This is a genomic window from Bradyrhizobium sp. UBA2491 (assembly GCF_002341725.1).
Lineage (GTDB): Bacteria > Pseudomonadota > Alphaproteobacteria > Rhizobiales > Xanthobacteraceae > Bradyrhizobium.
Genome location: NZ_DDOP01000059.1, coordinates 17,552 through 74,789, shown reverse-complemented (window position 1 = coordinate 74,789; position 57,238 = coordinate 17,552). Strand labels below are relative to the sequence as shown.

Genomic DNA, 57,238 nt, shown 5'->3' with positions numbered 1-57,238 from the left:
CGGCAGCCCGACATTCCACAGGATGTCGAACTTGCTGGCGCCGAGCGCCTTCAGGACATCCTCGAGCTCCGGCTCGGTGGTGGCGAGGCCGGTTGCGATGTTGACGACGATCGGAAAGAAGCAGATCGACAGCGAGGTCAGTACTGCCGGCACCGTGCCGGAGCCGAACCACAGCATGAAGATCGGCACCACAGCGACCTTCGGGATCGACGAGAACCCGACCAGCAGCGGATAACAGGTGTCGTAGGCGGTTTTCGACACCCCGATCACGGCACCGAGCGCGACGCCGAGGGCCACGCCGAGCACGAAGCCGATCATCGTGGTCACCAGCGTCTGCACGATATGCGGCCACAGGATCGGGAATTTCTCGAACAGCGTGACGAAGACCTGCGACGGCCGCGGCAGCACCAGGTCCGACATCCCCGTCATCACGCAGAACAGTTCCCAGGCGACGAAGAACAGCACGATCAACGCGGCGGACCAGGCCTTCTGCCGGATATCTGACACGGACATGGTCAGGCTCCCTCTCGCGCGGCGCTGCGCGCATCGACGATGAAGGCGCGGAGCTTCTGGTTGAGCGCGACGAAATCCGGCTCGAAGGTCATCGCCACGGTGCGCGGCCGGGCAAAGTCGACCCGGGAGTCATCGAGGATGCGGCCGGGCCGCGCGCTCATCACGCAGATGCGGCTGGCCAAAAAGCCGGCCTCGCGCAGATCGTGGGTCACCAGCAGCACGGTCGGCTTGTGGGTCATCCAGAGCGCTTGCAGGATTCCCCACAGCTCCTCGCGGGTGAACTGGTCGAGCGCGCCGAACGGCTCGTCGAGCAGCAGCATGCGCGGCTCGTGGATCAGCGCGCGGCACAGATTGGCACGCTGGAGCATGCCGCCGGAAAGCTGCCAGGGATAGCGGCCGCCAAAGCCCTTCAACCCGACCTGCTCGAGCAGCGCATTGGCCTTGTCACGGAATTCGGTCTTGCGCAGCCTGCGGAACTGCGAGCGGAACGGCTCGACGATCTTCAGCGGCAGCATGATGTTCTTTTCGATCGTCATCCACGGCAGCATGGTCGGGTTCTGGAACGCCATGCCGACCCGCATCGCGCGCGCCGCGACCTCGCGGCCACCGACGATGACGACACCGGTGGTCGGCCGCGCCAGGCCTGAGACCAGCCGCAGGATTGTGGACTTGCCGCAGCCGGACGGCCCGACCAGCACGACGAACTCGCCGTCGGCGATCCGCAGCGTAGTGGTCGACAGAGCCGGCACGGCGCGGGCGCCGCGGCCGAAGGTGACGGAGGCTTCCGACAGCTCGATGGCAGTCGGCGCGGAATCGGCGGCCATCGGCTCGGCGGCGAATTCGGAATTTGGTTGCATGCGCATCACGAGCAAAGTGCATGCAAGCTGGATGCCAGCAGTCGCCCCGTTGAAAATCAAGGGGATCGCGCGGGCGGCGCCCGCAACGCCGGATTCCTTTTAGGCAATCCACAGCCCAAACTGCATGCAATTGGGGCGCCCGATTGTTTTGCCGGTATGATAGAGACGACTTGAAGCAGCTTTCGAGAAGGATTCGCGGCAATGGCGGCGCGTGCCGACACCAGCAAGACGGCTGAATCGTCCGACAAGGTCAGCGTGATCTGCCGCGCGCTGCGGCGGGCGATCATCGAGCAGGCGCTGGAGCCCGGCGCAAAACTGCCCGAGGACTCGCTGGGCGAACGCTTCGGCGTCAGCCGCACCATCGCGCGGCATGCGCTCGGGCAACTTGCGGCCGAAGGCCTGGTCGAGCTGCGCCGCAACCGCATCGCCGTAGTGGCGACGCCGAGCTGGCAGGAGGCGCGCGATGCCTTCGACATCCGCATCGAGCTGGAGCGGCTGGTGGTGCGGCAACTCGCGGGCAAGCTGACCAAGGCACAGATCGCCGAACTGACCGCCCATGTCGACGCCGAGGATCGCGCCCGCGACGGCACCGACGCGGTATCGATCCGGCTCGCCACCGAATTCCACATCCTGCTCGCCCACATGACGAGCAGCCCGATCCTGGTACGCTATGTCAGCGAGGTCGCCTATCGCTGCTGCCTGACGCTGTCGCTGTACAGCCGGCCGCATTCATCGGAATGCGCGATCAACGAGCACCGTGCGATCATCGGAGCGCTGGTGAAGGGCGACGCCGACAAGGTGATGGGGTTGATGCACAGCCATCTGGACTCGGTCGCGACCCGCGCCCTCGTCGCGCCGACACCGCAGCGCGGCCGGGATCTGCTGGATATTCTGGCGCCCTATGCCGATGAGGCGAGCGGCGACCGGGTGGTGAAGCTGCCGAAGGCAGCGCGGGGAAGGTAACCCCATTTCGGCGTCATAGCCCGGCCGTGACCGGGCGATCCAGTATTCCAGAGGCATTCGTGATCCACCGAGAAGCCGCGGCGTACTGGATGCCCCCGCTTGAAGCGGCGCATGACAGCGGGGCTACCCCTCGATCCCCCGCTGCACCAGAATCCGCTCGGCGCTGTCGTTCCAGACGTCCATCTTGACGATCTGCCCGCCCGTCACCACGAAGCGGTCGACGTAGCGGTTGCCTTCGAACGGCGTGCCGTCGATCCATTCGCCGTAGAGCGTGCCGATGCTGTAGACCACGGTCTCGCCGGCGCCGGGACAGACGTCGAAACGGTCCATCTTCTTCTTCACCCAGCGATAGCGCCTGGCGTTGAAGCCAGTCGGCCCCCGCGGATGGTCGAATTCACGTCCGCCGGTGAAGGTGATCACGGTGCCCGGCTTCATATAGGCGGCCGCCGCGTCGGGATCGGGGATCATTGACGCCGTCAGATAGGCCTCGACGATCTCGGCATCGGTCAGCGGGCGGGCATTGGTTTTGGTGGTGACGGACATGACGGGGCTCCAGGGATCGTCAAGACTCTACAATCTGGCTGTCAAAGTGCATGCACATTTTTTAAACAGTTTGACTAGCAATCTGCACACAATCTGTTGCTGCCGGTTCCCCGCGCTTCCGCTAGGCTGAGACCATCCTGATGTTTCTTCCCCGATGATCGCGAAACCTGCCTTCGACCTGGTCTTCCGCAATGCCGTGACGCGCAGATCGGCGTCCGCGGTCGATATCGGCATCGCCGACGGCAGGATCGCCGCGATCGCGCCACGGCTTACCTGCGAGACTGTCGAGGTCGACCTCGGCGGCCGGCTGGCGCTGGGCGGCTTCGTCGACACCCATATCCATCTCGACAAGGCCTGCCTGCTCGGCCGCTGCGGCCACGATCACAACAGCGTCGCCGAGGCGATCCGTGCGGTGTCGGCGATGAAGCGCGATTTCACGGTCGAGGACGTCTACGCACGCGGCGCCGGCGTGATCGAGCGCGCGATCACCGCGGGCACCACGCGGATGCGGACCCATGTCGAGATCGACCCGCGGATCGGATTGCGCGGCTTCGAGGCGGTCAAGGCGCTGAAGCGCGATTACGCCTGGGCGCTCGATCTCTCGGTCTGCGTCTTTCCACAGGAGGGCCTGACCAACGACCCCGGCGCCGACGAGCTGCTGGTCGCGGCACTCCACGACGGCGCCGAGGCGATCGGCGGCTGCCCTTACGTCGACACCGATCCGAACGCGCATATTTCGCGCATCTTCGACCTGGCGCAGCAATTCGACATCGATGTCGACCTGCATCTCGACTTCGATCTCGATCCGTCGTGGTGGCACATGGAAGAGGTCTGCCGGCAGACCGAGCGGCGCAACTATCACGGCCGCGTCGCGATCGGACATGCGACCAAACTCTCCGCGCTGCCGCCTGACAAGTTGAAGGCGGCGAGCGCGCGTCTCGCCGCAGCCGGTGTCGCGGTCACCGTGCTGCCCGCCACCGACCTCTATCTGATGGGCCGCGATGCCACCCACAACGCCCCGCGCGGCCTGACCGCTGCGCACCGGCTCGTGACCAGTGGCGTGCTGTGCTCGGTCGCGACCAACAATGTGCAAAACCCGTTCACGCCGTTCGGGGACGCATCGCTGCTGCGGATGGCCAATCTCTACGCCAATGCCGCGCATGCCGGGATCGGTGAATTCGAAACCTGCCTCGATCTGGTCACCGAGCTGCCGGCGCGGCTGATGAACCTCAGCGATTACGGCATCGCCGTCGGTAACCCCGCTGACCTCGTCGTGCTCGATTGCGACAGCGGAACCAATGCGATCGCCGAGCTGCCCGATGTGCTGATGGGCTTCAAGCGCGGCCGCAAGACCTTCGAGCGGCAGCGGCCGAGATTGTTCCGGCCGACTGCTCGTCTCCCGTCATCCTGAGGAGCCGCAAAGCGGCGTCTCGAAGGATGCACGACCCGCCTGCATCCACGCGGAGAGAGCCGGGCCGTCGACCCTTCGAGACGCCGCTTTGCGGCTCCTCAGGGTGACGGATCGATTGGGCAGGTCGGCGCACGTCGCAGCACCAACCTGCGCGCATTGTCGCCTTGCCCTGCCGCGAATTGACGCGTCCGCCGATCCGTTGTTGAACTTGCCCAACATCAACAAACGCCGGGCAGGAACCCATGAGTAAATCCACCACGATCAAAAGCGTCGAGACGCTCGCCTGCGATGCCGGCTGGCGGAATTATCACTTCGTCAAGGTGACGACCACGGATGGGCTGGTCGGCTGGAGCGAATATGACGAGGGTTTTGGCGCGCCCGGCGTGACGGCGGCGATCGAGCGGCTGTCGGCGCGGGTGATCGGCAAGAACGCCTTCGAGCATGAGCGGATCTATGTCGAGCTGTTCGCCGCGACGCGGCCTGCCGCCGGCGGCGTGGTGGCGCTGGCGTTGGGGGCGATCGAGAACGCGCTGCTCGACGTCAAGGCCAAGGCGCTCGGCGTGCCCTGCTACGACCTGCTCGGCGGCAAGATCCGCGACCGTGTGCGGGTCTACTGGTCGCATTGCGCGACCTGGCGCATCAATCATCCCGATTGGTACAAGCCGGCCATCACTGATCTCGACGGCGTCAAGGCGATCGGCGCCGAGGTGCGCGAGAAGAAATTCACGGCGATGAAGACCAACATCTTCGTCTATACCGACGGCAAGCCGCAGGGCTGGCGCCCCGGTTTCGGCTCGCCATTCCAGCCCGAGATCAATGTCGACCGCACCGTGCTGCGCAATCTCTGCATGCATCTGGAGGCGATCCGCGACGGCGCCGGGCCGGATGTCGACCTTTTGCTCGACCTCAACTTCAACGCCAAGACCGAAGGCTATCTGAAGATCCTGCGCGCCATCGAGAAGATGGACATGTTCTGGGTCGAGATCGACACCTTCAACCCGCAGGCGCTCGGCTATATCCGCCGCCAGAGCCCGCACCCGATCTCGTCCTGCGAAACGCTATTGGGCCTGCGCGAATTCCTGCCCTATTTCACCGAGCAGGCGATGGACGTCGCGATCATCGACACGCCGTGGAACGGGGTGTGGCAATCGATGAAGATCGCAGCCGCAGCCGAGCATTTCGAGGTCAACGTCGCGCCGCATAATTTCTACGGCCATCTCTGCACCATGATGAACGCGCATTTCTGCGCCGCGGTGCCGAACTTGAGGATCATGGAGACCGACATCGACCGGTTGGCCTGGGACCACGAGCTGTTCACCCATGTGCCCGAATTCGTCGACGGCCATCTGGTGATCCCGGACCGCCCGGGCTGGGGCACCGAGCCGAACGAAGAAGGCCTGCGCGCGCATCCGCCGAAGAACAAGGGCGGGTTGCTGAACTACGGGCTGAAGAAGTAACTCTCTCCGTCGTCCCGGCGAAGGCCGGGACCCATTACCACCGCTGCATCGGGTGAAAGGGACTATTGCCCCAGCGGAGCAAAACAAGTCTCAGTTGGGGTAATGGGTCCCGGCCTTCGCCGGGACGACGGATAAACCCAGCGCACGCCCCTCTCAATTATCCTCCCGCACCGGCGTGAACGCGCTCTCGATCACGTCGCCGATCGGCTGCCAGGCATTGCCGTCGAACTGCACCAGCCGCATCTGCTTGATCGGGCGGAAATCCTTCGGCCCGGTGTTGATGACGATTCCGGGCAGTGCAATCGGGCTCTGAAAGTTCTTCAGCGACGCCGCCTGCCGCATGATGTTGTCGCGCGACAGGTCGTCGCCGCATTGGCGCAGCACCTGCATCAGCGTGTCGGCGGCGGCATAGCCGAACACGGCATAGATGTCGTCCTTGTCGCCGTCGGGGTAGTATTTGTCCATGAAGGCGTCCCACGCCTTGATCTGCGGGTCGTTCTTCCAGGCGGCGTCGCCGGCGTCTTTCAGGAACGAGGTCGAGATCACGCCGAGCGAGTTTTGCAGGCCCGCCGGCCGCAATGCGCTGGCGATCGATGCCGAGGCATTGTCGAGGATGAACACCGGATGCCAGTCGAGGTCGGCGGCGACGCGGATCGCACGCGCCGCGATCGCCGGCGCGCCATCGAACACCAATATGTCGGCGCCGGAGTTCTTCAGGATCCCGATCTGGTTCTGGATCGCGGTCTCCGATGCGTCGAAAGCGAGGTCGGCGACGATCATGCCGGCGGTGTCGCCGAGCCCTTCCTGCAATCCCTTGAACAGGTCGCGGCCGAATTGGTCGTTCTGCCAGAGCACCGCGATCTTGCGCGAAGGATAGGCGGCCTGGATGTAATTGGCATAGATCCGTCCCTCGGCGCGGAAGGTCGGCTGCCAGCCCATAGTCCAGGGAAAGCTCGCGGGATGCGCCCATTCCTCGTCGCCGGACGCGACGAACAGCTGCGGGATCTTCTTCTCGTTGAGATATTTCCGCACGGCGAGGTTACTCGGCGTGCCGAACGAGCCGAACATCACCAGCACATCGTGCTGCTCGACCAGATCGCGGGTCTGCTCCATCGCGGTCTTCGGATTGGAGCTGTCATCGACCGAGACGAACCTGACCTTGCGGCCGTTGATGCCGCCATGTTCGTTGACCATGTCGAAATAGGCCGCCTCGGCCCGCCCGATGGTCGCGAACGCGGCGAGCGGCCCGGTGTAAGGCATCACATTGCCGATGCGGATTTCGCTGCCGGCCGCCTCCGGCGCCTGCTGCGCGCGCAACGGCGCTGCCGCGAGAACAACTGCGAGGGCCAGGACCGTCGAAAGCACGGTTTGTCGTTTTGTTTGCATCAACATCGCCACAAACGCCGGCGACTAGCCGGCGCTCCCTCCCAGCGAACGGAGCTTATCGCCCAAGCGGATGCCGGAAAAATGAAATGTTGATGGCGGAGATGGACCTCAGCGCAATGTTATGTCGAGCCAGCCCAGCGGATTGACCGCGACGCGGTCGCCATCATCGACCAGAACCGTGGTGGTTTCGGCCTCGATCACAGCGGGACCAGCCAGCGATTGCCCCGGCTTGAGGTCGTCGAGCGCATAAACCGGCACTTCGCGCCAGGCACCGAACCAGGCCTGCCGTTTGCCGCGCGGTGCGCAGGGCGCAGCCGACGGCGTCCCGCCAGCCTCGCTGCCGCGTGGCGCCACCTTGCCGACCGCGGCGACACGCGCATTGACGAACACCACCTCCTGCCCACGCGAGGCATAGGTGTAGAGCTCCTCATGGCGGCGATGGAAACGCTCCTCGATCTGCGCCACCAGATCGGCGGCGCCGAGATCGAGGTCACCGAGCGGCACGTCGATCTCGAACACCTGCTCGCCGTAACGCATCTCGGCCGAGCGCTCGATCGCGATGTCGCCCTTGAACCAGTCACGCAGGCGGCCCGCCGCCTGCGCCTCCAGGGCAGCGAACAGTGCACGCACCTCGTCGGCGGAAATCCGGCCCGTGCCGTAATGCGTGCGGCTGACCTCGTAGCGCAGGTCGCTGGTCAGCATGCCCCAGGCCGACAGCACGGAGGCCACTGTCGGCACGATGATGCGCTTGATCTCGAGCTCGCGCGCGACCTCCGCGGCATGCATGCCGGCGGCGCCGCCGAAGCTGAGCAGCGCGAATTTTCTGGGATCGACGCCGCGGCGCAAGGTCATCAGGCGGATGCCGTCGGCCATCTTCAGGTTGATCATCTTGTAGATGCCGGCGGCAGCCTCGATCCGCGACAGTTCGAGCGCCGCAGCGATCCGGTCGACCGCGGCTTCCGATGCCGCGCGATCGAGCGGCCGCGCGCCGCCCATGAAGGCCGCGGCATCGAGATAGCCGAGCACGACATTGGCGTCTGTCACGGCGGCCGCGGTGCCGCCATTACCGTAACAAGCCGGGCCCGGCACCGAGCCCGCGCTCTCCGGCCCGACCCGCAAGGTGCGGCTGCCGTCGACGCTCGCGATCGAGCCGCCGCCGGCTGCGATGCTGGCGATGTCGAGGCTGCGCAGCGCGATACGCTGGCCCGCCAGCATTCCGTCGGCCGACAGCGAGGCCTGGCCATCCGCGATCAGCGAGATGTCGGTCGAGGTGCCGCCCATGTCGAACGGCACCAGATCGGGAATCCCGAGCATCTCGGCGCAGCGGCGGCTGCCGGAGATGCCGCCGGCCGGCCCCGACAGCACGGTGCCGGCGGCGAGCCGCGAGGCTTCCTCCACCGGCGCCATGCCGCCATGCGACAGCACGACAAACAGCGAGCCTTTGAAACCGGCCTCATGCAGGCCGCGCTCCAGATTGGTGAGATAGCGCCGCACCGTCGGCGCGACATAGGCGTTCACGATGGTGGTCGAGACGCGCTCATATTCCTTGATCTGCGGCAGCACGTCGCTGGAACGCGACACGCTGATCTCGGGCAATTCCTTCGCCAGCCGTTCGACCGCGGCAAGCTCATGCGCCGGATTGAGATAGGCGTGCAGGAAGCATACCGCGACCGAATTCGCGCCGGATCGTTTCACCTCGGCGATGACGTCGCCGAGCGCCGTGGCATCCAGTGCCACCGCCGCGCTGCCGTCGGCCTTCAGCCGCTCGCGCACACCGAAGCGGCGCTCGCGCGGCACCAGCGGCTCCGGCGGCGGCGTGCGCAGATCGTAACGATCCGGCTTCAGCCCCTCGCGCATCTCGACGACGTCGCGATGGCCCTCGGTGGTGAGCAGCGCGACCTTCGCGCCCTTGCGCTCCAGTAGCGCATTGGTCGCAACCGTCGTGCCGTGCACCAGGCGATCGGTGGCGGTGAGCATCGCCGCGCGCGTGACGTCGAGACGCCGCGCCAGTTCGTCCAATCCGGCCATCACGCCGATCGACTGATCGGCCGGCGTGGACGGCGATTTCGCGAACACGGTTCGCCCGGTTTGATCCGTCGCAACCAGGTCGGTGTAGGTGCCGCCGACGTCAACGCCAATCGTATACATCGCTGCCCTATACCGCCTTCGAAACCAGTCCTTGCGCGACGTCGCGCGCCCGCGCCTCCGCCGATCGCTGCTCGGGTGGTCCCCAACCACCACCACCGGAGGATCGGATCTCGAGGCAATCGCCGGGACGCAGCTCGATGCCGACCTCCTTGGTCTTCAGCACCCGCGGCTCGCGGCCTTCCGACAGGAGGCGATAGCGATGCGGCTCGCCATCCTGGCCGCCGAGCATGCCGCAGGGACCGTGGCGCGCGCCGTCGCCGGCGGTGTTGCCCTTGGCCGGCTTTTGCGTCTCCAGCACCATGTCGAGCGCCACACCGAGTCCGCCGCGATGCTGGCCGTCGCCGCCGGAATCCGGCCGGAACTCGTGCTGGCGGAAATGCAGCGGGAATCGCACTTCCGCGACCTCGATGCTGCCGAACTTGAGTCCGCCGACCGAATGCCACTCGCCGATCGAGGAATAGCCGTCGCCGCCGGGCGATGCGCCGCCGCCGGGCCGCGCCTGGAACATGTGCCAGATGAAATTGCGCCCGTTGCGCGGATCCTCGCCCTGGATCGCAATCCGGAACCGGCGGCCCCAGCCGCCCATCACGCGGTCCGGACAGGACGCCGACATCGCCTTGATGATTGCTTCGACGATCTCGTTGGAGGGATGGCTGGTGCACAAGGTCACGGGCCGGCCGGGATCGGCCCATACGATGGTGCCCTGCTTCGCCACCACCTTGAGCGGCCGCAGCGCGCCGGTATTCTTCGGGATGTCGGCGTCGATCAGATAGGCAAACGCCATCGCGACCGCGGCCTGCATGTTGGCATGCGAGGAATTGACGAAACTGGTCGACTGCGGATCGGAGCCGGTGAGATCGACCTCGATGTCGCTGCCCGTCTTGGTCACCTTGGCGGCGATCTTGATGTCGGTGCGGCCGTGGCCGTCGTCGTCGAGCAGCGCTTCGCCGGTGAACACGCCGTCCTTCCAGGTCGACACCACGGCGCGGGTCTGCTGCTCGGTGGCATCCAAGATCGCCTCGATCGCGGCTTCGACGGTCTCCGCGCCGAACTCGCTGAACAATTTTGAGACGCGGCGCTCGCCGAGATGCGCGGCGCCGAGCATCGCCGCGAGGTCGCCGCGGAATTCGCGGGGATTGCGGATGTTCAAAGCCAGGAGGTCGAGCAGATCCTCGCGCGGCTTGCCGGCCTCGTAGAGCTTGATCGGCGGAATCCGGATGCCTTCCTGATAGATCTCGGTCGCAGCCGGATTGTAGGCGCCATGGGTGGCGCCGCCGATGTCGCTCTGATGCGCGCGCACGATGGTCCACAGCAGCCTTTTTCCGCCGTCGAACACCGGCACGAAGGCGGTCAGATCGGGCAGATGACTGCCGCCCTGATAGGGATCGTTGAGCAGGATGACGTCGCCGGGCGCGATCTCCTTGAAGCGCTCCTCGACCGCCAGCGTCGCCCACGGCAGCGCCCCGACATGCACGGGGATGTGATCGGCCTGCGCGATCAGCCGCCCGCTGGTGTCGCAGATCGCCAGCGAGAAATCGCGGCTCGAATTGAGGATCTGCGAATAGGAGGTGCGAAGCATGGATTCGCCCATCTCCTTCACGATCGACGACAGGCGGTGCTGGACGACGGAGCGGGTGATCGGGTCGATCTTGGCGGGCGTGGGCACGTGACTTCCGGAAGCGGTGGAACCGGCCGCTATCTTACCGTCGCCGCCGTCGAGGTATAGACCCAAAACAGCGCAGTCCCGATCAGCAGCGCGGCCGCGATGAACAGCAGCACCGCGGGCAGCCCGAACAGCGCCGCGACGCCGGCGGTGCTCGATTGCAGCAGCGCGGCACCCAGGAAGAATGCGAGATTGACCGAGGACAGCGCCTTGCCGGTGTTCTGGGCATCGACCAGCTGCCGCGTCATGCCGTAGATCAAGGGCTGCGCCGAGGTCACCAGCCCGATCAGGATCAGCAGCACCAGGTCATACCGCGTCGGCATCACGGCAACGCCGAACAGGTTGGAGACCGGGAAATGCGGCGCGCCGCCTGCCATCACGACCAGCAGCAAAGCGGCGACCGCATGGGTTGCCGCCACCACGGTACGGCGATGCCCGAACTTGCGATCGAAGGCACCGATACAGGCTGGGCCCACAATCATCGCCAGCGTGAACAGGCCAAGCACATTGCCGGCCTCGATGCGGCTCAGACCCTTCACATCCATCAGCCACGGCCCGGCCCACAGGCCGCGCAGCACCAGCGAGGCGCCGAGCGACACCAGCGACAGCGCGATCAGGCCGCGCAGACCGCGCGACAGCCCGAGCCGCAGCACCTCGGCCATCTGCCGCAGCGGCGAGGATTCATCGGCATGCGCCGCCGGCTGGCGCGGCACCAGCGCGAACACCGCGATCAGCACGACGATGCCGAAGCCGGCCGAAAGCCAGAAGCCGGCGCGCCAGCCCAACTGATCGACCACGAAGGCCAGCGGGCTCGCCGACAACAGCATGCCGATATTGCCGATCGAGAGGATCAGGCCGGACCACAGGCCGAACTTCGCCGCCGACATCTGCTTGGCGGCGAGCGTCATCGGGCACATCAGCATGCCCGAGGTGGCGACGCCGAGCATCAACTGGCCGAGCACGAAGCTCGCGGGACCGGTGGCCAGCGCCGAGACCAGCGTTCCGACCACGGTGCCGGTGAGCAGGCCGAGCGACACCGGCCGCACGCCGAAGCGGTCCATGGCGGCGCCGACCGGGATCTGCGAGGCGGCAAAGGAGAAATGATAGATCGAGGTCAGGCTCGCCAGCGCCTGCGGCGAGGTGCCGAAATCCCGCGCCATCAAATCGAGGCTGATCGCCGGGATGGTTCGCAGCAATGTCGACAGCATATGGCCGGAGGCCAATGCCAGAAGCGCAAGAACCAGGGCGCGGAAACCGATCCCCGCCTCTTCCTTCGTCACCACGCCGTCCATGAATCGCTTATTCCCCGGGCATCCCAGGGACGGGCGTAACATTATTGGGCTGGCGGTGCCAACTTTGAAGGCAACGCTCTGTCGGAGGCCCCTGATGCGGTCATGGCCGGGCTTGTCCCGGCCATGACGAATTCGTCGAAGCGTAGTCCTGATGACTACTGCTTATGGAACACAAGCGTACGCAGCTCGATGCTCTCGCGCGGCGCGGCGTCGGCCGGCGTGGTCGGGTCGACGAACGCGGTGTGCGGCCCAAACCGGGTCCGGCCGTCGGTCGCCGAGTCGTAGCATTTCAGCAGGATCGCCTCGTCCGGCGTCATCTCGGGGATGTAGAACCAGCGGTGGTTCGGATTGTATTTCACCGAATAGGTCTCGCCGCTGCGGTTCGGATAGATCAGGTCGGAGGCGATCAGATCTTCCGGCGCGATCGTGGTGCCGTCGGCCATCGCGAGCGGTGAATCGCGCAACGGACCGCGGATCGGACGCCATAGATTGATCACCTGGACGCGGCCCTTGACCAGTTGCTCGGCCTCGTTAGGCAGGTGTTCGAACACGCGGTTGTGGCCGGAGATCGCGGTCTGGTCGACATGGACCCGGGTCGCGGGCTGGCGCGGTCCGCCGCCGCGGATGTCGGCAGCGCCCTCGACGCGCTTGCGCACGGTGTGATCGAAGATGAAGACGCGATCGGCCTTCAGCGTCGCCTTCAGGAACGCCTCGACCGCCGGGTAGTAGACGTTGCGGACTTCATTGTCGTCGTAATAGTCCTTCACGCTGGTCGGATGCTTGACCAGCGCAAAGCCTTCGCGGTCGAGCGAGAAGCTGTCGGCGATCAGGCGCCCGTCGAAGATCGGAACATTGTGGGCTTCGGGCAGCGCGGTGGATTTGGGTTCGCCGGGCGGCGGGTCGAAAGCGTAGGTCCGGGGCTTGCCCGGCGTCGGCGCGAGATAGTTCAGTTCAGCGGTCACAAACGGCAGCGACTCGATGCGAGTTTCTTGAAGGCCCATGGTGATCTCCCGGACTCGATTGTTCGTGCATTTGATTTTGGCGGCGCGGGAGGGCGCGGCAAGGGGACGACGAAAATAGCAACGTTGCGGTCTTGGCAGGTGCCGAAAGGGGAAAATCGTTGTCGCATGTCGCGCGACAACGATTGAATGTTTTGGTGATCACGGATTCGTTAGCATGATGAATATTGGCACGTCCCCTCCACGCCGGTCGTCCTGGCGAAAGCCAGGACCCATAACCACTGAATTTGATGATGACCGGGATAGTGGCTCCAGCGTCGTCCAAAAAGCAGACGATTGGGGCAATGGGTCCTGGCTTTCGCCAGGACGACGCCGATATCTGGTGCATTGGCAGCGCCTACCGCCTATGCCGTCGCTCTACAGCCCCGCGCCCTTCTCGACAGCGGCGGCAAACGATCGATCGACGATGTCGGCGGCGTTGATCTTCTGCCGGATCAGGCCCCAGCGATCGTAGAGGTCGATGGTCTTCTGCTCGTCGGCCACCACGCTGTCGTCGATCGGCGCGATGCGGATCCTGGCCCGGGTCAGCCAGTTCAACGGCACCGCGGGCGGGATGTTCATCAGCCTGCCCCAGGTCGCGGCATAGCCCTCGACATTGTTCTGCGACCATGCCCGCGCGGCCGCGAGCCGGCGCACGAAATCCTCGAGCTCGGCGCGCTTGCCCTTGATCGCGTCCGGCGTCGCGACCTGGAAGCCGAGGCCGGGCGTGATGCCGTCTGCGGTGATGACGCGGCGTGACTTGAACAGCACCTCTTCCTGGCTCACGTAAGGCTCCCAGGTCGACCAGGCATCGACCGAGCCTTGCATGTAGGCGACCTTGGCGTCCGACGGCGCGAGGAACACGATCTGCACGTCGACGGCCCCCCAACCCCTGGATTCCAGCGCCGCCAGGATCAGCTGATGGCCGATCGAGCCGCGGCCGGTCGCGATCTTCTTGCCACGCAGGTCGTCGAAGCTCTTGATCGCCGAGTTTTCCGGCACCAACACCGCAAGCCCGTCGCGCGACTGGCGCACGGCCGCGATCGCCTTGACCGGGATTTTGGCGGCCGCGGCGAAGGTGAACGGGGCGTCGCCGACCAGGCCGGTGTCGATCGCGCCCGCGCCGAGCGCTTCCAGCAGCGGCGCGGCGGCGGCGAACTCCTTCCATTCGATCTTGTAGGGCACATCCTTGAGCACCCCGGCCGCTTCCATCACGGCCTGCGAATTGCCCTTCTGGTCGCCGACGCGCAGCGTGGCCTGCGCGAAGGCCGCGTCGATGGCGGCGAGCGCGAGCGCCGCCGCGACGATGAGACGGATCATTCTGCGGCAATCCCCCGTTGCTCATCGCGCGCAGCGATCAGCTTGCGGGTCAGCGGGATCAGCTCGCGGCCATAGTCGATGGCATCGACCAGCGGATCGAAGCCGCGGATCAGGAAGTGGCTGACGCCGAGATCGTAGTAATCGGCAAATACCTCGGCGACCTGCTCGGGCGTGCCGACCAGCGCCGTGGTGTTGCTGTTGGCGCCGGTGAGCTTTGCGATCTCGGTCCACAGCCGTTTGTCGATGCGCTGGCCCTGATCGGCGAGCGCCAGCAGCCGCTTGGCGCCGTCGGTCGCGTGGTTGGGACGACGGTAGCCGGTCTGGTCCTGCAACGCGGTGGCGCGCTCCAGGATGTGCTCCGCCTTCGCCCACGCCTTCTCTTCGGTGTCGGCCAGGATCGGCCGCACCGACAGGCTGAAGCGCGGCGTCGGCCGGCCATTTTTGGCCGCGGCCGCGCGCACCCGCGCGGTGACGTCGCGCACTTGGGCGTAGGACTCCCCCCACAGCGCGAAAGTATCGGCGTGCTTGCCGGCGACCTCGACCGCGGCGTCCGAGCCGCCGCCGACGAAAGTGTAGATGCCGCCCTTCTGCAACGGCTTCACCTGCGAGAAGCCGTTCTCGACGTTGTAGTACTTGCCGCTGTAGTTGAACGGCTTCTCGCTGGTCCATTCCAGCCGCACCACGTCGAGGAATTCGCTGGTGCGGGCGTAGCGCTCGTCCTTGTCGTCGAGCGTGTTGCCATCCTGGCGCAGCTCGATGGCGTTGCCGCCGGTGATGACGTGCAGCGAGACGCGGCCGCCATAGAACTGGTCCAGCGTCGCGAGCTGGCGCGCCAGGAGCGTCGGCGCGGTAAAGCCCGGCCGTTGCGCGATCATCACCTTGAGCTGCTTGGTGATCGTGAGCACATGCTGCGCGACCTGCAAGGCGTCCGGCGTGGTCGAGTGGAACGCCAACAAGGCGCGGTCGAAACCGGCGAGCTCATGCGCCTTGGCGACCGTCTCGATATAGGGCGGATCAAGCACCGGACCTGTGCGGACGATGGTCTCGGACGCATTGTTGTTGGTGATGAAGCCGATGAACTCGACCGGCATGGCTGATAACTCCGTTGTTGTTGGCTGTTGTTTCAGACGCCCAGCGCGAAGCGTCCGGCGGAGACACGGGTGGAATCATCCTGTGGAGTATGAACGCGGCCGCACAACACGTCGCGATAATGCCGCTCCAGCGGATTGGTTCGCGACAGGCCGTGATTGCTGGTCAGCGACAAGGCATCCTCCACCACTGCCGCGGCGTTGTTGGTCACCGTCAGCTTGACGATGTTAGACTCGATCGCGGTGAGCTGGAAGCCGTTATCGAAATCGGCGGCGAAGCTGTCGATCAGCCGGGCGTTGACCGCGAGCCGGGCCTCGATTCCGCCGACTACCTCCTGCATCCGGGGCAATGTCGCCAGCGGCGCGCCGAGATTGGCGGGCACCCGCTCCTTCAGGAATGTGACCAGCCAGTCGCGGGCGGCGCGGGCGATGCCGTCATAGATCGCGGCAACAAAGATCGCATGCACGGTCGCCTGGGTGACGTCAGGAACCTTCCAGTCATCGGGCTTGCGGACGTCGATCTCGCAGTCCAGCGGAAACACCACGTCGTCGAAGACCACCGTGTGGCTGCCGCTGGCGCGCAGGCCGAGATGATCCCAGCTCTCCTCGATCCGCGTTCCCGGCAATCCGGCCGGAACCAGGAACTGCCCGACACGGGCGTCCGGCTCGTCGGTCTTCGCCCAGACCGCGTACCATTTCAGGATCGGCGCGCCGGTCGAATAGATCTTGCGGCCGGTCAGCCGCCAGCCAGTTTCGGTGCGGCGCGCGATTGTCGCCGGCAGGCCGCCGCGGGCGGGCGAGCCGAGTTCGGGTTCGACCCGCAGCGCGTTGATCAGCGCCACGCCCTCGACCGTCTCCTTGGCAAGCTTGCGCGACAGCCGAGTAGGCCAGCGCGTGCTGCGCGCCATCACCAGATGCTGGATGTAATGCATCGACAGCACCAGCGCCGTCGACGGATCGGCCTTGCCGACGATACCAAGCACGCGCGTGGCATCGCGGGCACCTGCCCCGCCGCCGCCAAGCGCCGCCGGCACGGTGAGCGCGAGCAGGCCTTCGCGCGAAAGGTCGGCGAAATTCTCGAACGGGAAGCTGGCGTCGCGATCGTGCGCCGGCGCTCGCGCGGCGAAGACGCCCGCAAGACGCAGCGCACGCGCAATGTGCTCCGGCTCGTTGGCCTCCGGCAGCTCCCTCGCCGCCGTCGTCACCATGTCGCCTCCAGTCCGAGCAAGCCGAGGATCTGCTTGCGCAGCTCCGCGAGATAGGGATCGCCGCGATGCCGCGGATACGGCCGCTGCACGGCGATATCAGCCTTGATCCGCGCCGGCCGGTCGGAGAGCACGATGACGCGGTTGGCGAGCACCAGTGCTTCCTCGACGTCGTGGGTGACCAATAGCGTAGTAAACCCCTTGCGCTGCCACAGCGCCACGAGCTCCGATTGCATCGCGATCCGGGTCAGGGAGTCGAGCTTGCCGAGCGGCTCGTCGAGCACCAGGATCTTCGGATCGTTGACCAGCGCGCGCGCCAGCGCCACCCGCTGCGCCATGCCTCCGGAGAGCTGGTGCGGATAGGCATTGCGGAACGAGGACAGGCCGACCAGCTCGATGACCGCATCGACTCGGTGCCGCTGGGTCTTGAGAATGCCCTGCGCTTCCAGCCCGAGCGCAACATTGTCCCACACCGTGCGCCAGGGAAACAGCGTCGGATCCTGGAACACGACGACGCGCGACGGATGCGGGCCGGTGATGCGCGCATCGTCCTCCCGCAGCGAGCCGGCGCGCGGCTTCTCCAGCCCGGCGACCAGCCGCAGCAAGGTCGACTTGCCGCAACCGGACGGACCGAGCAGCGCGACGAACTCGCCGGGCGCGATCGAGAGGGTGACGTTGTCGAGCACCGGAAGAGCCACGCCATCGATATCGAAGGCGTGGCTGACGCCCTCGATGTCGAGTTCGGCGCCAACGGCGGGATAGGTGATCGCCTCAGCAGCGGATTGCACTACCATTTGACGACGCCCTTCTGCCAGACCAGCAGGCGGTCGCGGGTGCGGAACAGCAGCGTGATCGCCCCGGAGCAGAGCAGCGACATCACGATCAGCGCCGCATACATGTTGGAATAGGCCGCCCAGCCCTGCGCCCATTGCAGGTACCAGCCGAGCCCCGCCTTGACGCCGATCATCTCGGCGACGACGAGCACCGCAAAGGACGAACCGAGCCCCATGAACAGGCCGACGAACACATGCGGCAGCGCGGCGGGGATCGCAACCTTCAGCACCAGGAACGACGGCCTTGCGCCGAGCGTGCGCGCGACGTCGTAATAGGCGCTGCTGACGCTCGCCACACCCGACCAGGTCAGCACCGTCACCGGGAAGCCGGTGGCGAGCGCGATCAGGAAGGTTGAGGCGCTCCAGCTCGACGGAAAGGTGAAGAACGCGATCGGCAGCCAGGCGGTGGCCGGCAGCGGACCGATGAAGCGCAGCACCGGATGCACCCAGTAGCCAATCTTTTGCGACCAGCCGATCGAGACGCCGGTGATGAAGCCGACGGTTGCGCCGATGATGTAGCCGCCGAGTTGCAGCTTGATCGAGGCGAACACGCTGTCGAGCAGCTTTGGCAGGTCGTCGGTATAGACCTCGAGGATCGCCTGCGGCGGCGGGAAGAACGGCAGCGGCAGCCAGGCGAATTTCGCGGTCGCGACTTCCCACAACGTGACGAAGGCGCCGAACGCGACCAGCCAGGGCGCGCGCTTGCGCAGCGCCTGTCCGGCGCCGCCGAGATAATCCGCGCTGAATGTGCCGAACAGGATGAAGGCCGCGATCACGATCGCCCCGATGCCGAGCGATCCGGTCCGCGACCAATCACCGACATCGGGCCAATACAGGCATGACAGGCCGAAAGCGAGCCAGGCGAGGCTTGCCGCGAGCCCGACGCCGTAGCTGCCGGAGAGGTCCGCGAATGTGACCGCAGCACGCGGCGCGGCCGCGGCGGTCGCGTCAGACACCGAATACGTCGACATAGATCCGCTCCGCGAATTTGGCCGTGTCGGTGCTCTGCTTGAACACCTGAACCGATTTCAGATCGTCGGCATAGCCCTTGAGCTCGCGCTTCAGCACCTCGCCGGTCGGGTGATGATGGTGGGTGTGGTAACGCGCCATCGCCTCGAGATCGGCGAGGCTCGCGGCCTTCGGCGCATAGGGCTGGAACGACTTCGCAGCCTTGTCAGGGTTCTGCGAGGTGAACATCGCGGCGTCGAGCAACGCCTGGGTGATGGCGCGCGCGACATGGGGCTCCTCGCGCACCAGGCTGCCGCGCAGACCGACGATGCAGCAGCTCTTGTCGCGGTACTCGCCGTCGAGGTTGGAGGCGACCTCCTTGTACTGCGCGTCCTTGAGCCAGAGATAAGCCAACGGATCGGACGACAGGAAGGCCTGCACCTCGCCCTTCTCGACCGCGACATTGAGCAGATTGCCGGGATAGGCGCGCCAGTCGACATCCCTGACCGGATCGATCCCGAGCTTGGAGAGCTGGATCGAGAAGAAGTTCTTGTCAGGGCCCGCGAGATCGCCGACCGCGACGATCTTGCCCTTGAGATCGGCAAGCTTGTCGACGCCGGAGTTGGTGCGGGTCAACACCCGCATGCAGCCGCCATGGGTACCAGCGGCGATCTTGACGTCAAAGCCCTGCTCGAGCGGCTTCAACCAGCGCAGCGCCATGCCGAGCCCGGCATCGCTCTTGCCGGTGGCGATCGCCTCCAGCAGTTGGTCGGTCGAGCCGGAATAATTGACGAGCTCGACGTCGAGGTTCTGCTTCTGGAAGAAGCCGTGGTCGATCGCGACCGGCAACGGCGCAAGGCAGACCGCGCCGGCGTTCCACGACAGCTTGAGCTTGCGCGGCGCGCCTGATAGCGGCGGTGCATCGGACGCGGTCTTGCACACCGGGAATTCGGAGAAGTCGATCGCCGGCGTGATTGCACGCGGCGCGAAGGCCTGCGCGCTATAGGCTCCGATCGGCGCGGCAAAGGCCGCTGCGGCGCCCGCACGCAGCAATGTGCGGCGATCCATCACCGTCTTCTTGTTGGTCGACATTTTCACTCCTGCGTTTCGGCAAGGCTCCGCGCCGCGCGCAGACCGTCATGGCCTGCGCGCCCCGTCGTTCGAAGCTCAAGTTTCAGAAAAAGCGGATTTCGTCCTGTGCTATTGCACTCAAAGCCACGCGCAAATGATGCGGCGCGACAAGTTCACCGTCAATGAAATGGAATTTCGAATGTGGTCGGCGCGGCAGCTGATCTCTCCACGAGAGCATCGCGCGACGATGAAAGGATTTTCGCTGTCGGCGCGGTGCGGAGGCGTGGCGCCGGCATCTCGACTGCATCAAATCTGATCGGATCGGGATCGCATGCGCAATGTGTTCTACGCGCGGTATGCACGACGAGATCATCCTTGCTGGTGTGCCTGCGAATACAGATTTCCGTTTCGTTGACGGCGAAGCGCTTGCTCATAGACTTGGTCGAACGCTGCCGCGCCTTCCGCCGCGCAGCGAATGAATCAGAAAGAAAACGGCATATGCGCAAACTGACCCGTTCGGGCCCTCCCCATACCTTTACCCGCCGCACCGCGGCCGCGTTGATCGCCGCCGTGATCACGCTGTCGACGTCGGCTGCGGCGTTCGCCGCCGACGCGATCGTGCTGCGCGTCGGCGACCAGAAGGGCGGCAACCGCTCGCTGCTTGAGATCTCCGGTCTCGCCAAGGACCTGCCCTACAAGATCGAGTGGTCGGAATTCCCGGCCGCCGCGCCGATCCTGGAGGCGATCAACGCCGGCGCGCTCGACGTCGGCTATACCGGCGACCTGTCGTTCCTGACGGTCTACGCATCGGGCGCGCCGATCAAGGCGATCGGCGGCACGCGGTCCGACGCGCGGACGCAGGCGATCCTGGTGCGCGGGGATTCGCCGATCAAGTCGGCGGCCGACCTGAAGGGCAAGCGGCTTGCCGGCACGCGCGGCGGCTGGGGCCAGTTCCTGATCAACGCGACGCTGGAGAAGGCCGGCAGCCGGATCGAGGATGCGACCTTCGCCCCGCTCGGCCCGGTCGACGCCAAGATCGCGCTGCTCGCCGGCTCGATCGACGCCTGGGCGGTGTGGGAGCCCTACATCTCCTATGCGACGCTGAAGGACAAGGCGCGCGTCGTCGCCGACGGCGAGGGCCTGACGCCGACCATCACCTTCATCGTCGCCTCCGACAACGCGATCACGACCAAGCGCGCCGCGGTGCAGGATCTGGTGCAGCGGCTCAACAAGGCGCGACTGTGGTCACTCGACCACCTCGCGGAATATGCCAAGAGCACGGCCGAGCTCACAAAACTGCCGGAAGACGTGCTGCTCGCCGCCTACACTGCGCAGAAGACGAGCCCGATCGCGATCGACGAGGCCGTGGTGAAGGAGGTGCAGGCAGCCTCCGACCGCGCCACGCGCTACGGCATCCTCGGCAAGACGCTGGACGTCAGCAAGGCGGTCGACCGCAGCTTTACGGCCGGCGCGAGCTTGAACTGAGAGCAACCCGCACCCCGCGTCATGCCCGGCCTTGTGCCGGGCATCCACGTCTTGGCTTCCGCGGGAGAAAGACGTGGATGGCCGGGACAACCCCGGCCATGACGCAAGCCCGGCCATGACGCAAGCCCGGCCATGACGAACGTGGAGGCAGTTCTGCAAAGCGGTTCGCTGCCATGTGCGATCGCCCTACCTGTCAGGGTGAGGGAGCTTGACGGCCGCGCTCATCTCACCGCGCAACCCGGAGGCCTCCGATGCCCGGTCCGCTCCATCTCGCCCTGATTGTCACGGCACACCTGCTCTGCATGACCTTGTTGGTCGCGCTGTCGGTTTGATAGCGTTGTCTCCGGGACCTTGATCCATCGGAGAGAACAACAATGAACCTATCGATGAAAGACCGCGTCGCGGTGGTCACCGGCGGCAGCAAAGGTATCGGGATCGCGGTGGCGCGGCGGTTTGCGGAATCCGGCGCCAAGGTCGCGATCCTCGCCCGCGGCGCCGCCGACCTCGCGGCGGCGCGCGAGGCGCTCGCCAAGGACGGGCTGGTCGTGCGCGACTATGTCTGCGACGTCGCGAAGGCGGCCGATATCAAGACCACCCATGACAAGATCGTCGCCGATCTCGGCAAGATCGACGTGCTGGTCAACAACGCCGGCACCGCGCGCACGCTGGCCTTCGAGAGCATCAGCGACGAGGCCTGGCAGGAGGACCTCGACCTCAAGCTGTTCGCCGCGATCCGCTTCAGCCGGCTGGTCTGGCCGGGCATGAAGCAGCGCAAATGGGGCCGCATCATCAACGTGCTCAACACCTTTGCCAAGGCGCCGGCCGGCAACTCGGCGCCGACCTCGGTGTCGCGTGCAGCCGGCATGGCCCTGACCAAGGTCATGGCCAATGAAGGCGGCGAGCACAACATCCTGGTCAATGCGCTGCTGGTCGGCCTGATCATGAGCGATCAATGGGTCAAGCGGCACGCTGCCCAGGCGCCTACCACGGATTTCGAGGAATTCGCCAAGGGCCTGGCCAAGGGCACGCCGCTCGGGCGCATCGGTACGGCGGAGGAGTTCGCCAACCTCGCCTGCTTCCTGGCCTCTGAGCAAGGCTCCTACATCACTGGCACCGCTATCAATGTCGACGGTGGCCGCTCGCCGGTGGTTTAGAACTCCGGTGATCCAGAACTCCGGTCCTGGCTGAACCAGGACCGGAGCTCCGGATGCTTGCTTCGGCACGTTTCCACATGCGAGCCGGTGTCCATTTCGCTCGAACACTCTCGCGGGCAGGCAACCTACTGCGGCTGGCTAACGGCCCAAAAGCAAAAGGCCTCCGTCACCGGAGGCCTTTTCATCTTAAACCGCGTCCTTGGCGGCCTTGACCGGCCGTGCGCGGACGATCTTCCGGGCCGGCTTGGCCTTGAACATCATCTCTTCGCCGGTGAAGGGGTTGGTGCCCTTGCGCGCCTTGGTCGCAGGCTTCTTGACCACAACGAACTTCGCGAAGCCGGGGACGAGGAACACCCCGGCCTTCTTCAGCTCCTTGTGGCCGACATCGACGAGCGAGTCCAAAACGTTCTTGACGTCGCGCTTGGAGAGTTCGGTGGTGGTCGCGATCTTCTCGATCACTTGCGACTTCGACAGTTGGGTAACCATGGTTGCTCCATTGATTCTGGAGTGGGCACGATATGGCGGAAAACGCCGAGAAAAACAGTGTTTTCTGCACTCACCCCAGCAATATCGCTGTGGACAGCCCCCGAATCGGGGATTTTTCCAGTGTTTTTTACAGTCAAGGTGCTTCCGACCCCTAAAATTACAGCGTTTGCGCGGCTTCGGGGCGCCCGAAACGGCTCCACGAGAGAATCACTTCAGGCATCTCGCGCCGCCGGTGCACCATCACGCGGCGCGCAATCCGGGTTGCGCAGCATGGCGAGATGCCACTTCAGGTTTCGGAAATGATCGTCCAAAAGGCCGAGGCATTAGAAAATGACTTGGGTTCTCATTCCAAGGTAACATCCGGGCAAGGCGGCCGCGATCAACCAGCCGGCCGCCCGATACAAGCCTTTATTGACGTTCCGGAGACCCGCGTATGGATTTGAGCCGCCTCGAGATCAACCGCCGCACGGCCCTGCTGACCTCGGCCGCGATTGCGGCCAATGTCATCAATCCGATGCGGGCGTTCGCGCAGGAGACCCCGCGCAAGGGCGGCGTGTTCAACGTCCATTACGGCGCCGAGCAGCGCCAGCTCAATCCGAGCCTCCAGGCCTCGACCGGCGTCTACATCATCGGCGGCAAGATCCAGGAGAATCTGGTCGACCTCGATGCCCAGGGACAGCCGGTCGGCGTGCTCGCCGAGAGCTGGGAGGCTGCGCCCGACGGCAAGACCGTCACCTTCAAGCTGCGCAAGGGCATCACCTGGCACGACGGCAAGCCGTTCACCTCGGAGGACGTCGCCTTCACCGCGATGAACATGTGGAAGAAGATCCTCAACTACGGATCGACGCTGCAACTGTTCCTCACCTCGGTCGATACGCCCGATCCGCAGACCGCGATCTTCCGCTACGAGCGGCCGATGCCGCTGAACCTGCTGCTCCGCGCCCTGCCCGACCTCGGCTACGTCTCCGCCAAGCATCTCTATGAGAGCGGCGATATCCGGCAGAACCCGACCAACCTGGCGCCGGTCGGCACCGGTCCGTTCAAATTCGTCAAATATGAGCGCGGCCAATACATCATCGCCGACCGCAATCCGGATTACTGGCGGCCGAACGCGCCCTATCTCGACCGCATCGTCTGGAAGGTGATCACCGACCGCGCCGCCGCGGCCGCCCAGATGGAGGCCGGCGAGCTGCATTACAGCCCGTTCTCGGGGCTGACGATCTCGGACATGGCCCGGCTCGGCAAGGACAAGCGCTTCATCGTCCAGACCAAGGGCAATGAGGGCAACGCCCGCACCAACACCATCGAGTTCAACTTCCGCCGTAAGGAACTGTCCGACATCCGTGTCCGTCGCGCCATCGCGCACGCGATCAACGTGCCGTTCTTCATCGAGAATTTTCTCGGCGATTTCGCCAAGCTCGGCACCGGCCCGATCCCCTCGACCTCGACCGACTTCTATCCCGGCCCGAACACGCCGCAATATCCCTACGACAAGGCCAAGGCGATCGCGCTGCTCGACGAGGCCGGCTTCAAGGCCAGTGGCGGCAAGCGCTTCGCGCTGAAGCTCTTGCCGGCGCCATGGGGCGAGGACATCTCGCTGTGGTCGACCTTCGTGCAGCAGTCGCTCGGCGAAGTCGGCATCCAGGTCGACATCGTACGCAATGACGGCGGCGGCTTCCTCAAGCAGGTCTATGACGACCACGCCTTCGATCTCGCCACCGGCTGGCACCAATACCGCAACGACCCCGCGGTCTCGACCACGGTCTGGTATCGCTCCGGTCAGCCCAAGGGCGCACCGTGGACCAACCAATGGGGCTGGGAGGACAAGACCGTCGACAAGACCATCGACGACGCCGCCACCGAGGTCGATCCGGTGAAGCGCAAGGCGCTGTATGCCGATTTCGTCAAGGAGGTGAACACCGAGCTGCCGGTCTGGATGCCGATCGAGCAGATCTTCGTCACCGTGATCACGGCCAAGGCGCGCAACCACTCCAATACGCCGCGCTGGGGCTCGGCGAGCTGGCACGATCTCTGGCTGAGTGCGTGAGGCCTGCTCCCCCTCTCCCCGTTCTTCACGGGGAGAGGGTTGGGGTGAGGGGCTCCCTCCGCGAGCTACGAGCATGGACAGACCTATACCCCCTCACCCGGATTGCATCTGACGATGCAATCCGACCTCTCCCCGCAAGCGGGGCGAGGTAAGTAGAGGCCAGTGGTCACTTCACGCGAAAACGCTATAGATAGCTTATGCGTATCCTGAGCCTTGCGGGGCGGCGGCTCGCCGCCTCGATTCCGACCCTGTTCCTGATCCTGATCGGCGTGTTCCTGCTGTTGCAGCTCGCGCCGGGCGACACCGTCGATGCGCTGATGGCGCAGATGGGCGGCGGCGATGCCGCGACCGCCGAGGCGCTGCGGAAATTCTACGGGCTCGACCTCTCGGTTCCGGCACAGCTCGGCAATTATCTGTGGCACCTGGTGCGGCTCGATCTCGGCTTCTCCTCGATCTACGGCAAGCCGGTGGCGACCGTGATCCTGGAACGGCTGCCACCGACCATCCTCTTGATGACCGCCTCGCTGTCGTTCGCATTCTTCTTCGGCCTCTTGTTCGGCGTGATCGCATCGCGCGGCGTCAACCGCTGGCCGGACACGCTGATCTCCACGCTTGGCCTGATCTTCTATGCCACGCCCTCGTTCTGGTTCGGGCTGATGGCGATCGTGGTGTTCTCGGTCTATCTGCAATGGCTGCCGCCCGGCGGCTTCGAGGACATCGGCAACGTCCAGACCGGGATCTGGCGCGTCCTCGACATCGCCGCGCATCTGGTGCTGCCGACGCTGACGCTGGGGCTGATCTTCCTTGCGATCTATCTGCGCATCATGCGCGCCTCGATGCTGGAGGTCCTGAACCTCGATTTCGTCCGCACCGCCCGCGCCAAGGGCCTGGACGAGACCCGCATCATCACCCGCCACGTGCTGCGCAACGCGCTGCTGCCGATGGTGACGCTGATCGGGTTGCAGGCCGGCACCATGCTCGGCGGCTCGGTCGTGGTGGAAAGCGTGTTCTCGCTGCCCGGCCTCGGCCGCCTCGCCTATGAATCGGTGGTGCAGCGCGACCTCAACACCCTGCTCGGCATCGTGTTCGTGTCCGCGCTGCTGGTGATCGCCGTGAACTTCGTGGTCGACCTGCTCTACGCACGGCTCGATCCGCGCATCGCGGCGGAGGGCGCGTGATGGACGCGGTGAAACGCTACTTCCGCAGCCCGGCAGCGGTGATCGGCCTGATCCTGCTGCTGCTCGTGATCGCGATGGCCGTCAGCGCGGGCATGCTCTATCCGCGCGATCCGCTGGCGCTGGCGGGGCGGCCGCTGATCTGGCCGTTCTCCAACCCGCGCTTCCTGCTCGGCACCGACAATTCCGGCCGCGACATCGCCGCCCAGATCTTCTACGGCGCGCGGATCTCGCTGCTGATCGGCGGCGTCGCCACCGTGATCGCGATCCTGATCGGCATCCTGGTCGGTGCCTTCGCCGGCTACTACGGCGGCTGGGTCGACAATGTCTTGATGCGGATCACCGAGGCGTTCCAGACCCTGCCGAACTTCGTGTTGTTGCTGGTGCTGGTCGCGGTGTTCGGCTCGACCCTGACCACGGTGACCATCGCAGTCGGCGTGGTGTCGTGGCCGGCGCCGGCGCGGCTGACCCGCGCCGAGTTCCTGTCGCTGCGCAACCGTGAATTCGTGCAGGCCGGCAAGACGCTCGGCATGAAGGACATCCAGTTGATCCTCGGCGAGATCCTGCCCAACGCGCTGCCGCCGGTCATCGTCTATGCCAGCGTCGTGATGGCGGTCTCGATCCTGCTGGAAAGCGCGCTCGCCTTCCTGAGGCTGTCCGATCCCAATGTCGCCTCCTGGGGCAATCTGATCGGGCTCGGCCGCGACGTGCTCCGCGTGCAGTGGTACGTCTCGGCGATCCCCGGCATCGCGATCCTCGTCACCGTGCTGGCGGTGTCGCTGGTTGGCCAGGGCCTCAACGATGCGCTCAATCCGAGGCTGAAGAGCCGATGAGCGAAGCTGTCCTTTCGCTCGACGGCCTGACCGTGCGGCTACCCAAGGGCGCCGATCGGCCGCATGCGCTGTCCGATGTGTCGCTCTCGATCGCGTCGAACGAGATCCTCTGCGTGGTCGGCGAGTCCGGTTCCGGCAAGTCGATGATGGCCAACGCCATCATGCGGCTGCTGCCCAACGAGGTGACGATCGAGCAGGGCCGGATGTTGTTCGAAGGCCGCGACCTCTGCGCCGCCGATAACGCCGCCATGCGCGAGGTGCGCGGCGCCGGCATCGCGATGATCTTCCAGGAGCCGATGACGGCGCTCAATCCGCTGCGCACCATCGGCGACCAGATCGGCGAGATGTTTGCGATCCACACCGGCCTGTCCAAGGCCGAGATCAGCGCGCGGGTGCTGGCGCTACTCGAGGACGTCCGCATCCCCGATCCTAGGGCGACGGCAAAGGCCTATCCGCACGAATTGTCCGGCGGCCAACGCCAGCGCGCCATGATCGCGATGGCGCTGGCGCTCGATCCGAAGCTCCTGATCGCGGACGAGCCGACCACCGCGCTCGACGTCACGACGCAGGCGCAGATCCTGAAACTGATCCGCGACCTGCAACATCGCAGGAAGACCGCGGTATTGTTCATCACCCATGATTTCGGCGTAGTCGCCGAGATCGCCGACCGCGTCGTGGTGATGCAGCACGGCGCCATCGTCGAGCAAGGCGCCGCCGACAAGGTGCTGAACGATCCGCAGCATCCCTATACGAGGCAATTGATTGCCGCCGTGCCGCCGCTGACGACGCCGCCGCCGCGCATCCTCTCCGGCAAGACCATCCTGACCATCGACGGCGTCGCCAAGACTTACCGCACCGGCGGCTTCCTCGGTCGCGGCGCGCGGATCACGGAAGCCGTCAAGAACGTCTCGCTGCGGCTGCCGCGCGGCGCCACGCTCGGCATCGTCGGCGAGTCCGGCTCGGGCAAATCGACGCTCGCGCGCTGCATCGTGCGGCTGATCGATCCCGACACCGGCTCGATCGTGCTCGACGGCAAGGACTGGGCGAAGCTCAGCCGCGAGGATGTCAGGCGCGAGACCCGCCACATCCAGATGGTGTTCCAGGATCCGTTCGCCTCGCTCAATCCGCGCCGCAAGGCGGCCGAGCTGGTGGCGCAGGGACCGATCGTGCACGGCACGGATCGTGTCACCGCGATCGCCGAAGCACGGAGGCTGTTCGAGCTGGTCGGGCTCGATCCCTCCGCCGGCGACAGATTCCCGCACGAATTCTCCGGCGGCCAGCGGCAGCGCATCGGGCTCGCACGGGCATTGGCGCTCAGGCCCGACGTGCTGGTCGCGGACGAGCCGGTCTCGGCGCTCGACGTCTCGGTGCAGGCGCAAGTGCTGAAGCTGCTCGCAGCGCTGCGGCAACAGCTCGGCCTGTCCATCATCTTCATCACCCACGATCTGCGCGTCGCCGCGCAGATCTGCGACCTCATCGCGGTCATGAAGGACGGCGCCGTGGTCGAGCAAGGGTTGACCACCGAGGTGTTCGGCAGGCCGCAGCATCCCTATACGCAGGCGCTGCTGTCGGCGATCCCCGGCGGCGACTTCACGCGCAAGCGCGATGCCTTGATCGCCTGATCAGGCCATGCGCTCGGCGGCGGTCCTCATCTGGAGCGGCGCGAGGCGAGCACATGCTCCGCCCAGCGCAGCAGCTCGAAGCGATCGCCCTTGACCAGCTCCTGGGCGTCGCGACGGCGATAGAGCACCAGCATCCACGGCGCGAGCTTGCGCAACAAGCCGTGCGCCACATACTGCACCGGCTCGGTGAACGGCAGCGCCAGCTCGCTCTCCGGAACGCCCTGGACCGCCCGCGCCAATTCGCGGCCGAGCGGGATGGTCAGCGCGACGGCGCGGCCGTTGCAGCCGGTCCAGCCATAGGCGTTCGGTCCGAGCCGATGCATGCGCGGCAGGAAATCCGCGGTCATCCCGACATAGCCGTTCCAGACATAGTCGAAGGAGACCTCGCCGATCTGCGGCCATAGCCGTTGCAGCCGCTCGGCCACCCGCGCCTTCAGCCGGCCGGTCTTGTCGCCCGGCCCGAGCACGGCGCCGCCGGTGACGAGCCGGTTGCGAGCATCGTAGCGCGCGAAATACAGCTCGCCATGGGTGTCCGACATCGCCTGCCGGCCGGGGATGATGGTCTTGCGGACATTGTCCGACAGCGGCTGCGTCGCCATCTGCCAGGACAGCACCGGCATCACCTCGGTCGCGATCTCCGGCACCAGCGATTTCGCGAACTCGCCGCTATAGGCGTTGGTCGCGACAACCAGCGCGCGGCCGGAGATTTCGCCCTTCTCGGTCTTCACCACCCAACGATCGCCGCGGCGCTCGAAACTCGTCGCAGGCGAACGGGCATAGATCCGTCCACCCAGGCCGAGCACGGCGCGCGCAAGGCCGCGCGCCAGCGCCAGCGGATTGACGTGGCCGCCGCTCCTGTTCCAGAAGCCGCCGTACCATGCGTCCGAGCCGAGCATGTCCCGGGTCTGCTCGCGCGACAGCAACTCGACCGGCGCGCCGAATTTCGACCATTGCTGTACCCGCCGTTCCGCGATCTTGATACGTCCAGGCGAATGCACCGGCTGCACCCAGCCGGCCTGCTCCTGTTCGGCTTCGATATTGTAGCGCTTGACGACGTCGAACAGCATGGCCGCGCTGTCGCGCAGCATCGCGACGAAACGCTCGCCGGCCGCGCCGTGCCGCTTGATGATGTCATCTGGGTCGGGACGCGACAGCGTCGGGATCACCTGCCCGTTGTTGCGGCCCGAGGCGCCCCAGCCGGGATCGGCGGCCTCGACGATCGCGACGTCGACATTGGCCTCGCGCAGATGCAATGCGGTTGACAGCCCGGTGAAGCCACCGCCGATGATGACGACATCGGCCTGCTGCGTACCGGTCAATTCGGGGCAATCGGGGCCTGACGGCGTCACCGCCGCCCAGAGTGAATTGGGCCAGCGCACGGCATTGCTGCTCATCATGATCCTTTCTTGCGGGTACCCGGTCATTCTGGTTAGCTTTAACGCATGATCCGGAAAAGTGCGTAGCGGTTTTCCGAAAAGATCATGCTCAAGCAAGGTCCTCATTCCAGCCGGGAAGACAACAAGTGGCACTCAAGAACGTCATCGGAATCGATCACGCCGTGGTCATGGTGAAGGACCTCGACAAGGCCGCCGAGAACTACAAGCGGCTCGGCTTCACCGTGTCGCCGCGCGGCACCCACAGCGCGCATATGGGATCGGGCAACTACACCATCATGTTCGACCCCGACTACATGGAATTGCTCGGCGTGCTGACGCCGACCGAACACAACGCCCCGGCGCGCGCCTTCCTGGAGAAGCGCGGCGAGGGCATCGAACGGATCGCGTTCACCGCGGTGGATTCCGCTGCCGGTGCCGAAGAGATCCGCGCCCGCGGCTATCCGCCGATCGGGCCGACCGATTTCGAGCGCCCGGTGACGTTGCCTGATGGCACGGTCTCCGCGGCAAAATTCCGCACCTTCCAATGGCCGACCGCCGAGGCGCCAGGCGGCGTCCGCATTTTCGCCTGCCAGCACAAGACCCGCGAGACGGTGTGGATTCCCGAATTGATGACGCACGCCAATGGGGCAAAGCGTCTCAAGCAGGTGCTGATCGTCTCGCCCGATCCGGCAGCCGACGCCGCGCATCTCTCCAGGATGATCGACATCGCCGTGCGGACCGATGCCGACGGCGCCGTTGCGGTGCCGTCCGGCGGCGACCGCGCCGATTTCGTGTTCCTGACCAGGGATCAGCTCGGCAAGCGTTATCCTGGCGTGTCGCTGGACGGCCTGTCCGAGCGCGGCGGCGCCGGTCTCGTGATCGCGGCCGATCTTGCCGCGACCGAAAAGGTGCTGGGCGCAACCGGCGTGAAGAGCGGCAACGGCATCACCGTGCCGCCGGCTGCCGCGAACGGCACCCTGCTCGCCTTCGTCATGGCCTAGCTGCCCGACGTCGCGCGGCGCGGCATCATGCGGCGCCGCGCCACACGCGGCACTCGTGCATCGATGCGATTCCTGATTGCATCGATGCCGTACCCGCATCGGTTGATGCACGAGCGGTCCGGAAAAGCGGTGTTCACTTTTCCAGATCATGCTCTACTATCTCTCCCAAATAAGAACCGTCCCAGGGAGAGAGACATGTCGCATCACCTGATCTCGCGCCGGCAAATGCTGGCGGGCACGGCCGCCGCTGGCGCGGTTGGATTGACCGGATATCCGGCCCGCGCCGAGGTCAACTGGAAGAAATATTCCGGCACCTCGCTTGAAGTCAGCCTCGCCAAGGGACCGCGCGGCGACAATCTGCAAAAATACATCAAGGAATTCACCGAGCTCACCGGCATCAAGGTCGAATCCGAGCAGGTCCCGGAGCAGCAGCAGCGCCAGAAATGCGTGATCGAGCTGTCCTCGGGCAAGCCGAGCTTCGATGTCGTTCACCTCAGCTATCACGTGCAGAAGCGGCAATTCGAGAAAGCCGGCTGGCTCGCCGACATGTCTGGTTTCCTCAAGGATCCGAGCCTGACGCTACCGGATCTGGTCGAGAGCGATTTCTCCGCGGCCGGCCTGCAATATGCGCGCAACGACAAGGGCCAGATGCTGTCGCTGCCGTGGTCGGTCGACTATTTCATCCTCTACTACAACAAGGAGTTGTTCCAGAAGAAGAACGTCGAGGTGCCCAAGACGCTGGACGAAATGGCGGTCGCCGCGGAGAAGCTCACCGACCCCAAGGAAGGCGTCTACGGTTTCGTCGGCCGCGGCCTGCGCAACGCCAACATGGCGATGTGGAGCAACTTCTATTTGAACTATGGCGGCGAGTTCCTCGACGGCAAGGGCAACATCCTGTCCGACGGTCCCGAGGGGATCGAGGCAACCAAGCTCTATCAGCGATTGCTGACCAAGGCGGCACCTCCCGGCGTCGCCGGCTTCAACTGGATGGAGTCGATGGCTTCCTTTACCCAGGGACGCGCCGCGATGTGGATCGACGCTACCGGCTGGGCGCCGCCGATCGAAGATCCGACCGCCTCGCGCGTACCCGGCAAGGTCGGCTACACCGTGGTTCCGGCCGGCCCCAAGGGCCACTTCTCATCGACCTACGGAGACGGCCTCGGCATCGCCGCCGCCAGCAAGAACAAGGAAGCCGCCTACCTGCTGTGCCAGTGGGCGGTCTCGCGCGGCCAGGGCACGCGCCTGATCCAGGCCGGCGGCGGCGTGCCGTTCCGCAGCTCGATCGTCGACGATCCCGAGGTCGCCAAGGGCGTCAGGACCAAGGAATGGCTGCAATCGGTGATCGATTCCTCGAAGATCTCGAAGCTTGGCCTGCCGGTGATCATCCCCGTCGCCGAGTATCGCGACATCGTCGGCGCCGCGCTGACCGCGACGCTGTCGGGCGCCGATCCCGCCACCGAGCTGAAGAAGGCGCACGATCAGTTCCGCCCGATCCTGGAGCGCAGTGAAAAAGCGTGAGCGTGGTGACACAAGCTTCTCCGGCCGCGGCCCAAACCGCCGCGCCGGAGCGCCAATGGCGTAAGCCATCCTACTGGCCCTTCGTGATCCCGGCTCTGGTCGTGGTGCTCGCGGTCATCATCTTCCCGTGGGTGTTCACGATCTGGATGAGCTTCCAGGAATGGAAGGTCGGCTCGCCTACCGTCTTCGTCGGGCTCGCCAATTATTTGCGACTGCCGACCGATCCGCGCTTCGTCGAGGCGGTCGGCCACACGCTGTCCTATACCGCGCTGTCGGTCGTGCTGCCGCTGGTGTTCGGCACGCTGGCGGCGGTGGTGTTTCACCAGAAATTTGCCGCGCGCGGTTTCCTGCGCGGCATCTTCATCATGCCGATGATGGCGACCCCGGTGGCGATCGCGCTGGTGTGGACCATGATGTTCCACCCACAGCTCGGCGTGCTGAACTATCTGCTCTCGCTGGTCGGCATCCCGCCGCAGCTCTGGGTGTTCAACCCGACGACGGTGATCCCCTCGCTGGTGCTGGTCGAGACCTGGCAATGGACGCCGCTGGTGATGCTGATCGTGCTCGGCGGCCTCGCCGCGATCCCGACCGAACCCTATGAAAGCGCGCAGATCGACGGCGCCAGTTTCTGGCAGGTGTTCCGCTTCATCACGCTGCCCTTGATCATGCCGTTCCTGTTCATCGCCGGCATGATCCGGATGATCGACGCGGTGAAGAGTTTCGACATCATCTTCGCGATCACGCAAGGAGGACCCGGCTCGGCGTCGGAGACCATCAACGTCTATCTCTACAGCGTCGCCTTCGTCTATTACGACCTCGGCTACGGCTCGGCGATCGCGGTGGTGTTCTTCCTGTTGATCGTGGCACTGGCGGCGCTGCTGCTCTATTTGCGCAAGCGCCTGCTGTGGACCTCGCAGCTCGGGAGCGAGGCATGAACCCGCGCTATATAGCTTTGCGTCAGATCCTGGGCCGGATCGGGCTGTGGCTGTCGGTGTTCGTCATCGTCTCGCCGGCGATCCTGTTCTTCCTCTGGATGGCCTCGCTGTCGCTGAAATTCGAGATCGACAACGCCTCCTATCCGCCGGTGTTCTTCCCGGAGCATATCGCCTGGAAGAACTATGCCGACGTGTTCGCCTCCAACCGCTTCCTGACCTATTTCACCAACAGCCTCGTCGTCACCGGCTGCGCAACCGGACTTGCGATGCTGGTCGGCGTGCCCGCGGGCTACGGCATCGCGCGGATGGCCGCGCATAAATCGGCGATCGTGATCCTGATCGCCCGCATCACGCCGGGCCTGTCGTATCTGATCCCGCTGTTCCTGCTGTTCCAATGGCTCGGCCTGCTCGGCACGCTGGTGCCGCAGATCATCATCCATCTCGTGGTGACGGTGCCGATCGTGATCTGGATCATGATCGGCTATTTCGAGACCACGCCGCTCGAGCTGGAAGAAGCCGCGCTGATCGACGGCGCGACGCGCTGGCAGGTGTTCCGCCATGTCGCGCTGCCGATCGCCAAGCCCGGGCTTGCGGTCGCCTTCATCCTCGCGGTGATCTTCTCCTGGAACAACTTCGTGTTCGGCATCGTGCTGGCCGGGCGCGAGACCCGCACGCTGCCGGTCGCGGTCTACAACATGATCTCGTTCGACCAATTGAGCTGGGGCCCGCTCGCCGCCGCCGCGCTGATCGTGACCGCGCCGGTGCTGCTGCTCACCGTGCTGGCGCAGCGGCAGATCGTAGCCGGGCTGACGGCGGGCGCGGTGAAAGGCGGCTGAGGTACGACGAGATCAGGTTGAACCATCGTGCTCCAGCTTCGTGTTTGCGCACGATCTTCTCGGACGACCGCCTCGCACCGTCCGGATCACAGGGCAATGTGAGCCGTAGGCCGTCGCGGGTCGCCTCGCCAAAAATATCGAAAACAACCCCATGCAAAGGAGCCGCCGGCGGCCGACGCTCGGCCGAGCACGTTTGCGACGGCACCTCAAGCCGCACTGCCGCTGACGCCAATGCCCCGAATCCAACTTCTGTTCGGCAGCGTAGCGCACATACCGGGCTTGCAACTGGTTCGACACATCCGTGATGCGTGAAGAGCAGCGATTCGACGATATCGATGTAACGCCAAATCATATCGGCAAGGCGCCACATTGCCATCATGTATCGAGAACCCGCCATCATTAGACGGATTCTATCAGCACGAACATTGCGAAGAGAAAGGCGGTGCCGCACTAGCCGAAGCACTGATGTGATTTCGTTGAGGGTTGGAAGACAATGCAGAAGCTTGTTGCTGGAGCGCGATTGCTCTCGGCTTTTTCGATCAGCGTTTCCGTGATCGCTCTTACCCTCGGTTCGTCCACGTCGCCCGCGAGCGCGCAGGCCAGCCTCCCACCAGTCACCGTCGATGCTCCGATCCAGCGACCCGCCGCCCGCGCACTGCCCTCCCGCAGCGCCAAACTGCGGTCGAGCCGACGGCCAACGACGGCCCGCGCGAAGCGTGAGCCGACAAATTCTGCTTCGAGCGCACCGCGCGAAACCGCGTGGGGGCACGTTGATGGCTATGTTGCCACCCATAGCGCCACGGGCAGCAAGACCGATACCCGGTTGATTGAAACGCCGCAGGCGATCTCGGTTGTCACCGCCGATCAGATCAAGGATCAGGGTGCGCAAAGCGTGGCTCAGGCACTGAACTATACGTCGGGCGTGGTTGCCGAACAGCGCGGCGTCAACATGAGCGGCTTTGAATATCTGACCGGCCGCGGCTTTCAGCTCGAGAAGTATCTCGACGGCTTGCGAATGCCGAACGTCGCCTACAACCTGCCGTCCTATGAAGTCTACAATCTGGAGCGGATCGAGGTGCTGCACGGTCCTGCTTCGGTGCTCTACGGACAGGGTTTTCCCGGCGGACTCGTCAACCTCGTCAGCAAGCGTCCGACCGACAAGGCATTCGGCGAGATCAATGTCTCCGCGGGCACCTACAATCTCGGCGCCACGTCGATCGATACGGGCGGCCCCGTCGACAAGGATGGCAAGCTGCTTTACCGTTTCACCGGCGTATTCCGCGACAACGATACGCAGGTGGACGGTACGCATGAGCAGCGCGTCTCCGTCGCGCCGGCCATCACATGGCGACCTGATCTCGACACCACACTCACGGTGCTGGCGAATTATCAGAAGGATCCGAACGCTGGTTACTACAATTTTGTCCCCGCGGTGGGCACCGTGCTGCCCAATCCGAACGGACAGATTTCACGGTCGCTCAATCCCGGTGAGCCCGGCTTCGACCGTCACTCGCGCGAACAGTATGGCATCGGTTACCTGTTCGAACACAGACTCGACGACAATCTGACCGTTCGCCAGAACCTGCGCTACACCGGCATCAAGGACGACTTGCTGAACGTGTTCGCCTACGGGCTCGGCGCTGACAACCGAACGCTCGGACGCTACGCATTCTTCAACAATGAAAGCCTGACCCAGCTCACCAATGACAACCAGATCGAGGCAAAATTTGCCCTCGGCGCAGTGAAGCACACGGCGATCGTCGGTTTCGACTATCAGAACATCAAGTACAACGAACTCTACGGCAACAATTTTGCCGTGAACGGTCTGGATGCCTTCAACCCCGTCTATGGAGCACCGGTCGCACTTCCGACGCCAGGCGGCAGCGACGATGCCCGGGTGACCCAGGCCGGACTATATGCGCAGGATCAGATGAGCCTGGGCGGGTGGCGCTTCATGATCAGCGGTCGGCAGGACTGGGCGGCGGCGCACGATTTTGACCGCATCAACAACGTCAAGACCGACCAGTCCGATAGCGCATTTACCTGGCGTACCGGTGTGGTTTATCTCTTCGACAATGGTGTCGCGCCCTATGCGAGTTATGCGACGTCTTTCCAGCCTCAAATAGGCACCGCCTACGGCGGAGCGGCGTTCAAGCCCACCACCGGCGAACAGTATGAGATTGGCGTCAAATACCAGCCGATCGGCTGGAACAGCTTCGTCACCGCAGCGCTGTTCGATCTGACCCAGCAGAACGTGCTCACGCCCGATATCACGCCTGGCCATATCGGCTTCAGCACCCAGACGGGAGCCATCCGCTCGCGCGGCCTCGAACTCGAGTGGCACGCGAAGTTCAACCGCAACCTGGACGTCGTGGCGGCCTACACTTATCTCGACAACATCGTAACCGCGTCGAACGACACGACGTCGCTGTTCTCGATCAACGTTGGCACCCATCCGGTCGGTATTCCGCGCAACACGGCGTCCCTCTGGGCCAAGTATGCATTCCTCGATGGTCCCGCCGCCGGCCTGGGAGTTGGTGTCGGCGTGCGCTACGTGGGCAACACCTACGGTACTTACACGAATGTCTGGACCGGCGTTTCCGGTCTCGGCACCACACCGTCGCTGCTGCCAGACTATGCGCTGCTGGACGCGTCCGTGACCTACGATTTCGCAGCCAGGTCGCCTGCCCTCAAGGGCTTCTCGCTGGCGGTAAACGCCCGAAATCTGTTCGACAAGACCTACGTCTCGTATTGCCAAGGCGTTGGGCTTTGTCAGTATGGCATGGGCCGAACGGTATTGGGCACACTTACCTATCGGTGGCAGTGAGGGTGTGAATGCCGGCGCGATCGACAGCTCAGCCAGACGGACCGCAAATCGGCAATGGGCTCGATCTCCGGCTTTCGCGACGCACGCCGCCGGCGGCGGATGATGCAGAATCTGGACTGACCGCGAGCCGGGCTTGCGGTCGCCCTCATGCTCGCGGTGATCTTCTCCTGGAACAACTTCGTCTTCGACATCGTGCTGGCCGGGCGCGAGACCCACGCGCTGCCGGTCGCGGTTCACAACATGATCTCGTTCGACCAATTGAGCTGGGCCCGCTCGCCGCCGCCGCGCCGATCGTGACGGCGCCGGTGCTGCTGCTCACCGTGCTGGCGCAGCCGCAGATCGTGGCCGGGCTGACGGCGGGTACGGTGAAGGGCGGCTAAGGCCTGAGCAGCGGACAGGAGAGGCACGCTTCATCATGTCGGCTGAGGGCCAAAAGCGGTCGTCGGTCTGAACCATGGCTTCAGAACACACTACTTGCGCCGCCATGACTCGATCAACGCCGCGAGCTTGCCGTCGAGCACCTCGTCACCCTCGGCTAAGCCTGATTGGTATCCAAGCCAATAATTGCCCACCAGCGCGTGAGTTATACAGAATCTCTCGCTGTTAACGTGACAGACGACAAGCCGCGTGAGCTGTCCGTTCAAGTTCAGGCGAGCGAAGTAGTGATGGACCAGCGTACGACCGCCAGGCTGCGCAAAGCTCAAGTCGAACGATTGATACCCATCGCGGTCAAGACCCCTACTCATCTGAGACTGGTATTCACGCCACGATTTTAAGTCGGGATCAGCATCGCTGTTCTCGCTGGGTAAAACATGGACACTCTGAATGAAACCACAGCCTACGTCGTCGCGCCCTAAGAGATTGGAAAGACAGAGATCCGCAGAGAAGCCAACCTCCTTTGGCATTTTCTCAAGGGGCACCCCGGGGCTAGTCGCCACATACTTCCAAGGTACCCAAAAGGTTTCCTGGCCGGCATGCCGCTCGAAATATTCCGGACCAGGTTTCACAAACGAACGAGCAACCGGGATGCCGGCAACGGCGACACCCCAAATCGCAACCACCAATGCGGACGCGGTGGCTCGAAACTCCAAAGCAAGCGCGATTGAAGACGCAACTGCGGCAAAAGCAACCGAGGCAAGAAATATCCAGGAGGCGTCATTATCGTACTTGTCAAATGGGATCTGCGGACTTGCTGCGAAGTAAGTCAGGTCTATGGCCGTAACCACAACGACCGAGAGGCAAATCGGGATCGACACCACGAAAAGAAGCCAGCCGATGACGACGAACGTCCCGGCGCGACTGCGAAGAATTCTCCCGACTTGCACGAAACCATCCAAGAGTTGTGGACCAATCGTCGACAACCCTTAGCGGAAGACGTCGCCAATGACTAATAATACCGTGGCCATCTCGCACGGTGTGCTTCTGCGAGGCGTTATCCCCGACGTCGGGTCGAGTGTCTGCTTCGACCATGAAAAGCGGGCGTCCCGGAGTCCGGAGCATGCGCCCCAACGCTTCCGCGCCGCAAACGCGATAGGTAGCGCCCCTATTCGCGGCCGCAGCCCAATCTCATCTCGCTTCAACCTCCGAGCGCCTCCAGCACCGCGGCTGAATCAGTGACCCACCCAAAAATGCCGCCCTGGGCCTTGATCATCTTCAGGCCCATCTCGTGGAATTCCGGAAAGTAGGACGCGCAGCCGTCCGCGATCACGACACAGCGGTAACCGCGGTCGTTGGCCTCGCGCACCGTGGTGTTGACGCAGACCTCGGTGGTGACGCCGCAGACCAGCAGATTCTCGATGCCGTATTTTTGCAGGATGTCAGCGAATTCGGTGGCGTAGAATGCGCCCTTTCCGGGCTTGTCGATCACGATCTCGCTGTCCTGCGGATAGAGCTCGGGAATGATGTCGTGGCCCGCCTCGCCGCGGATCAGGATCCGTCCCATCGGCCCGGGATCGCCGATCCGCAAGCTCGGCGCACCACGCTCGACCTTTGCCGGCGGCGCGTCGGAGAGATCGGGCAGATGGCCCTCGCGGGTATGGACCACGAGCAAGCCGGCGTCGCGCACCGCCGCGAGCACCGCGGCAATCGGCTGCACCGCGCGGGCGAGCTGGCTGACGTCATTGCCGAGGGTTTCGCCGAACCCGCCGGGCTCCATGAAATCGCGCTGCATGTCAATGATGACGAGCGCGGTCTTGCTCCAGTCGAGCGTGATCGGCGCCGGCTCCGCCGCGATTGTCCCGCTTGAATTCGCCATGGCGCACTCCCCCGAATGCGAGAAGATCCGCGCTTGATTAAGCAAACCGCGTGCCACTACGCAATCACCGGCAGCTGATTTGCCGATCGTCCGATGCTGCTGGCATGATCGTTGCTAGCTGGGAGCCTGAGCGGACGAGGATCGATCGCTCGCGCAAATGACGCGGTGCGTCGTAATGAGCGGGAGGACAGGCATGAACGGACTTGGCGGTCTCAACAAATCGCCGAATGGCGTCGTGATCGGACTGGTGCAGTTGCAACTGCCCGTGGTCGCGACCAAAGCCGATCTGGCGCGGCAGACCGAGCGCATCGTCTGGATGGTCGGCAAGGCGCGGCGCAATCTCGCCACCATGGACCTGGTCGTATTCCCCGAATATTCGCTGCACGGCCTCTCGATGGATACCAACCCTGAGATCATGTGCCGGCTCGACGGGCCTGAAGTCGCGGCTTTCAAACAGGCCTGCATCGACAACAAGATCTGGGGCTGCTTCTCCATCATGGAGTTCAACCCGCACGGCAACCCGTACAATTCGGGGCTGATCATCGACGATCACGGCGAGATCAAGCTGTACTACCGCAAATTCCATCCCTGGATTCCGGTCGAGCCGTGGGAGCCGGGCGACATCGGCATTCCCGTGATCGACGGACCGAACGGCGCCAAGCTCGCGCTGATCATCTGCCACGACGGCATGTTCCCGGAGATGGCGCGCGAATGCGCCTACAAGGGCGCGGAGATCATGATCCGCACCGCGGGCTACACCGCACCGATCCGCGACAGCTGGCGCTTCACCAACCAGGCCAACGCGTTCCAGAACCTGATGGTAACCGCCAATGTCTGCATGTGCGGCTCGGACGGGTCGTTCGACTCGATGGGCGAAGGCATGGTCGTCAATTTCGACGGCAGCATCATCGCGCACGGCACCACCGGACGGGCCGACGAGATCATCACCGCCGAGGTGCGGCCCGACCTGGTGCGCGAGGCGCGGATCAACTGGGGCGTCGAGAACAACATCTATCAGCTCTGGCATCGCGGCTATGTCGCGGTGAAAGGCGGCGCGATGGATTGCCCCTACACCTTCATGCAGGACATGGTGTCCGGCCGCTTCCGTCTGCCCTGGGAAGACCAGGTCAAGATCACCGACGGCACGTCATGCGGCTTCCCCGCACCGACACGGATGTTCGGCAAGACCGCGAAGGCCGCCGAGTAGCGGCTACTTGAAGAAGTGCACGAGGCCGATGCTCAAGCCGAGCAGCAGCATCAGGGACAACGTGACCGCGGCCGTCACCCGGCCGCCGACGGTCGACAGCACACGAACATCGACGCCAAGCCCGAGCGCGGCCATCGAGACCACGGTGAGGATGGCCGCCGTCTTGGTCACCGGCGCGATCGCGATGTCAGGCACCAGTTGGAACGAACGCAGCGCGGCCAGCACCAGGAAGCCGATGATGAACCAGGGCACCAGCTTGAACGGGCTGATCGACGCGGCCTTTGCGCCGGTGCTGCTCTTGCGGCGCCGCGCCACGAATAGCGACAGCGCGACCACGATCGGGCCCAGCATCAAGACCCGCACCAGCTTCACCAGCGTGCCGATCTGGGTCGAGACGATGCCGGCGGGCACGGTCGCCGCCAGCACCTGCGGCACGGCATAGACCGTGAGCCCGGCGAGGATGCCGTATTGCGTCGCCGTCAGCTTCAGCAGCGGAATCAGCAGCGGCAGGCCGAGCACCATCAGCACGCCGAGAATCGCGGTGAATGAGATCGACGAGGCGATGTCGTCGCCATCGGCCTCGATCACCGGCGCCACGGCCGCGATCGCGGAATTGCCGCAGATCGAATTGCCGCAGGCGATCAGGATCGCGAGCTTGCTCTTCAGCCCGAGCAGGCGAGCGAGGCCATAGCTCACGGCCAGCATGATGACGACGGTCGCAGCGATGGCGCCGATCAGAAGCCCGCCCGACGCCACGATCGCGGCGAAGCTGATGGAGGCCCCGAGCAGCATCACGGCGACCTCGAGCAACTGCTTGGCGCTGAAGGCGATGCCGGAGCGCCAGCGCTCGGACGGCTCCCAGGCGGTGCGCACGGCCATGCCGAGCAGGATGGCGACGACCAGGGCCTCGATATAGGGGTGGTCGAAAACCCGCTCCTCGACGGCCTGGACGCCGAGCGAGATGACGGTGACCACCCCGCAGAGCAGAATGCCCGGAATGAGCAGGAATATGCGCTTCAGCGCCCCCTGCTGCTGCCCTTGATGTTGTTCTTGTTCCGGCACGAAATCCTCTTTTCGGAGAAGATTTTATGCGCCAGACCCCACTCCTTGGCTAATATCTTTTCGGACTGCCCCGATAGAGAGAAGTTATGTCCCTCAACCTGCACCTGCTCCGCCTGTTCGCGGCGGTGGCGAAAAGCGGAAGTTTCTCCCGCGCCGCCGACCTGCTGCACATCAGCCAGCCCGCGATTTCCAAGGGCGTGCGGGATTTCGAGTTGCAGGTCGGCTGCCGGCTGCTCGACCGCACGCCGAAGGGGGTGCGGCCGACCCGGGAGGGCGCGGCGCTGGCCCGGCATGCCGAAACGCTGTTCGCGGCCGAGCGCGCCGCCGAGGACGAATTGCAGGCGCTGCGCAACCTCGACAGCGGCTCGCTGCGGATCGGCGCCAGCACGACGATCGCGACCTACATGATCCCGGAATATCTCGGCGTGTTCCACCGCGCCTTTCCCGGCATCGACCTGCATGTGGTGAGCGCCAATACCAGCGACATCGCGGCGCTGATGCTGGGGCACGAGGTCGAGAGCGCGCTGGTCGAGGGACCGGTCGAGGACGAGAACCTGATCAGCGAGGCCTGGCGCACCGATGTGATGGCGCTGATCGCGGCTCCGGATCACCGCTTCGCGGCGGTGCAGGGGCCGATCGACATCCGGTCGCTGAACGATGAGATCCTGATCGTGCGCGAGCCGGGTTCAGGCACCCGCGAGGTGGTCGCGCAGGCGCTCGCCGCCCACCGCGTCGAGCCGCAGCGAACCCTGGAAATCGGCAGCACCGAGGCGATCAAGCAGGCGGTGGCTGCGGGTGTCGGGGTGGCGATCGTGTCGGTTGCGACGATCGACGATCAGGTGAGGCTCGGGAAGCTCAAGGTGATCCCGATCAAGGGCGTCCATATCGAACGCACGCTGTGGCAATTGAAATCGCCCGGCCGGCTCGACGTGCCGGCGGCGGTCGCGTTCGAGGGCATCATTCGAGAGACAAAGGGTACGAAGGCGACGCCCCGCGCGTCGTCCGCTAAAGTGCGGCGAACAGACCCTGCGCCCACGCCACGGCATGCTCGAAGCTGAACACGCCGGGTTCGAAATAGACCGCCCGCGCCAGCACGATGCCGACCACCAGCACCCAGAACACGCTGGTCCCCGCCGTCTTCAGCCATTTCGACACGCCCGCGCTCGCGATCGAAGGATCGACCGCGGGAACCGGCTCACCGAAGGGATCGAATGTGGATTGGCTCATCATCGTGACCATCTGGAACGTGAGGAGAATGTCGCGACGACGGGGTCGGAAGCAAGGGTAACGAAATGCCTTTTGCCCGCGTCGGTTGGAAAGGCCTTTTCCGTCGCATGGCCCGCGGAGAGTTTCCTTCTCCGGCGGCGAAAACGGCCAACTGGACCAGGAATTCTGGCGCCAAACGGCCGGCGCAGCTCCCTCAGCCGTCATTGCGAGCGACGCGAAGCAATCCATCGATCGGCAAACGCGGAAAGATAGATTGCTTCGTCGCTATCGCTCCTCGCAATGACGGAGGCTGGCACAACAGATCTTGTCTCAACCAGCCTGCGCTCGGAAATTCTCGACAAATCGCAGCAGCACAAGCGCGCCGGTGTTGGCGTCTTCCAGCGCGACATGCTCGGCCGGATTGTGGCTGACGCCGCCGCGGCAGCGCACGAAGATCATGCCGATATCGGCGACATCGACCATCGCCATGCCGTCGTGCCCTGCCCCGCTCGGCAGTTCGAACACGGCGTGCCCCTCGGCCGCGACGGCGGCCGCGAGCTGCGTCTTCAGCCAGGGCGCGCAGGGCACGCTGCGGTTCTCATGGGTGACGTCGATCTGCAAACCGAGTTCGCGCCGCCTGGCGATCGCCTCGACCTGCCGCACGATGTCGGCGACGGCGCGTTTGCGATGCATGTCGCTCTGCGAGCGGATGTCCATCGTGAACGACACCTTGCCCGGGATCACGTTGGTGGCGCCGGGCATGGCGTCGATATAGCCGACGGTGCCGACCAGGCCAGAATCGTCGCTCCTGCAAAACTGCTCGATCGCAACGATGCATTCGGCGGCGCCTGCAAGCGCATCGCGCCGCAACGGCATCGGCACGGTGCCGGCATGGCCCGCAACGCCGGTGAGGTTGGCGGCGAGCCGGGTCGCGCCTGAAATCGCGCTGACGACGCCGACCGGCAGCTTCTTCTGTTCGAGCACCGGGCCCTGCTCGATATGCAGCTCGACATAGCCGAGCAGTTCGCGGCGCGCGCGGGCCGCCTTGCCGATATGATCGGGATCGAGCCCGAAGGCGATCAGCGCATCGCGCATCGATATGCCGGCGCGATCGCGGCTGTTGAGCACGCTCTCGTCGAACGTGCCGGCCACCGCGCGGCTGCCGAGCAGGGTCGAGGCGAAGCGCACGCCCTCCTCGTCGGCGAAGCCGACGATCTCGATCGCGAACGGCAACCGCCTGCCGCGCCGGTTCAGATCGGCGACGCAGGCGATCGCGGTGATGACGCCGAGCGGGCCGTCCCATCGGCCGGCATCGCGCACGGTGTCGTAATGCGAGCCAAGCACCAGCGCCGGCAGCCCCGGCCGCTCGCCCTCATAACGGCCGCAGACATTGCCGATCGCATCGAGATGCGCGCTCATGCCGGCCTCGCGCATCCAGGACAGGATCAGATCGGCCGCCTTGCGGTGTTCGGGCGTGAGGAAGACGCGGGCCAGATGCTCTGAAGTCTCGGAGATTGCCGCGAGTTGATCGATCCGCGCCACGATCTCGGCGCCAAAGGCGGACGGTTTGTTCTCGCTCATGGTCTTTCCCATCAGTCCAACCCGGGCCCGAAGTCCGGCTGCATGGCCTCACTCGTAGCAGGCCCGATCCGATTGACCAGCCGGCAAATCACCGAACCCCAACCACGCCGGTAGCCGCCGCCGGCCGGTTACCGACTGCTTAACGCCATTGCATACAACGACGATAGATCGCCTATAAAATAGGCATATCGACATCGATCGAGCTCTGATCAACCTCACATTGCTCAGTGTTACCTTGCATATTCAGATGCTTACGGAGCCATGATCGCCAAACGTGCTCTGGCACGAAGCTTGCGACACTCCCTCAAGCGACGCCGTTATGGCGGCTGCGACAAGGACAGGCGGGCCGGACCCGCCGGAGGGAGCAGGCGATGGATTTTGGCAGGATTTCAAGACGGCACTTATTGCAGGGAAGCGCGGCGCTGGCATTCGGCAGCGCGCTCGGGGTGCGCGGCGCGGCCGCGGCCGAGACCACGGTCGGCTTCATCTATGTCGGGTCGCGCGACGACTACGGCTACAACCAGGCCCACGCCCAGGGCGCGGCGGCAGTGAAGAAGCTGCCCGGCATCAAGGTGATCGAGGAAGAGAAGGTGCCGGAGACCGACGCAGTCGAGAAGACCATCGAGTCGATGGTCAATCTCGACGGCGCCACGCTGCTGTTTCCAACCTCGTTCGGCTACTACAACCCGCATGTCGTCAAGATGGCGACCAAGTTTCCGAAGCTGCATTTCGAGCATTGCGGCGGGCTGTGGACCGACAAGGACCCGAAGAACGCCGGCAGCTATTTCGGTTACATCGACGAGGCGCAATACATCTCCGGCATCGTCGCCGGCTATTCGACCAAGAGCGGCAAGCTCGGCTTCGTCGCCGCCAAGCCGATCCCGCAGGTGCTGCGCAACATCAACGCGTTCACGCTCGGCGCCCGGCTCGCCAATCCGAAGGCAACCACGCAGGTGATCTTCACCGGCGACTGGTCGATGCCGGTCAAGGAGGCCGAGGCCACCAACAGCCTGATCGACCAGGGCGTCGACGTGCTGACCTGCCATGTCGACGGTCCGAAGACGATGGTCGAGAACGCCGCGCGCCGCGGGGCGATGGTGTGCGGTTATCACGTCAACCAGGCGCCGCTGGCGCCGAAGGCCTATCTCACCGGCGCCGAATGGAATTGGGAGGCGCTGTATCCGAAATTCGTCAAGATGATCGTGGCTGGAGAGACGATCCCGAACTTCTATCGCGGCGGCCTCAAGGAAGAGATCGTCAAGGTGTCGCCTTATGGCGAGATGGTCTCGGCCGAAGCGCGCAAGCATGCCGACGACGTCAAGGCCAAGTTCATGGCCGGCGATTTCACCATCTTCAAGGGCCCGATCGCCGACAACAAGGGCAAGACCGTGATCGCCGGCGGCACCGACCGTGGCCAGCAGGATCCCGAACTCGAGAAGATGGACTATCTGGTCGAGGGCGTGATCGGAGCCACCGCGTGACGACCGAGGCGGCGGAATCGGTGGAGGCGGCCGGCGTTGCTCCGGCCGCCGATCCCGGCTTCCTCCAGCGCTACGGCGCGAGCATCGAATACATCCTGATCCCGGGCGCGGCGCTGGTCGGCGCGCTCGCGGTGTTCGGCGGCTTTGTCGCGCTCTACGGCAAGAACCCGCTCGATCTCTATTTCTACATGTATTACGGCGCGTTCGGCACCTGGTTCTCGTGGCAGAACACGCTGACCCGCGCCGCGCCTTTGATCCTGACCGCGCTGTGCACCGCGCTGCCGGCGCAACTCGGCATGGTGATCATCGGCGGCGAAGGCGCGCTGCTGATCGGCGCGCTGTCGGCAACCGCGGCGGCGCTGGCGCTGCAAGGCACAGCGCCGATCGTGGTGCAGATCGCGATGGTGATCGCGGGCATGATCGGCGGTGGCTTCTGGATCGCGCTGTCGGGCGGCCTGCGGCAGTATCGCGGCGTCAACGAGACGATCTCGAGCCTGCTGCTGGTCTATATCGCGCTGGCGATCCTGAACCATCTGGTCGAGGGGCCGATGCGCGATCCGGCGAGCCTCAACAAGCCGTCGACGCGCGAGATCGGCGCCGCCAACATGATCGGCAGCATCCCCGGCACCGACGTGCATTGGGGCCTGGTGTTCGGCCTCGTCGCGGCCGTTGCCGCCTACATCCTGATCTATCACACGACGTTCGGCTTCGCCGCGCGCGTCGCCGGCGGCAACATCCGCGCCGCCAAGATCGTCGGGCTTTCGGTCGGCAAGCTGATCATGACCGTCTGCTTCCTCGCCGGCAGCAGCGCCGGGCTCGCCGGCATGATCGAGGTCGCGGCCGTGCAGGGCCGCACCAACGCCAATCTCGCGGCGGGCTATGGCTTCACCGGCATTCTGGTCGCGTTCCTGGCGCGGCAGAATCCGCTGGCGATCATTCCGGTGGCGATCCTGCTCGGCGGCATCTCGGCCTCCGGCGGCCTGTTGCAGCGGCGGCTCGGCCTGCCCGATGCCTCGGTGCTGGTGCTGCAAGGCATCATCTTCGTGTTCGTGCTGGCGAGCGATGCGCTCTACGGACGGATCGGCTTCCTGAAGGGAAAGTCCTGACATGGCGGATGCATCGCTCGGGCTCTGGACCGTCCCGCTCGCCGTGTTCGGCGGCGCCATCCGCGTCTCGACACCGTTTTTGTTCGTCAGCCTCGGCGAGTGCATCACCGAGCGGAGCGGCCGCATCAATCTCGGCCTCGAAGGCACGCTGGTGATGGGCGCGATGAGCGCCTACGGCATCTCGTATCTCACGGGCTCGCCATGGCTCGGCGTGCTCGCGGCCGGTGTCACCGGCGCCCTGTTCGGCGCGCTGCATGCCGGCATCTGCTCGCTCCCCCGTGTCAACGACATCGCGGTCGGCATCGCGCTGATGCTGCTCGGCACGGGCCTCGCCTTCTTCCTCGGCAAGCCGCTGATCGAGCCGACCGCGGCACGACTGCCGGCGATCGATTTCGGCTGGTGGAGCGACATCCCGCAGTTGCGCGCGGCGCTGCGCATCAACGTGCTGTTCCTGATCGGCGTCGCGATCGCGCCGCTGCTGTATTGGGCGTTCAGAACCACGCGCTGGGGCCTGTTGATCCGCACCGCCGGCGAGAGCGCGGATGCGGCGCGCGCGATGGGTCACTCGGTGCTGCTGATACGGTTGCGCGCCACCATGGTCGGCGGCTTCCTCGCCGGCATCGGCGGCTCGTTCCTGTCGCTGTTCTATCCCGGCAGCTGGAACGAAGGCCTCTCCTCGGGACAAGGCATCACCGCGGTCGCGCTGGTGATCTTCGCACGCTGGGACCCGATGCTCTGCCTGTGGGCCTCGCTCGCCTTTGGCGGCGCCGCAGCGCTCGGGCCCGCGCTGCAATCGGTCGGCATCACCTCCGGCTATCACCTGTTCAATGCCGCGCCCTACATCCTGACCCTGGCGATCATGATCGTCACCTGCTCGCCGAAGCGCACGCTGACCGGCGCGCCCGCCGAATTGTCCATCACCCGATAGACCGCGAGATCATTCATGCCCGAGCGCTTCATCAAGTCCGAGCCCTATGCCTGGCCCTACAATGGCGATCTGCGGCCAGAGAATACGGCGCTCATCATCATCGACATGCAGACCGATTTCTGCGGCGTCGGCGGCTATGTCGACAAGATGGGCTACGACCTGTCGCTGACCCGGGCGCCGATCGAGCCGATCAAGAAGCTGCTCGCGGTGATGCGCGCGCAGGGCTTTCACGTCATCCACACCCGCGAAGGCCACCGGGCCGATTTGGCCGACCTGCCCGCCAACAAGCGCTGGCGCTCGCGGCAGATTGGCGCCGGGATCGGCGATCCCGGCCCCTGCGGCCGCATCCTGGTGCGCGGCGAACCGGGCTGGGACATCATCCCCGATCTCGCGCCGCTGCCGGGCGAACCCATCATCGACAAGCCCGGAAAAGGCTCGTTCTGCGCCACTGATCTGGAGCTGATGCTGCGGCTGCGCGGCATCGAGAACATCGTGCTGACCGGCATCACCACCGACGTCTGCGTCCACACCACGATGCGGGAGGCCAATGATCGCGGCTTCGAATGCGTGCTGGTGGAGGATTGCTGCGGCGCGACCGACAGGAGCAATCACGACCACGCGCTGAAGATGATCAAGATGCAGGGCGGCGTGTTCGGTGCGGTGACCAGATCCGCCGACCTGATCGGGGCGCTGTCGTGATCATCGGCGAACCGCCCGCACCGGCAGGCGCGTTCGGTGTCGATGCCATCGCCATGACGATGCGATTCGGCGACTTCCTTGCGCTCGACAATGTCGAGCTCAAGGTGCGCCCCGGCTCGTTCCACGCGCTGCTGGGCGAGAACGGCGCGGGCAAGAGCACGCTCGTGAAATGCATCATGGGCTATTACCACGCCACCGAAGGCGACATCATCGTCGGCGGCCGCCAGCAGAGCATCGCCAACCCCAAGAACGCGCATGCGCTCGGGCTCGGCATGGTCTACCAGCACTTTACCCTCGTGCCGGCGATGACGGTCGCCGAGAACCTGGTGCTGGCGCGCGACGACGTGCCTTCGGTGGTGGACTGGCGCAAGGAGAAGAAGGAGCTTGAAGCCTTCCTGCGCAGGATGCCGTTCAAGGTGCCGCTCGACGCAAAAGTCTCCGACATCTCCGCCGGCGAACGGCAGAAATGCGAGATCCTCAAGCAGCTCTACCTGAAGCGCCGCTTCCTGATCCTGGACGAGCCGACCTCGGTGCTGACGCCGGGCGAGGCCGACGAAGTGCTCGGCATGCTGCGCGCGATGGTGGTCGCAGGCGAGCTCACCATCCTGATGATCACGCACAAGTTCCGCGAGGTAATGGCGTTTGCCGACGAGGTGACCATTCTGCGCCGCGGCAAGCTCGCCGGCACCGGCAAGGTCTCGGAGCTGACGCCGAACGAGATGGCGCGCACCATGATCGGCGCCGAGCAACTGACGGTGCAGCCGCCGCGCACCGGCGAGACCGGCGCGCCGCGGCTCGAGCTCGACAGGCTCACCGCGCTCGACGACGCCGGCGCGATCGCGGTGCACGGCGTATCGCTGACGGTGAAGAGCGGCGAGATCGTCGGCATCGCCGGCGTGTCCGGCAACGGTCAGCGCCAGCTGGTCGAGGTGCTGGCGGGCCAGCGCGAGGCCGAGAGCGGCGTGATCCGTGTCCAGGGCGAGGCCTATGCGGCGAGCCGCGAGGAGATGCGGCGCCACAAGATGTCGCTGCTGCCGGAGGAGCCGCTGAAGAACGCCTGCGTCGGCGGCATGAGCGTTGCCGACAACATCGCATTCCGCGAATTCGACCGCGCCCCGTTCGCCCGCGGCGGCTGGTGGCTGAACGGCAAGGCGTTCAGGCGCGATGCGGAGCGCAAGATCAACCGCTACAAGATCAAGACCCGCACCCCGGAGACGCCGATCGCGGCGCTGTCCGGCGGCAATGTGCAGCGCGCGGTGCTGGCGCGCGAGCTCTCGGGCGACGTCGAGGTGCTGATCGCCGCCAACCCTTGCTTCGGGCTCGACTTCGCCGCGGTGGCGCAGATCCATGCCGAGATCATGGCCGCGCGCAACCGCGGTGCCGCGGTGCTTTTGGTCAGCGAGGATCTCGACGAGTTGCTGGAGCTGTCGGATCGCCTGGTCGTGATGTTTCACGGCGCGTTCGTGCACGAGGCCCGCGCCAGCGAGGCGGACCTCACCGAGATCGGCCGGCATATGGCAGGGCATTGAGGTTCCCCCTCACCCGGAACGCATCTGGCGATGCGTTCCGGCCTCTCCCCGCAGGCGGTAGGGCCAAAGCTCGGTGTCGTCCCGGCGTAGGCCGGGACCCATAACCACAGGGCCTTGTTGTTGAACAAGGCTGTGGCCCCAGCTCGCTTTTATCACCACGCCCTGTGGTTATGGGTCCCGGATCTGCGCTCCGCTTCGCTGCGCTTGTCCGGGACGACGAAGTTTCTTTTGCCATATGCGCTTGCCCTGCCGCAGGCGAGGCGAACTGGCCACGGGTCGCCAACGATCGCGCTAGCCGATCTCGAACGCCTGCTCGGCGAGATGCCTGAGATTGGCGTGCCAGTGCTCGGCGATCGCAAGCCGCGTCGGTACCCAGACGTGATCGTGCTTCCCGATGTAGTCGAGGAAGCGCATCAGGGCCGCGGCACGGCCGGGGCGGCCGACGACACGGCAATGCAGGCCGACCGACATCATTTTCGGTGACGTCGCGCCCTCGGCATAGAGCACGTCGAAACTGTCTTTCAGATAGGTGTAGAACTCGTCGCCGCCGCCGAAACCTTGCGCGTTGATGAAGCGCATGTCGTTGGCATCGAGCGTATAGGGGATCACGAGATGCGGCACGGTGCCGGCAGCCTTGATCCAGTACGGCAGATCGTCGGCATAGGAATCGCAGAGATAGCGCAGGCCGCCGGCCTCCATCAGCAGCCGCAGCGTGTTGATCGAGGAGCGGCCGGTGTACCAGCCGAGCGGCCCGGCGCCGGTCGCCTCGGTATGCACGGCGATGGCGCGCGCGATCTCCGCACGCTCCTCGCCCTCCGTCATGTCCTTGTGCTCGACCCAGCGCAGGCTGTGGCTGGCGATATCCCAGCCCGCCTCCTGCATCGCGGCGACGACATCCGGATTGCGCTTCAGCGCCATCGCGACGCCGAATACGGTGGTCGGCAGCTTCCGCTCGGTGAAGATCCGCCACAGCCGCCAGAACCCGGCGCGCGAGCCGTATTCGAACATCGTCTCGATATTGGCGTGGCGCTGGCCGACCCAGGGCTGCGCGCCCAGCACGTCGGACAGAAACGCCTCCGAGGCGCGATCGCCGTGCAGGATGTTGTTCTCGCCGCCTTCCTCGAAATTGACCACGAACTGCACGGCGACGCGGGCAGCGTCGGGCCATTTCGGATCGGGAGGATTTCGCCCGTAGCCGCGGAGGTCGCGCGGATAGCGAGGCTCGCTCACGTCAGACTTCCTCGAAGCGGATCTGCTGTGCTCCCTTCCACAACACGGTCTTGCCGAACGTGGTGAGGTTCTCCAGCCCCGAGGTCAGCGTGATGAAATGATTGCCGGCGAGCTGGCCCATCTTGCTGGCGAAGTGCACGCCGCCATAGGCGAGCAGGATCTCGGTCTCGCTGATGCCGCCGGGGTACAGGATGATCTGGCCCGGTGCCGGATAGCTGGTGTGGTTCTCGTAGGAGACACCAAAGTCGAGATCGCCGAGCGGCATCCAGACGCCCTCGCCGCTCCAGCGCACATGGATCGCCTGGCTCTCGAACGGCATCGCCTTGCGGAAGGCCGCGACCGTCTTCGGCGCGAGCTGTTCCTCGAAGCGGGCGTCGAAGGTGAAATCGCCGGCGCGGACAATCAGTTTGCTCATCGGACTCTCGTGGGTAGGCTGGAAGGAGTGATACCCCAACCATTGCCGCCGGCCAGCGCCGGACGCAAGGCCTGTTCCGGCCCGGAATGCCGGTTTTTGCCGCAATGACGTCGATCACAACGCAGATTTGAGCAGGGTTGCGTTGCACCCTGCCCGTCGGTTTGCCAACCTGCGGGGAGACGCGAAGGAGACTTCGATGCCAGCCAACAGCCTGCATGGACATGTCGCAATTGTGACCGGCGGGTCGCGCGGCATCGGTGCGGCGATCGTCAAGATGCTGGCGGAAGCCGGCGCTGCCGTCGCCGTCAATTATCGCGAACGGTCGGCCGAGGCCGAGACATTGACGAAGGGCATCATTGCCGCCGGCGGCCGCGCGGTCGCAATCGCCGCCGACGTCTCGGAGGCTGCGGCCGTCGCCGGACTGGTCGAGCGCGCCAGGTCCGAGCTCGGCCCGGTCGACATCCTCGTCAACAATGCCGGCATCGCCATCGTCAAGGGCGTCGACGACCTCACCGAGGAGGATTTCGACCGCACCATCACGGTCAATCTCAAATCCGCGTTTCTCTGTACACAGGCAGTGCTGCCGATGATGCGCACCCGGAAGTGGGGCCGCATCGTCAACATCTCTTCCGGCGCGGCGCGCGGCGCCGGCGCGATCGGCCCGCACTACAACGCCTCCAAGGCAGCCATGGAAGGCATGACCCGCGGCTATGCCGCGCGCCTCGTCAAGGAAGGCATCACCGTCAACGCGGTCGCGCCGTCGCTGATCGAGACCGACATGATGAAGGGACAGAGCGGGCTGGTCAGCCGAATTCCGATCGGCAGGTTCGGCACCGCCGAGGAGGTCGCGCAGGCCGTGCTGCTGCTGGTCAACAATCCCTACATGACCGGACAGACCATCGCGATGAGCGGCGGCATGGCGTTCAACTAGATCGAGCGGCGCCGATACCACGGGTCCGTCTTGTTCCCTGCGGCACTGTCATCAAACCATGGCAGGAACTGTGCTTGGCTCCGGCAGTTATCCGCCTTGGAGCATGATCTTCTTCGGAAACCCGCTTCGCACTTTTCCGGATCATGCTGTGGCGAAACCGGATTTGGAGCCTGTCGTGATCGATCCGAAAACGCTGCTTGAACGCGCGGCTCAATTGGCCGACCAGGCCAAGGGCGAACAGAACCAGGGCATCCGCGAGCGGCTGCTGCGCATGGCGGAGCATTACCGCGACCTGGCGGCGCATGAATCCTGGGCGCACGAGAACCCGCCGTCGGTCAGCGGGATCACCAGCGTCCTCAGCACGCGCGGCGCGCATTGAACGCGGGACCGCCGCGGCAAGACAAGCTACGGCGTCAGGCGACGCGAATGCGATAGCTCAGAGATTGGCGGGCACCCGGCACGATGTGCATCACGCCGGGCTTGTCGGCGAATTCGCCGTCGAACTCGGCAGGGCTGGCAAAACCGTGCCACGGCTCGATGCAGAGGAATGGTGCGCCGCCGACCTTCGACCAGATGCCGAGTTCGCGGAAGCCGCGCCAGGAAATTTCGATCTCCGGGCCCAGCGTGGCTGCTGCCGGGCCCAGTGTCGCCGCGAAGCGGATCGATGTGCTTGCGACCTGATCGAAGATCATCGCGTCGTCATCGAACAGCTCCTCGGTCAGCGCAAGCGTTCTGCCCTCGACCGGATTGGGTTCAGGCTGCCGCCGCATCAATCCATCCTTCAACCGCCGGATCGGCGCGGGTTCAGTCTTGTCGAAGGTCAGCGTGTAGGCTTCCTTCGGCAGCCCCGGCACCAGCGGCCAATTGAACGCGGGATGACCGCCGAGCGCGGCCGGCAGCATCTCGGCGCCGGTGTTGATGACCTCAAAGACGACCTCGAGATCGGGGCCATCGATGCTGTAGGTGACCTCTAACCTGAACGCGAAGGGATAGCGCGCACGGGTTTCCGCATCGTCTGACAGCGCGAGCTTGCATGACCGGGGCCCCTGCTCGATCCAGGCGAAGCGGCGGTCGCGCGCGAAGCCGTGCTGCGTCATCGGATAGGTCTTGCCGTTGTGACGGAGCGTGTCGTTCTTCAGCCGGCCGACGATCGGGAACAGGATCGGCGCATGGCGTGGCCATTGCGGGCCGGCCTGCCACAGCAGTTCCCTTCCCCCGGCATTCCTGAGCGACGACAATTCGGCGCCCTGGCCCAGGATGGTCGCGGCGATTCCATCGCCGCGCAGCGTGTGACTGTCGCTCATACCTCGCCTCGCCGGGTTCGCTGTACTGCCACACGAGATGTTCGATGCGGGCGAAGCCGTCAACCCCAAAGCGATGGGGCCGCCCACGCGGGACGGCCCCAAATCCGGAGCCTACCCAGCGATCTTGGAGAAATCCGGCGGGCGGCGCTCGGCAAAGGCGGCAAAAGCCTCGCGCGCTTCGGCGCTCATCAATCGCTCCTGGAAGATTTCACCCTCGCGCGCCATCTGCGCGCTGATCCTGACAGGGTCGCGCATCAACGCCTTGGTGTGCTGGAGCGAGCCGAACGGCCGCTTCGCCAGCGCATCCGCCGCGGCTCGGGCCTTGGCACGAAGATCCGCAAGCGGCACCACCGCGTTGGCGAGACCGATCGAAACGGCCGTCTCGGCCTCGACCGGCTCGCCGAGCGCGAACATCGCATAGGCCCGCGCATAGCCGATCCGCTGCGGCAGCAGATAGGTCGATGCCGCCTCCGGCACCAGCGCGAGATTGACGAACGGCGTGATCAGCCGCGCGGTCGGTGCGAGGTAGACCAGGTCGCAATGCAGCAGCATGGTGGTGCCGATACCGACCGCGTTGCCCTGCACGGCGGCGACCAGCGGCCGCGTCGCCCTGGCGAGGCCGGCGAGGAAGCGGCCGACATGACGCTCGCCCTGCACGCCGCGCGACACCGCGGCGAAATCGGCGAGATCGTTGCCAGCGGTGAAGCTGTCGCCGTCACCTTGCAACAGCACGGCGCGGATCGCGGAGTCGCTCTCGGCGCGTTCGAGTGCGTCGGCCATCGCGCCGTACATCGCATTGGTAATCGCATTCTTCTTGTCCGGACGCGCCATCGTCACGGTGAGGACGCCACCGTCCAGCGCTACGACCACTTCGCTCATGCTCTCACTCCTCTTGCTTCTTGCCCGACGCGTTTCCTGACGCGACCCTAGCTTGAAAACGCCCTAACCATCTTTGTCTTTCGGAAACTTCTCTTGCAGGCTGGCCAGCCAACGCGACACCACGTCGATCTCCGCTTCCGAGAATCCGTCCATCAGGCGGTTGTTGATCACCCTGGTCCGCGTCGCGGCGCGCTTGCCGAGCTCCTGTCCCGCCGAGGTCAGATGCAGCCGCTGGCTGCGCCCATCCTCGCCGTCACGCCGGCGCTTGACGAGGCCGGCACGTTCCATCCGGTCGGCGAGCCCGGTCATCGCCGACGGCACGATGTCGAGCGCCTGCGAGACGTCACCGATCAGCGCGCCGTCGTTGCGCCCGAGAAAGAACAACACGCCGGCCTGGGCCGACGTCAGATCATGCGCGGCCGTCTCCTGCTCGATGGCGCGCTGCACCCGCCGATAGGCCACGGTCAGCAGGAAGATCAGCCGGTGTTCCGCTTTCATGCCGTCGTTATATATTTCGCATGCGAAATATCAAGATATTTCGTACACGAAGTATCTCGAATTGGCGGCCCCGACTGAGCAAGCACCGCATGTCAGCGCCGTCGCCCGGGTCGATTGCGACATTTTGATCGCGTCACCGCAGCGTCATATTACGGCTACGCAGAAAACCCTTGATCGGCAGCGGTCAAACAGGAATTCTTCCTGCCCGGGAGCCGGGGTGTTGCGTCGCGGCTCCGGCGGCGCCGCGGGAGTGTCATGACGTCAGGGGCAAGTCCGGACCGGGAACGCGTCGTCCGCCCGAAGCGGCCACGCCATCTCAGCCAGGCCATGCGTTGTGAGACCGCATTTCGCCTGATCCTGTCCGAATGCCTGGAGGAAGTCGCGACCAATCACGAAGCCCTGAGCTCCGGCGATCCCGTGGCGCTGCACCGGACCCGTATCGGACTGACGCGGCTGAAGGCGGCGGTCGCCTTCTACGGCCCGATGGTGGCGGACAGCGAATGGACGCGATTGAAATCCGAGCTGAAATGGCTGAGCGCCCACCTCAGCGCAACGCGCGATCTCGACGTCGCGATCGAGAACAGCAAGGGCCTGCCCGAAGAACGCATGCTGAAGGCCGCACGCACCGATGCGTTCGACGCGCTCAAGGAGGCGTTGCAAAGCGACCGTTACTGGCAATGGTTCGACGGCATGTGGGACTGGGTCGGCAGCGGCCCCTGGACCGCGCGGCAGAACCGCCGCGCGGCGCAGCGGCGGGCCGTGCCGGTCGCGGTGTTTCACGCGCGCCGACTGGCGCGGTGGCATGGCAAGCTGTGTCAGAAGAGCCGCGGGCTGCAAGGCATGGGCAAGAGCAAGCGCCATCGCGTCCGGCTCGCCAGCAAGCGGCTGCGCTACGCGATCGAGTTCTCGGAAGGTGGCCTGCCTGCCGATCTCTACGCGTCGTGGCGCACTGTCCTCAGACATCTGCGCAAGGGACAGCAGCTGCTCGGCGAGCTGAACGACAACGAGGTCCGTCGCGAGTTGCTCGAGAGTGCCGATGCACTCGCGCAGCGCGCCCACGAGCGCAAGGCCAAGCACCAGCGCGTGCATGAGCGCAAGCGCAAGAGCCGGCTGCTGCGCCAGGCCGCGGCCATCTACCGGAAGATCGCCGAATGACCGTAATCCCTCGTCCCGCGCCCGCGCCGACAATCCCAAGCTTGCCTGCCGCGCACAGCGCCCGCGCTCGTCATTGTCTTCATCTCCCTCCCTGTGGTTATCGCCATGCCTGACGGTTCCTCCACCGCACATCTCTATCGTCCCAAGCTCCTGACCACGCTGACCGAAGGCTATGGCCTCGGCGCATTCCGCCACGACGTGATGTCGGGACTGACGGTCGCGGTGGTGGCGCTGCCGCTGTCGATGGCGATCGCGGTGGCCTCGGGCGTGACGCCGGAGCGCGGGCTGTTCACGGCGATCGTCGGCGGCTTCCTGGTCTCTGCGCTCGGCGGCAGCCGCTTTCAGATCGGCGGCCCGGCCGGCGCCTTCATCGTCCTGGTCGCCGCAACCGCCGCGCAGTTCGGCGTCGAGGGCCTGCTGCTCACCGTGCTGGTGTCCGGGGTGATGCTGACGCTGATCGGCGCGTCCGGGCTCGGCGCGCTGATCCGCTACATCCCGCACCCCGTCACCGTCGGCTTCACCTGCGGAATCGCGGTCACCATCCTGGCCAGTCAGTTGCATGATCTCGGCGGGCTGACGCTGGCCGGCGCCGAACCCGGACCGTTCGTGCCGAAGCTCGCGGCGCTCGGCCATGCGCTGCCGACCCTGAACTGGTCCGCGCTCGCGATCGGGGCCGGCTCGGCGGCCGTGATCTTCGCGTTGCGCGCCTGGCGGCCGGCGTGGCCGGCGATGCTGATCGCGATCGTGATCGCATCGTTCGCGGCGCTGCTGCTGCACCTGCC

General features: G+C 65.2%; 52 protein-coding genes and 1 pseudogene (1 of these 53 only partly in view). 27 read left to right on the top strand and 26 right to left on the bottom strand.

Translation table 11 applies throughout. The annotated features are described in order from the left end of the window. Both B2W55_RS19320 and B2W55_RS19315 read right to left on the bottom strand, forming a co-directional pair. On the bottom strand, positions 1 to 513 hold the 5' portion of the coding sequence (locus tag B2W55_RS19320; RefSeq protein WP_024580780.1) for an ABC transporter permease. Its footprint begins 264 nt before the window's first position; only the first 513 of its 777 coding nucleotides appear in the window; its start codon is at positions 511 to 513; the stop codon falls past the left edge of the window. A 2-nt stretch (positions 514 to 515) separates the two neighbouring features. Next, positions 516 to 1,376: an ABC transporter ATP-binding protein gene (locus B2W55_RS19315; protein ID WP_024580779.1), complete on the bottom strand. Its 861-nt coding sequence runs from the start codon at positions 1,374 to 1,376 to the stop codon at positions 516 to 518. Between the two features lie 195 nt (positions 1,377 to 1,571). Here B2W55_RS19315 and B2W55_RS19310 point away from each other — a divergent pair, with 195 nt between their 5' ends. Then, entirely contained in the window at positions 1,572 to 2,333 is a 762-nt protein-coding gene (locus tag B2W55_RS19310; protein ID WP_024580778.1) for a GntR family transcriptional regulator, read from the top strand. Between the two features lie 123 nt (positions 2,334 to 2,456). On the opposite strand, the gene B2W55_RS19305 is transcribed toward B2W55_RS19310, so the two are convergent. After that, complete coding sequence (locus tag B2W55_RS19305) at positions 2,457 to 2,876, bottom strand: hypothetical protein (protein WP_024580777.1); 420 nt, start codon at positions 2,874 to 2,876, stop codon at positions 2,457 to 2,459. Between the two features lie 154 nt (positions 2,877 to 3,030). Between B2W55_RS19305 and B2W55_RS19300 the strand changes: the two genes are divergently transcribed. After that, positions 3,031 to 4,287: an amidohydrolase family protein gene (locus B2W55_RS19300; protein ID WP_024580776.1), complete on the top strand. Its 1,257-nt coding sequence runs from the start codon at positions 3,031 to 3,033 to the stop codon at positions 4,285 to 4,287. Between the two features lie 242 nt (positions 4,288 to 4,529). Next, complete coding sequence (locus tag B2W55_RS19295; protein WP_024580775.1) at positions 4,530 to 5,744, top strand: mandelate racemase/muconate lactonizing enzyme family protein; 1,215 nt, start codon at positions 4,530 to 4,532, stop codon at positions 5,742 to 5,744. A 153-nt stretch (positions 5,745 to 5,897) separates the two neighbouring features. On the opposite strand, the gene B2W55_RS19290 is transcribed toward B2W55_RS19295, so the two are convergent. The 11 genes from B2W55_RS19290 to B2W55_RS19240 form a co-directional block, all read right to left on the bottom strand. After that, positions 5,898 to 7,130 carry an ABC transporter substrate-binding protein gene (locus B2W55_RS19290; protein WP_024580774.1) on the bottom strand — a complete coding sequence of 411 codons (1,233 nt, stop codon included), beginning with the start codon at positions 7,128 to 7,130 and terminating at the stop codon, positions 5,898 to 5,900. 108 nt (positions 7,131 to 7,238) lie between these two features. Continuing rightward, positions 7,239 to 9,278 carry a hydantoinase/oxoprolinase family protein gene (locus tag B2W55_RS19285; RefSeq protein ID WP_024580773.1) on the bottom strand — a complete coding sequence of 680 codons (2,040 nt, stop codon included), beginning with the start codon at positions 9,276 to 9,278 and terminating at the stop codon, positions 7,239 to 7,241. A 7-nt stretch (positions 9,279 to 9,285) separates the two neighbouring features. Next, the gene (locus B2W55_RS19280) at positions 9,286 to 10,944 is read right to left on the bottom strand and encodes a hydantoinase B/oxoprolinase family protein (RefSeq protein ID WP_024580772.1); all 1,659 of its coding nucleotides are present in this window, start codon (positions 10,942 to 10,944) and stop codon (positions 9,286 to 9,288) included. A gap of 29 nt (positions 10,945 to 10,973) precedes the next feature. Further along, complete coding sequence (locus B2W55_RS19275) at positions 10,974 to 12,233, bottom strand: MFS transporter (RefSeq protein ID WP_024580771.1); 1,260 nt, start codon at positions 12,231 to 12,233, stop codon at positions 10,974 to 10,976. A gap of 155 nt (positions 12,234 to 12,388) precedes the next feature. Further along, positions 12,389 to 13,234, bottom strand: a complete 846-nt coding sequence (locus B2W55_RS19270; protein ID WP_024580770.1) for a CmcJ/NvfI family oxidoreductase — start codon at positions 13,232 to 13,234, stop codon at positions 12,389 to 12,391. 375 nt (positions 13,235 to 13,609) lie between these two features. Further along, positions 13,610 to 14,551 carry an ABC transporter substrate-binding protein gene (locus tag B2W55_RS19265; protein WP_024580769.1) on the bottom strand — a complete coding sequence of 314 codons (942 nt, stop codon included), beginning with the start codon at positions 14,549 to 14,551 and terminating at the stop codon, positions 13,610 to 13,612. Further along, positions 14,548 to 15,642, bottom strand: a complete 1,095-nt coding sequence (locus tag B2W55_RS19260; RefSeq protein ID WP_024580768.1) for an LLM class flavin-dependent oxidoreductase — start codon at positions 15,640 to 15,642, stop codon at positions 14,548 to 14,550. Before B2W55_RS19260 ends, B2W55_RS19265 begins: the two co-directional genes overlap by 4 nt. Positions 15,643 to 15,674: 32 nt before the next feature. Further along, positions 15,675 to 16,847 (bottom strand): acyl-CoA dehydrogenase family protein, encoded by a 1,173-nt coding sequence (locus tag B2W55_RS19255; protein ID WP_024580767.1) that lies wholly within the window; start codon positions 16,845 to 16,847, stop codon positions 15,675 to 15,677. Further along, a complete protein-coding gene (locus B2W55_RS19250; RefSeq protein ID WP_024580766.1) occupies positions 16,841 to 17,638 on the bottom strand; it encodes an ABC transporter ATP-binding protein in 798 nt (265 codons plus the stop codon). The genes B2W55_RS19255 and B2W55_RS19250 overlap by 7 nt, the downstream gene beginning before the upstream one ends. Beyond that, positions 17,632 to 18,648 (bottom strand): ABC transporter permease, encoded by a 1,017-nt coding sequence (locus B2W55_RS19245; RefSeq protein WP_024580765.1) that lies wholly within the window; start codon positions 18,646 to 18,648, stop codon positions 17,632 to 17,634. Before B2W55_RS19245 ends, B2W55_RS19250 begins: the two co-directional genes overlap by 7 nt. Next, positions 18,626 to 19,717 carry an ABC transporter substrate-binding protein gene (locus tag B2W55_RS19240; protein WP_024580764.1) on the bottom strand — a complete coding sequence of 364 codons (1,092 nt, stop codon included), beginning with the start codon at positions 19,715 to 19,717 and terminating at the stop codon, positions 18,626 to 18,628. Before B2W55_RS19240 ends, B2W55_RS19245 begins: the two co-directional genes overlap by 23 nt. On the opposite strand from B2W55_RS19240, the gene B2W55_RS19235 reads away from it, so the two are divergent. The 3 genes from B2W55_RS19235 to B2W55_RS19225 all read left to right on the top strand — a co-directional run bounded on the left by B2W55_RS19235 (position 19,707) and on the right by B2W55_RS19225 (position 22,335). Continuing rightward, entirely contained in the window at positions 19,707 to 20,012 is a 306-nt protein-coding gene (locus B2W55_RS19235; protein ID WP_145987279.1) for a hypothetical protein, read from the top strand. The genes B2W55_RS19240 and B2W55_RS19235 overlap by 11 nt on opposite strands. Positions 20,013 to 20,194: 182 nt before the next feature. Next, positions 20,195 to 21,181 carry an ABC transporter substrate-binding protein gene (locus tag B2W55_RS19230; RefSeq protein ID WP_029879033.1) on the top strand — a complete coding sequence of 329 codons (987 nt, stop codon included), beginning with the start codon at positions 20,195 to 20,197 and terminating at the stop codon, positions 21,179 to 21,181. A gap of 386 nt (positions 21,182 to 21,567) precedes the next feature. Beyond that, complete coding sequence (locus B2W55_RS19225) at positions 21,568 to 22,335, top strand: SDR family oxidoreductase (protein ID WP_291532270.1); 768 nt, start codon at positions 21,568 to 21,570, stop codon at positions 22,333 to 22,335. Between the two features lie 186 nt (positions 22,336 to 22,521). On the opposite strand, the gene B2W55_RS19220 is transcribed toward B2W55_RS19225, so the two are convergent. Next, complete coding sequence (locus B2W55_RS19220) at positions 22,522 to 22,821, bottom strand: HU family DNA-binding protein (RefSeq protein WP_024580761.1); 300 nt, start codon at positions 22,819 to 22,821, stop codon at positions 22,522 to 22,524. A 433-nt stretch (positions 22,822 to 23,254) separates the two neighbouring features. Here B2W55_RS19220 and B2W55_RS19215 point away from each other — a divergent pair, with 433 nt between their 5' ends. The 4 genes from B2W55_RS19215 (at position 23,255) to B2W55_RS19200 (ending at position 28,498) form a co-directional block, all read left to right on the top strand. Beyond that, on the top strand, positions 23,255 to 24,868 hold the full coding sequence (locus B2W55_RS19215; protein WP_024580760.1) for an ABC transporter substrate-binding protein: 1,614 nt from the start codon (positions 23,255 to 23,257) through the stop codon (positions 24,866 to 24,868). A gap of 197 nt (positions 24,869 to 25,065) precedes the next feature. Further along, positions 25,066 to 26,046, top strand: coding sequence for an ABC transporter permease (locus tag B2W55_RS19210; protein ID WP_024580759.1), 981 nt, complete (start codon positions 25,066 to 25,068; stop codon positions 26,044 to 26,046). Further along, the gene (locus tag B2W55_RS19205; protein ID WP_024580758.1) at positions 26,046 to 26,876 is read left to right on the top strand and encodes an ABC transporter permease; all 831 of its coding nucleotides are present in this window, start codon (positions 26,046 to 26,048) and stop codon (positions 26,874 to 26,876) included. Before B2W55_RS19210 ends, B2W55_RS19205 begins: the two co-directional genes overlap by 1 nt. Then, positions 26,873 to 28,498 carry an ABC transporter ATP-binding protein gene (locus B2W55_RS19200; protein WP_024580757.1) on the top strand — a complete coding sequence of 542 codons (1,626 nt, stop codon included), beginning with the start codon at positions 26,873 to 26,875 and terminating at the stop codon, positions 28,496 to 28,498. Before B2W55_RS19205 ends, B2W55_RS19200 begins: the two co-directional genes overlap by 4 nt. 26 nt (positions 28,499 to 28,524) lie before the next feature. Here B2W55_RS19200 and B2W55_RS19195 read toward each other — a convergent pair whose 3' ends face one another. After that, a complete protein-coding gene (locus B2W55_RS19195; RefSeq protein ID WP_024580756.1) occupies positions 28,525 to 29,892 on the bottom strand; it encodes an NAD(P)/FAD-dependent oxidoreductase in 1,368 nt (455 codons plus the stop codon). Positions 29,893 to 30,020: 128 nt separating this feature from the next. On the opposite strand from B2W55_RS19195, the gene B2W55_RS19190 reads away from it, so the two are divergent. The 6 genes and pseudogenes from B2W55_RS19190 to B2W55_RS19165 all read left to right on the top strand — a co-directional run. After that, positions 30,021 to 30,875, top strand: a complete 855-nt coding sequence (locus B2W55_RS19190) for a VOC family protein (protein ID WP_024580755.1) — start codon at positions 30,021 to 30,023, stop codon at positions 30,873 to 30,875. Between the two features lie 195 nt (positions 30,876 to 31,070). Beyond that, entirely contained in the window at positions 31,071 to 32,393 is a 1,323-nt protein-coding gene (locus tag B2W55_RS19185; protein ID WP_024580754.1) for an ABC transporter substrate-binding protein, read from the top strand. Then, entirely contained in the window at positions 32,390 to 33,328 is a 939-nt protein-coding gene (locus B2W55_RS19180) for a carbohydrate ABC transporter permease (protein ID WP_024580753.1), read from the top strand. Before B2W55_RS19185 ends, B2W55_RS19180 begins: the two co-directional genes overlap by 4 nt. Positions 33,329 to 33,339: 11 nt before the next feature. Next, on the top strand, positions 33,340 to 34,164 hold the full coding sequence (locus tag B2W55_RS19175) for a carbohydrate ABC transporter permease (RefSeq protein WP_024580752.1): 825 nt from the start codon (positions 33,340 to 33,342) through the stop codon (positions 34,162 to 34,164). Between the two features lie 493 nt (positions 34,165 to 34,657). Then, the gene (locus B2W55_RS19170) at positions 34,658 to 36,991 is read left to right on the top strand and encodes a TonB-dependent siderophore receptor (protein WP_024580751.1); all 2,334 of its coding nucleotides are present in this window, start codon (positions 34,658 to 34,660) and stop codon (positions 36,989 to 36,991) included. A 123-nt stretch (positions 36,992 to 37,114) separates the two neighbouring features. Continuing rightward, positions 37,115 to 37,371 (top strand): annotated as a pseudogene (locus B2W55_RS19165) (carbohydrate ABC transporter permease); the annotation flags it as partial. Between the two features lie 90 nt (positions 37,372 to 37,461). Here B2W55_RS19165 and B2W55_RS19160 read toward each other — a convergent pair. Further along, positions 37,462 to 38,328 (bottom strand): hypothetical protein, encoded by an 867-nt coding sequence (locus B2W55_RS19160; protein ID WP_024580750.1) that lies wholly within the window; start codon positions 38,326 to 38,328, stop codon positions 37,462 to 37,464. A 239-nt stretch (positions 38,329 to 38,567) separates the two neighbouring features. Beyond that, positions 38,568 to 39,245: a cysteine hydrolase family protein gene (locus B2W55_RS19155; RefSeq protein ID WP_024580749.1), complete on the bottom strand. Its 678-nt coding sequence runs from the start codon at positions 39,243 to 39,245 to the stop codon at positions 38,568 to 38,570. Positions 39,246 to 39,438: 193 nt separating this feature from the next. Between B2W55_RS19155 and B2W55_RS19150 the strand changes: the two genes are divergently transcribed. Next, positions 39,439 to 40,452, top strand: a complete 1,014-nt coding sequence (locus B2W55_RS19150; RefSeq protein ID WP_024580748.1) for a formamidase — start codon at positions 39,439 to 39,441, stop codon at positions 40,450 to 40,452. A 3-nt stretch (positions 40,453 to 40,455) separates the two neighbouring features. Here B2W55_RS19150 and B2W55_RS19145 read toward each other — a convergent pair whose 3' ends face one another. Beyond that, positions 40,456 to 41,514, bottom strand: coding sequence for a YeiH family protein (locus tag B2W55_RS19145; RefSeq protein ID WP_024580747.1), 1,059 nt, complete (start codon positions 41,512 to 41,514; stop codon positions 40,456 to 40,458). 86 nt (positions 41,515 to 41,600) lie between these two features. Between B2W55_RS19145 and B2W55_RS19140 the strand changes: the two genes are divergently transcribed. Then, positions 41,601 to 42,572 (top strand): LysR family transcriptional regulator, encoded by a 972-nt coding sequence (locus tag B2W55_RS19140; RefSeq protein ID WP_024580746.1) that lies wholly within the window; start codon positions 41,601 to 41,603, stop codon positions 42,570 to 42,572. On the opposite strand, the gene B2W55_RS19135 is transcribed toward B2W55_RS19140, so the two are convergent. Both B2W55_RS19135 and B2W55_RS19130 read right to left on the bottom strand, forming a co-directional pair. Continuing rightward, a complete protein-coding gene (locus B2W55_RS19135; protein ID WP_024580745.1) occupies positions 42,520 to 42,741 on the bottom strand; it encodes a hypothetical protein in 222 nt (73 codons plus the stop codon). The genes B2W55_RS19140 and B2W55_RS19135 overlap by 53 nt on opposite strands. A 309-nt stretch (positions 42,742 to 43,050) precedes the next feature. Continuing rightward, positions 43,051 to 44,301, bottom strand: a complete 1,251-nt coding sequence (locus B2W55_RS19130; RefSeq protein ID WP_162487052.1) for an allantoate amidohydrolase — start codon at positions 44,299 to 44,301, stop codon at positions 43,051 to 43,053. Between the two features lie 371 nt (positions 44,302 to 44,672). On the opposite strand from B2W55_RS19130, the gene B2W55_RS19125 reads away from it, so the two are divergent. From B2W55_RS19125 to B2W55_RS19105, 5 genes are read left to right on the top strand one after another with little or no spacing between them, the layout of a single operon-like run. After that, a complete protein-coding gene (locus B2W55_RS19125) occupies positions 44,673 to 45,782 on the top strand; it encodes a BMP family ABC transporter substrate-binding protein (RefSeq protein ID WP_024580743.1) in 1,110 nt (369 codons plus the stop codon). Beyond that, on the top strand, positions 45,779 to 46,888 hold the full coding sequence (locus B2W55_RS19120) for an ABC transporter permease (protein ID WP_024580742.1): 1,110 nt from the start codon (positions 45,779 to 45,781) through the stop codon (positions 46,886 to 46,888). The genes B2W55_RS19125 and B2W55_RS19120 overlap by 4 nt, the downstream gene beginning before the upstream one ends. A gap of 1 nt (position 46,889) precedes the next feature. Continuing rightward, entirely contained in the window at positions 46,890 to 47,816 is a 927-nt protein-coding gene (locus B2W55_RS19115; protein ID WP_024580741.1) for an ABC transporter permease, read from the top strand. 15 nt (positions 47,817 to 47,831) lie between these two features. Beyond that, positions 47,832 to 48,515 carry a cysteine hydrolase family protein gene (locus B2W55_RS19110; protein WP_024580740.1) on the top strand — a complete coding sequence of 228 codons (684 nt, stop codon included), beginning with the start codon at positions 47,832 to 47,834 and terminating at the stop codon, positions 48,513 to 48,515. Further along, positions 48,512 to 50,044: an ABC transporter ATP-binding protein gene (locus tag B2W55_RS19105; RefSeq protein ID WP_024580739.1), complete on the top strand. Its 1,533-nt coding sequence runs from the start codon at positions 48,512 to 48,514 to the stop codon at positions 50,042 to 50,044. The genes B2W55_RS19110 and B2W55_RS19105 overlap by 4 nt, the downstream gene beginning before the upstream one ends. Before the next feature lie 291 nt (positions 50,045 to 50,335). On the opposite strand, the gene puuE is transcribed toward B2W55_RS19105, so the two are convergent. Then, on the bottom strand, positions 50,336 to 51,274 hold the full coding sequence (gene puuE / locus B2W55_RS19100; RefSeq protein ID WP_024580738.1) for an allantoinase PuuE: 939 nt from the start codon (positions 51,272 to 51,274) through the stop codon (positions 50,336 to 50,338). Position 51,275: 1 nt separating this feature from the next. After that, positions 51,276 to 51,689, bottom strand: a complete 414-nt coding sequence (locus B2W55_RS19095; RefSeq protein ID WP_024580737.1) for a DUF3830 family protein — start codon at positions 51,687 to 51,689, stop codon at positions 51,276 to 51,278. A 196-nt stretch (positions 51,690 to 51,885) separates the two neighbouring features. Here B2W55_RS19095 and B2W55_RS19090 point away from each other — a divergent pair, with 196 nt between their 5' ends. Both B2W55_RS19090 and B2W55_RS19085 read left to right on the top strand, forming a co-directional pair. After that, the gene (locus B2W55_RS19090; RefSeq protein WP_024580736.1) at positions 51,886 to 52,620 is read left to right on the top strand and encodes an SDR family NAD(P)-dependent oxidoreductase; all 735 of its coding nucleotides are present in this window, start codon (positions 51,886 to 51,888) and stop codon (positions 52,618 to 52,620) included. A 103-nt stretch (positions 52,621 to 52,723) separates the two neighbouring features. Further along, positions 52,724 to 52,999: a hypothetical protein gene (locus B2W55_RS19085; protein WP_244442184.1), complete on the top strand. Its 276-nt coding sequence runs from the start codon at positions 52,724 to 52,726 to the stop codon at positions 52,997 to 52,999. Positions 53,000 to 53,033: 34 nt separating this feature from the next. On the opposite strand, the gene B2W55_RS19080 is transcribed toward B2W55_RS19085, so the two are convergent. From B2W55_RS19080 to B2W55_RS19070, 3 genes are all read right to left on the bottom strand, one after another. Then, on the bottom strand, positions 53,034 to 53,924 hold the full coding sequence (locus tag B2W55_RS19080; protein WP_024580734.1) for an aldose 1-epimerase family protein: 891 nt from the start codon (positions 53,922 to 53,924) through the stop codon (positions 53,034 to 53,036). Between the two features lie 111 nt (positions 53,925 to 54,035). After that, positions 54,036 to 54,803, bottom strand: a complete 768-nt coding sequence (locus B2W55_RS19075) for an enoyl-CoA hydratase-related protein (protein ID WP_024580733.1) — start codon at positions 54,801 to 54,803, stop codon at positions 54,036 to 54,038. Positions 54,804 to 54,866: 63 nt separating this feature from the next. Further along, positions 54,867 to 55,301, bottom strand: coding sequence for a MarR family winged helix-turn-helix transcriptional regulator (locus tag B2W55_RS19070; RefSeq protein ID WP_024580732.1), 435 nt, complete (start codon positions 55,299 to 55,301; stop codon positions 54,867 to 54,869). Positions 55,302 to 55,556: 255 nt separating this feature from the next. Between B2W55_RS19070 and B2W55_RS19065 the strand changes: the two genes are divergently transcribed. Together B2W55_RS19065 and B2W55_RS19060 are read left to right on the top strand one after the other, a co-directional pair. Continuing rightward, a complete protein-coding gene (locus B2W55_RS19065; RefSeq protein WP_244442183.1) occupies positions 55,557 to 56,456 on the top strand; it encodes a CHAD domain-containing protein in 900 nt (299 codons plus the stop codon). Between the two features lie 105 nt (positions 56,457 to 56,561). After that, positions 56,562 to 57,238, top strand: a 677-nt coding sequence (locus tag B2W55_RS19060) for a SulP family inorganic anion transporter (RefSeq protein WP_291532269.1), incomplete at its 3' end; no start/stop codon positions are given.

Bases quoted from the DNA above. Each gene is read 5' to 3' on its own strand.
- B2W55_RS19135 (WP_024580745.1), bottom strand. From the start codon at position 42,741: ATGAGCCAATCCACATTCGATCCCTTCGGTGAGCCGGTTCCCGCGGTC.
- B2W55_RS19185 (WP_024580754.1), top strand. From the start codon at position 31,071: ATGTCGCATCACCTGATCTCGCGCCGGCAAATGCTGGCGGGCACGGCC.
- B2W55_RS19290 (WP_024580774.1), bottom strand. From the start codon at position 7,130: ATGCAAACAAAACGACAAACCGTGCTTTCGACGGTCCTGGCCCTCGCA.
- B2W55_RS19080 (WP_024580734.1), bottom strand. From the start codon at position 53,924: ATGAGCGACAGTCACACGCTGCGCGGCGATGGAATCGCCGCGACCATC.
- B2W55_RS19310 (WP_024580778.1), top strand. From the start codon at position 1,572: ATGGCGGCGCGTGCCGACACCAGCAAGACGGCTGAATCGTCCGACAAG.
- B2W55_RS19085 (WP_244442184.1), top strand. From the start codon at position 52,724: ATGATCTTCTTCGGAAACCCGCTTCGCACTTTTCCGGATCATGCTGTG.
- B2W55_RS19150 (WP_024580748.1), top strand. From the start codon at position 39,439: ATGAACGGACTTGGCGGTCTCAACAAATCGCCGAATGGCGTCGTGATC.
- B2W55_RS19140 (WP_024580746.1), top strand. From the start codon at position 41,601: ATGTCCCTCAACCTGCACCTGCTCCGCCTGTTCGCGGCGGTGGCGAAA.
- B2W55_RS19170 (WP_024580751.1), top strand. From the start codon at position 34,658: ATGCAGAAGCTTGTTGCTGGAGCGCGATTGCTCTCGGCTTTTTCGATC.
- B2W55_RS19075 (WP_024580733.1), bottom strand. From the start codon at position 54,803: ATGAGCGAAGTGGTCGTAGCGCTGGACGGTGGCGTCCTCACCGTGACG.
- B2W55_RS19265 (WP_024580769.1), bottom strand. From the start codon at position 14,551: ATGATCCGTCTCATCGTCGCGGCGGCGCTCGCGCTCGCCGCCATCGAC.
- B2W55_RS19250 (WP_024580766.1), bottom strand. From the start codon at position 17,638: ATGGTAGTGCAATCCGCTGCTGAGGCGATCACCTATCCCGCCGTTGGC.
- B2W55_RS19270 (WP_024580770.1), bottom strand. From the start codon at position 13,234: ATGGGCCTTCAAGAAACTCGCATCGAGTCGCTGCCGTTTGTGACCGCT.
- B2W55_RS19210 (WP_024580759.1), top strand. From the start codon at position 25,066: ATGCGTATCCTGAGCCTTGCGGGGCGGCGGCTCGCCGCCTCGATTCCG.
- B2W55_RS19200 (WP_024580757.1), top strand. From the start codon at position 26,873: ATGAGCGAAGCTGTCCTTTCGCTCGACGGCCTGACCGTGCGGCTACCC.
- B2W55_RS19070 (WP_024580732.1), bottom strand. From the start codon at position 55,301: ATGAAAGCGGAACACCGGCTGATCTTCCTGCTGACCGTGGCCTATCGG.
- B2W55_RS19220 (WP_024580761.1), bottom strand. From the start codon at position 22,821: ATGGTTACCCAACTGTCGAAGTCGCAAGTGATCGAGAAGATCGCGACC.
- B2W55_RS19255 (WP_024580767.1), bottom strand. From the start codon at position 16,847: ATGGTGACGACGGCGGCGAGGGAGCTGCCGGAGGCCAACGAGCCGGAG.
- B2W55_RS19125 (WP_024580743.1), top strand. From the start codon at position 44,673: ATGGATTTTGGCAGGATTTCAAGACGGCACTTATTGCAGGGAAGCGCG.
- B2W55_RS19315 (WP_024580779.1), bottom strand. From the start codon at position 1,376: ATGCGCATGCAACCAAATTCCGAATTCGCCGCCGAGCCGATGGCCGCC.
- B2W55_RS19110 (WP_024580740.1), top strand. From the start codon at position 47,832: ATGCCCGAGCGCTTCATCAAGTCCGAGCCCTATGCCTGGCCCTACAAT.
- B2W55_RS19230 (WP_029879033.1), top strand. From the start codon at position 20,195: ATGCGCAAACTGACCCGTTCGGGCCCTCCCCATACCTTTACCCGCCGC.
- B2W55_RS19205 (WP_024580758.1), top strand. From the start codon at position 26,046: ATGGACGCGGTGAAACGCTACTTCCGCAGCCCGGCAGCGGTGATCGGC.
- B2W55_RS19095 (WP_024580737.1), bottom strand. From the start codon at position 51,689: ATGAGCAAACTGATTGTCCGCGCCGGCGATTTCACCTTCGACGCCCGC.
- B2W55_RS19295 (WP_024580775.1), top strand. From the start codon at position 4,530: ATGAGTAAATCCACCACGATCAAAAGCGTCGAGACGCTCGCCTGCGAT.
- B2W55_RS19155 (WP_024580749.1), bottom strand. From the start codon at position 39,245: ATGGCGAATTCAAGCGGGACAATCGCGGCGGAGCCGGCGCCGATCACG.
- B2W55_RS19260 (WP_024580768.1), bottom strand. From the start codon at position 15,642: ATGCCGGTCGAGTTCATCGGCTTCATCACCAACAACAATGCGTCCGAG.
- B2W55_RS19275 (WP_024580771.1), bottom strand. From the start codon at position 12,233: ATGGACGGCGTGGTGACGAAGGAAGAGGCGGGGATCGGTTTCCGCGCC.
- B2W55_RS19305 (WP_024580777.1), bottom strand. From the start codon at position 2,876: ATGTCCGTCACCACCAAAACCAATGCCCGCCCGCTGACCGATGCCGAG.
- B2W55_RS19065 (WP_244442183.1), top strand. From the start codon at position 55,557: ATGACGTCAGGGGCAAGTCCGGACCGGGAACGCGTCGTCCGCCCGAAG.
- B2W55_RS19115 (WP_024580741.1), top strand. From the start codon at position 46,890: ATGGCGGATGCATCGCTCGGGCTCTGGACCGTCCCGCTCGCCGTGTTC.
- B2W55_RS19245 (WP_024580765.1), bottom strand. From the start codon at position 18,648: ATGTCGACGTATTCGGTGTCTGACGCGACCGCCGCGGCCGCGCCGCGT.
- B2W55_RS19090 (WP_024580736.1), top strand. From the start codon at position 51,886: ATGCCAGCCAACAGCCTGCATGGACATGTCGCAATTGTGACCGGCGGG.
- B2W55_RS19195 (WP_024580756.1), bottom strand. From the start codon at position 29,892: ATGAGCAGCAATGCCGTGCGCTGGCCCAATTCACTCTGGGCGGCGGTG.
- B2W55_RS19215 (WP_024580760.1), top strand. From the start codon at position 23,255: ATGGATTTGAGCCGCCTCGAGATCAACCGCCGCACGGCCCTGCTGACC.
- B2W55_RS19240 (WP_024580764.1), bottom strand. From the start codon at position 19,717: ATGTCGACCAACAAGAAGACGGTGATGGATCGCCGCACATTGCTGCGT.
- B2W55_RS19300 (WP_024580776.1), top strand. From the start codon at position 3,031: ATGATCGCGAAACCTGCCTTCGACCTGGTCTTCCGCAATGCCGTGACG.
- B2W55_RS19285 (WP_024580773.1), bottom strand. From the start codon at position 9,278: ATGTATACGATTGGCGTTGACGTCGGCGGCACCTACACCGACCTGGTT.
- B2W55_RS19130 (WP_162487052.1), bottom strand. From the start codon at position 44,301: ATGAGCGAGAACAAACCGTCCGCCTTTGGCGCCGAGATCGTGGCGCGG.
- B2W55_RS19225 (WP_291532270.1), top strand. From the start codon at position 21,568: ATGAAAGACCGCGTCGCGGTGGTCACCGGCGGCAGCAAAGGTATCGGG.